The sequence below is a fragment of the Pseudomonas sp. CBS genome, from assembly GCF_024734645.1.
GTDB lineage: Bacteria > Pseudomonadota > Gammaproteobacteria > Pseudomonadales > Pseudomonadaceae > Aquipseudomonas.
Genome location: NZ_CP102929.1, coordinates 7187097 through 7238275 on the forward strand (window position 1 = coordinate 7187097; position 51179 = coordinate 7238275).

The following is a 51179-nucleotide window of genomic DNA, read 5'->3' on the forward strand; positions in this document are numbered from 1 at the left end:
TTGCCCGCGCTGCTGCTGACGATCAAACCCCTGCGCCGCGCGCTGTTGACCAGCAAGGCCCTGGGCCTTTTCCGCAGCATCATGCCGGCGATGTCCGACACCGAGCGCGCTGCCATCGAATCCGGCACCGTGTGGTGGGACGCCGAGCTGTTCAGCGGCAAACCGCGCTGGGAGCGTCTGCTGCAAGCCGCACCGGCCAGCCTCAGCGCTGAAGAACAGGCTTTCCTCGACAACGAAGTAGAGACCCTGTGCGACATGTCCAACGACTGGGAAACCACCCAGGTCTGGCAAGACATGTCCCCCGAAGGCTGGCAGTACACCAAGGATGCCGGCTTCCTCGGCATGATCATTCCCAAGCAGTACGGCGGCAAGGGCTTCTCCCACTATGCGCATTCGCAAGTGGTGATGAAGCTCTCGACCCGTTGCTCGGCAGCGGCGATTTCGGTGATGGTGCCCAACTCCCTGGGCCCGGCAGAACTGCTGCTGCACTACGGCACCGACGCCCAGCGCAACTATTACCTGCCACGCCTGGCCCGTGGTGAAGACATCCCGTGCTTCGCCCTGACCAGCCCGTATGCCGGCTCCGACGCCGGGGCCATTCCAGACCTGGGCGTCGTCTGCAAAGGCCTGCACGAAGGTGAGGAAGTGCTGGGTTTCCGCGTGACCTGGGACAAGCGCTACATCACCCTCGGCCCAATCGCCACCTTACTCGGCCTGGCATTCCGCGCCGAAGACCCGGACGGTTTGCTCGGCCAGCCCGGCTCCCTGGGCATCACCTGTGCGCTGATCCCGACTTCCCACCCAGGCGTGAACAGCGGCCGGCGTCACTGGCCACTCAACGCGGTATTCCAGAACGGCCCAACCACCGGTAAGGATGTGTTTATCCCGCTGGAATGGGTGATCGGTGGCCGCGAACAAGTCGGCAACGGCTGGCGTATGTTGATGGAATGCCTGGCGGCTGGCCGGGCGATTTCCCTGCCGTCGGCCAACGTCGGCCTGGGCAAGGTGGCCGTGCGTGGCACCACCGCTTATGCGGCGATGCGCAAACAATTCGGCCTGCCCATCGGCAAGTTCGAAGGCGTACAAGCACCATTGGCACGTATGGCCGGGCATCTGTATGCCTGCGATGCGGTGCGCAAGGTTTCAGTGGCGTCACTGGATGCCGGTGAAAAGCCGTCGGTGATCTCGGCCATCGCTAAATACCACGTTACCGAGCGCGCGCGGATCATCGTCAACGACGGCATGGACATCGTCGCCGGCAAGGGCATCTGCATGGGCCCCAATAACTTCCTCGCCCGGGCCTACCAGCAAAGCCCCATCGCCATCACGGTGGAAGGCGCGAACATCATGACCCGCTGCCTGATCATCTACGGCCAGGGCCTGATTCGTTGCCATCCCTATGTGTTCCGCGAGATGGAAGCGGCGCGCAACACCGACCGGCGCAAGGCCCTGGTGGATTTCGACAGCGCGATGTTCGGCCATCTGAGCTTTGTGCTGGCCAATACCGTACGTGCCGCAGTGCATTCGCTGACGGGCGGGCGCTTGATTTCGGTGCCGGGCAAGACTGATCCGGCGCTGGCGTCCTACTACCGCCAGGCCAATCGGCTGTCGGTGGTGTTGGCGTTGATCTCGGACATTTCCATGGGCGTGCTGGGCGGTGCCCTCAAGCGCAAGGAAAGTATCACCGGGCGGTTGGGAGACATTCTGTCCCAGCTGTACATCCTGTCCTGCGTGCTCAAGCGCTTTGAAGATGATGGCCGGCCCCAGGCAGATCTGCCGCTGGTGCATTGGGCGGCTCAGGACGCCTTGCTGCGGGCCCATGAAGCCCTGGCTGAAGTGCTCGACAACTATCCGTCAAAAGCAGCGGCGGCGGTGGTGCGTGGCTTGACCTTCCCGTTTGGCATTCCCCTGCGCAAACCCTCGGATCGCCTGCTGGCGCAAGTGGCGGATCTGGTGCAGGTACCGGGGGAAAGCCGTGACCGCTTGCTGGGCAACTCCTATATCCCGCGGCCTGAAATCGACAAGCTTGCATATGGCGAACTGGGCTTCCGTCTGTTGCCACAAGTGGAACTGATCGAGGCGCGGCTCAAGGGTGCGATCAAGCAAGGCCTGATCGAACCGATGCCGATTTCCGGCACTGCGTTTACCCCGTGGCGGGTCAAGGCACGGGCGCTGGACCTGATCAGCGACGACGAAGACAGCTTGCTGGCGCGCTATGTGGAATACGGCGATCACGCGATCCAGGTGGACGACTTCCCGCAGGACTTCGGCTTGCTGGAAGCCTTGCAACAGCGCCAGCAGGCGCTGGAACAGGCCGCCAAACCGACCGCCAGGCGCCGCGCCAACCAAAGCGAAAACGCGCCGGTCAACTGATTGGAACTGGGGGGACACGGTCAATGTGAGAGCTGGCTTGCCTGCGATAGCGTTGGTTCAGGGCCAGAAGTGTTGGCTGACACACCGCAATCGCAGGCAAGCCAGCTCCCACAGGGATCGGGTTTCCATGGAAAGACAGTGTTGTGAGTGAATTTATCCATGAGTGACAGCTACCTCTCGTTCGTCAATTCCCCTTGGGGCCGCTGGCTGGCGCAGACTGCCGGGCTGCCGCAACCCCTGGCGCTGCAACGTCATCGCAGCGGCCAACAAGGCCTGGCCAACCCGGTGATCGTCGCCGGGGCAGGGCGCCTGGCTGCCGAGATCCAGCGCATCTTCAGTGCCACCGACACGGTGCCCGCTACCGCCGCGACCCTCAAGGCGCCCTCTACGGTCAAAGTCCAGGGCGCGGTGTTCGACGCCAGCACCATCGCCGACCTCAAGCAACTGGACGAGCTCTACGCATTCTTCCACGCCAACGCCAAGCGCCTGGGCCAACACGCCCGGGTGGTGGTGCTCGGCACTGCGCCGGAGCTGTGCAAGGACTTGCCGCAGGCCATTGCTCAGCGCGCCCTCGAAGGCCTGGTGCGCTCACTGGCCAAGGAGCTGCGCCGGGCAATCACCGTGCAGTTGATCTACGTCGCCCCGGGTGCCGAAGGTGCGCTGGAAAGCAGCCTGCGGTTCTTCCTGTCGCGGCGCTCGGCCTATGTCTCGGGGCAGGTGGTACGCCTTGAGAAACCGGTCGACACCCAAGCCGAAATCAATTGGGACAAACCCCTCGGCGGCCGCCGTGCCCTGGTCACCGGCGCATCCCGTGGCATCGGCCTGGCAATCGCTCAGGTGCTGGCCCGTGACGGCGCGCAGGTGGTCTGCGTGGATGTGCCCCAGGCCCAGGAATCCCTGCAACAGGCGGCCAGCAGTGTCGGTGGCAGCGCACTGGCGCTGGACATCACCGCCACCGACGCCGCGCAGCAGCTGCAAGCCCATATCAGCCAACACGGCGCATTCGACGTGGTGGTGCACAACGCCGGGATCACCCGCGACAAGACCATCGCCAAGATGACCGAAGCGGCGTGGCGCAGCGTACTGGCGGTCAACCTGGAAGCGCCGCTGCACCTGAGCACCGCATTGCTGGAAAGCCAGGGCCTGAACCCGGGTGGGCGGATCGTGTGTGTCTCGTCGATTTCCGGCATTGCCGGCAACCTCGGGCAAAGCAACTACGCCACGTCCAAAGCCGGTGTGATCGGCCTGGTGCAAGGTCTGGCACCCCGGGCGGCGGCGCAGCAGGTGACGGTGAATGCCGTGGCTCCCGGTTTTATCGAAACCCAGATGACCGCGAAGATCCCGCTGATGATTCGCGAAGCAGGGCGACGGATGAATTCCATGTCCCAGGGTGGGCAACCCATCGACGTCGCGGAAACCATTGCCTGGCTGGCGCATCCGGCTTCCGGCGGGGTCAATGGCCAGGTGGTGCGGGTCTGCGGCCAAAGCCTGTTGGGAGCCTGACCTATGGACTATGTAACGCAGATTATTGACCCACCGCCCTCACGTTCGCGGCTGTTGCTGGACGGTGTCCTGGCCTTGCGCAAACCCAAAGTGGAAGGTACGCCGACGTTGCCGACAGAACGCCTGGTGCGTTCGGCCGTTGAGCTGTCTGCCCAGGGGATCGCGGCCTACGGTCGGGCCTGTGGTTTCCGCCGCGAGCAAGGCGTGCCGCTGTCCTATCCCCATGTGCTGGCGTTCCCGCTGCACCTGATGCTGCTGACCCGGCCGAGCTTCCCGTACCCGGCCAGCGGCATGGTGCATTTGGCCAATCGCATCCGTCAGCATCAACGGCTGGAGGAGGGCCAGGCCCTGCGGCTGGAGGTGTATTGCGAGCGCTGGGTCGCCCATCCCAAGGGCCAGGCCTTGAGCATCGCCACCCGTGCCTACAGTGCGGGCACCCTGGTGTGGGAGAGCGACAGCCTGTACCTGCGGCGTGACGTAAAAGACCCGGTCGGCGAACCGTGGGACGACGTGCTGCCGTTGCAGGAAGAAGGTTTGCTGCGTACCCAACGCTGGGTGCTGCCGGCCGACCTCGGGCGGCGTTTCGCCAAGGTCTCGGGGGATTTCAATCCGATTCACACCTCGGTGATTGGCGCCAAACTCTTCGGCTTTCGCCGGGCCATCGCCCACGGCATGTGGACGCTGGGCCGCGCATTGGCCGCGCAGCAACCGCCGGGTGGACTGGCGCAGGCCGAAGCCCACTGCGACTTCAAGTTGCCGATCTTCCTGCCCGGCCAGGTCGCCTTGTGGAACGTCCCGCCAACCGGCGCGCGTCGTGAGTTTGAAGTGCGCAGTTTCGCCGGTGACAAACCCCATATGCGTGGGCTGTTTATCTGGAATGAGAACCCTCGATGAGTGACTACAGCTTCAACCCGGCCCCGACCCGCCGCGTGGCGATTCTCGGCGGCAACCGCATTCCGTTCGCCCGTTCCAATACGGTGTATGCCCATGACAGCAACCAGGATTTGCTGGTCGCCGCCCTGCAAGGCCTGGTGGACCGCTACAACCTTCACGGCCTGCGCCTGGGCGAGTTTGCTGCCGGTGCGGTGATCAAGCATTCCCGGGATTTCAACCTGGCCCGGGAAAGCCTGCTGTCCACCACGCTCTCTCCCGAAACCCCGGCCTACGACCTGCAACAAGCCTGCGGCACGGGCCTGGAAGCGGCGTTGCTGGTGGCGAACAAGATCGCCCTCGGGCAGATCGAAGTGGGCATTGCCGGCGGTTCCGACACCACCTCCGACGCGCCGATCGGCATCAACGAGTCCCTGCGCCGCACCTTGCTTTCAGCCAACCGCGCCAAGGGTACCGGCGCCAAGTTGAAGGCACTGATGAGTGTGCGCCCGTCGATGTTCTTCAAGCCGCTGCTGCCGCGCAATGGCGAACCGCGCACTGGCCTGTCCATGGGCGAGCACTGCGAAGAAATGGCCAGGCGTTGGCAGATCAAGCGCCTGGCCCAGGACGAACTGACCCTCACCAGTCACCAACGGTTGGACGCGGCCTACAAGCAGGGTTTCTTCGATGATTTGATCAGCCCGTATCGCGGCCTGGCCCGGGACAACAACCTGCGGGCCGACGCCAGCCTGGAAAAACTCGCCGGCCTGTCCCCGGCCTACGACCGCCAGAACGGCACGCTCACCGCCGGCAACTCCACGGCCCTGACCGATGGCGCCTCAGTGGTGCTGCTGGCCAGCGAGGAATGGGCCGCCGAACGTGGCTTGCCGGTGTTGGCTTATTTGCGAACCGGCGAAACCGCAGCGGTGAATTTCGTCGACGGCACCGAAGGCCTGCTGATGGCCCCGGCCTACGCCGTGCCACGCATGCTCAAGCGTGAAGGCCTGACGTTTGCCGACTTCGACCTGTTCGAGATCCACGAAGCCTTCGCCGCCCAGGTGCTGTGCACCCTCAAGGCCTGGGAAGACCCGGACTATTGCCGCGACCGCCTGGGCCTCGATGCGCCGCTGGGCAGCATCGACCGCGCCAAAATGAACGTCAACGGCGGCTCCCTCGGCTGCGGTCACCCGTTCGCTGCCACTGGCGGCCGGCAGCTCGCAGCACTGGCTAAGGCTATTCACCAGCGGGGCGGCGGCCGAGGCTTGATTTCGATCTGCGCCGCGGGCGGGCTGGGCATTACCGCTATCGTCGAAAAGTAGTTCCCACCATAAAAACAACAAGGAGACTGCCATGAACGCTGTAAGCCTGGAACAGACCGAACGCCTCTGGTTGAACGCTTACCTGCCCGGCGTACCGGCAGACATCGACGCCGGCATCGAGGACTACCCGTCGTTGCGCGAGGTGTTCCTGGAGCACCTGCACAAATTCAGTGAACGCGTCGCCTACGTCAGCATCGGCACCGAGATGACCTACGCCGACTGGGAAGTGCAGGGCATCGCCTTTGCTGCGTGGCTGCAAGCCCAGGGTGTGAAGAAGGGCGACCGTGTGGCGCTGATGATGCCCAACTGCTTGCAGTACCCGATCTGCCTGCTGGGCACGATCCTCGCGGGCGCCGTGGTGGTCAACGTTAACCCGCTGTACACCGCCCGGGAGCTGCAGCATTTGCTCAAGGACAGCGGAGCGGAGACCCTCGTTATCTTCGAAAACTTCGCCCACACCCTGGAGAAGGTGGTGGCCGCCAGCACCGTCAAACGCGTGGTGATTGCCGCCATCGGCGATCTGCTCGGCACCTTCAAGGGCGCGGCGATGAACTTCATCCTGCGCAGCGTGCAGAAGCAGGTCCCGCGCTTCAACCTGCCGGGCGCCGTTCGCTTCAACCAGGTATTGAAACAGGGGCGCGGCCAGACCCATTTGGCCGTGCCGATGAACCGCGAAGACCTGGCCTTCCTGCAATACACCGGCGGCACCACCGGCGACGCCAAGGGCGTGATGCTCAGCCATCGCAACATCATCGCCAACCTGTTGCAGGCCAAGGCGTGGGTGGGTGATCAACTGGACCAGAACCAGCAGGAAACCAACGTCACGCTGCTGCCGCTGTACCACATCTTTTCCCTGACGGTGAACTGCCTGATGTTCATGTGCCTGGGCGGGCGCAACATCCTGATCGCCAACCCACGGGACGTGAAACGGGTGCAGATGATCCTGCGCAAGGAGCGTTTCAACGGGATTGCCGGGGTGAACACGCTGTTCAATGGCCTGCTGGAAAACAAGGAGTTCTGCGCCCGGGACTTTTCCGACCTGCGCATGGTGATTGCCGGCGGCATGGCCACCCACACCGCCGTGGCCAAGCGCTGGAAGGAAGTCACCGGCTTGCCGATCATCGAAGGCTACGGCCTCACCGAGTGCTCGCCGGTGGTGAGCATCAGCCCCATCGACATCTCACGCATGCGCGAGATGGAATTCACCGGCAGCATCGGCGTGCCGTTGCCGTCGACCTGGGTGCGGTTTGTTCGTGAGGACGGTGAACTGGCGGAGATGGGTGAGCCTGGCGAACTGCAAGTGCGCGGGCCGCAGGTGATGCAGGGATACTGGAAGCGCCCGGCGGAAACCGCCGAGGTGCTGGATGCTGACGGGTGGCTGTCCACCGGGGATATCGGGGTGATGAATGAGCAGGGCTTCATCCGCCTGGTGGACCGCAAGAAAGACCTGATCCTGGTGTCCGGGTTTAACGTGTACCCCAACGAAATCGAAGACGTGGTGGCGTTGCATCCCGGTGTGGCGGAAGTGGCGGCGATTGGGGTGGAGGATGGCGTGACCGGCGAACGGGTGAAAATCATCGTGGTGCGCAAGGACCAAAGCTTGACCCAGGAACAGATTCTGGCGCATTGCCGGGAGTATTTGACGGGGTACAAGGTGCCGCGGTTCGTGGAGTTTCGTACGCAGGAGTTGCCCAAGACGACGGTGGGCAAGGTGCTGCGCCGGGCACTGCGCTAAGCCTGAGTGAACGCGGCCAGCTCCCACATTGGATATCTGATGGCTGAAAATTATTAGTCAGTACGATCGTTCCCACGCTCTGCGTGGGAACGCCTCTTGTGACGCTCTGCGTCACGCTTTGGACGCGGAGCGTCCGGGGCTGCATTCCCACGCGGAGCGTGGGAACGATCGTCAGTCGTCGAACCCCACCTGCTCATGAATCTCATCGACCTTCAATTCCAGCCGATACGCCACGGCAATAAACAACGCCTGGCACAGGCACAGCGTCGCACTCAGTGACCTGAACGCAAACGACGAGCCCTCATTCACCAGCAACACCGTGCTCGCCCGCTTGGCCAGGGGCGACAGGTTGCTGTCCGTAATAATCAGCGTCTTGGCCTGATGGTGCTGGGCAATCCGCAGGCAGTGCTGGGTTTCCTTGCCGTACGGCGTAAAGCTGATGGCAATCACCAGGTCATTCGCCCGTACGCTGCGCATCTGCTCGCGATAACTGCCGCCCAACCCCGACACCAAATGAATCCGCTTGTTGGTGTGCTGCAGGTTGTACACCAGGTAATCCGCCACGGCGAACGAACGGCGCACGCCCACCACGTAGATATTGTCGGCATTCACCACCAGGTCCACGGCCTTTTCAAAGGCCGCGTCATCCAGCTCCAGCCCCAGGCGCTCGATCCCCGACAGGGTGGCATTCACGCACTCACGCGCCAGGTCGCCGCCGCTGGCTTTCTGCGACTTGTTGGCGATCATGCTGCGGATGCGTTGCTGGTAGTTCTGCACCGGCGTGGTCTTGTGGGTGTAGGCCTCGCGGAACAACGCCTGCATCTCACTGAAACCACTGAACCCGAAACGCTGGGAAAACCGCACGATGGCCGACGGGTGCACTTCGCATTCACGGGCGATGTCGCTGATGCGGTCGACCATGATCCGGTCGCTCTGCTGGCTCATGTAGCTGGCGATGCGCTTGAGCTGGCGCGGCAGGCTCTCGTATTCATCGGTGATCAGCTGCAACAGCCGCTCGGCGTTCAGCGGCGGGCTGGCGAGTGCGTCTTCCGGGGCGCTCTGGGACATAGGGAATCCTTCTGGCTTGTTCTTACTAGGGCGCGTTCAGTCGCCCCTGACAATAAGTCGATGTGCGCAAGTCTACAGGGTAGGCGCAAAAAAATACCTCGGCATCCCGCCCCACGGTGCAGCTGAAACGATGCACCGTGGCTGGAACACGCCGATGATGGCTTATTGGAAAATATATTCCACGAAAAATATTTATAGAATAAATATTGATTGGCGCCGCCAGACGTTCTAGTCTGCTTGCACCAAGAGCGTATGCCGCCACCACGACGGCACACGCAGGCTGATAAAAATAACAGGAGCCAGCATGGGCCAGACTCGTTTTGCCAGTGGGCGTCAATTGGATCTGATTTGCCTGGGACGCCTGGGCGTCGACCTTTACGCACAACAAGTGGGTGCACGGCTGGAGGATGTCTCAAGCTTCGCCAAGTACCTCGGCGGTTCCTCCGCCAACATCGCGTTCGGCACCGCACGGCTGGGGCTCAAGTCGGCGATGTTGAGCCGGGTAGGGGACGACCATATGGGGCGTTTCCTGCTGGAGTCCCTGGCTCGTGAAGGTTGCGATGTCAGCGGCATCAAGGTCGATCCGGAACGCCTCACCGCCCTGGTGCTGCTGGGTCTCAAGGATCGCGAAACCTTTCCCCTGGTGTTCTACCGCGAGAACTGCGCCGACATGGCCCTGCGCGCCGAAGACATCAGCGAAGCCTTCATTGCTTCCAGCAAGGCGCTGCTGATCACCGGCACTCACTTCTCCACCGACGGCGTGTACAAGGCCAGCATCCAGGCCCTGGACTACGCCGAGCAGCACAACGTCAAACGCGTGCTCGACATCGACTACCGCCCGGTACTCTGGGGCCTGGCCGGCAAGGCCGACGGTGAAACCCGGTTTGTGGCCGACCAGAATGTCAGCCAGCACGTGCAGAAGATCCTCCCGCGCTTCGACCTGATCGTCGGCACCGAAGAAGAATTCCTGATTGCCGGTGGCAGCGAAGATTTGCTGACAGCTTTGCGTACCGTGCGCGGCCTGACTTGCGCAACCCTGGTGGTCAAGCTTGGCCCGCAGGGCTGCACGGTGATCCACGGCGACATCCCGGCCCGCCTCGAAGACGGCGCCATCTACCCTGGCGTACGGGTGGAAGTGCTCAACGTCCTGGGCGCCGGTGATGCCTTTATGTCCGGCTTCCTCAGTGGCTGGCTTGAAGACGCCAGCGACGAGCGCTGCTGCCAGCTGGCCAATGCCTGCGGCGGCCTGGTGGTGTCGCGCCATGCCTGCGCACCGGCGATGCCGACCCGTGCCGAACTCGATTACCTGTTCAACAGCCCGGTGCCGATAACCCGCCCGGACCAGGACGCGGTGCTGCAACGCCTGCACCGGGTCAGCGTACCGCGCAAAGCCTGGAAGCAGCTGTTCGTGTTTGCCTTCGATCATCGCTGGCAGTTGGTGGAACTGGCCCAGAAAGGCGGCCAGGACCCGGCGCGCATCAGCGCCCTCAAGCAACTGTTTATCCAGGCCGTGGAACGGGTTGAAAGCAAACTGGCGGAGCAGGGCGTCGAGGCTGACGTCGGGATTCTGGCCGATCAACGCTTCGGCCAGGACGCGCTGAACGCCGCCAGCGGTCGCGGCTGGTGGATCGCCCGTCCGGTGGAAGTCCAGAACTCACGGCCGCTGGCCTTTGAACACGGCCGCTCGGTGGGCAGCAACCTGATTGCCTGGCCCCAGGAGCAAATCATCAAGTGCCTGGTGCAGTTCCATCCTGACGACGAGCCGCTGCTGCGCCTGGAGCAGGAAGCTCAACTCAAGAGCCTGTACCAGGCATCCCTGGTCAGCGGCCATGAATTGCTGCTGGAAATCGTGCCGCCCAAGGACCATCCGTCCACCTATCCCGACGTGCTCTACCGCAGCCTCAAGCGCCTGTACAACCTGGGTATCTACCCGGCGTGGTGGAAGATCGAGGCGCAGTCGGCGGCGGACTGGAAAAAGCTCGACGAACTGATCCAGGAACGCGATCCCTATTGCCGGGGCGTGGTGCTGCTGGGCCTGAACGCTTCCGCCGAATGCCTGGCCGATGGCTTCCAGCAAGCCAGCCAGAGCCAGACCTGCCGCGGTTTCGCCGTGGGCCGCACGATTTTCCAGGAGCCAAGCCGCGCCTGGCTGGCGGGGGAGATTGACGATCAAACCTTGATTGAGCAGGTGCAGTGCATCTTTGAGCAGTTGATTAATGCTTGGCGCAGTTCTCGAAGTTAAACACGGTCAAATGTGGGAGCGGGCTTGCTCGCGAAAGCGGAGTGTCAGTCGACTGATACACCAACTGAACCACCGCCTTCGCGAGCAAGCCCGCTCCCACATAAAGCAGATCTCAGGCAACTCTGAAAAACAATAATAGGTGCAGCCATGCCCGCTATCCGAATTGGCATCAACCCGATCTCCTGGAGCAACGACGACCTGCCGGCCCTGGGCGGCGAAACGCCGTTGAGCACGGCCCTCAGCGAAGGCAAGGACATCGGCTACGAAGGTTTCGAACTCAACGGTAAATTCCCCAAGGACGCCAAGGGCGTTGGCGATGTCTTGCGCCCCTATGACCTGGCACTGGTCTCCGGCTGGTACTCCAGCCGCCTGGCCCGGCGCTCGGTGGCGGAAGAAATCGAAGCCATCGCCAGCCATGTGGAACTGCTGCGCGAAAACGGCGCCAGCGTGTTGGTGTACGGCGAAGTCGCCGACTCGATCCAGGGTTCACCGGTACGCCTGATGGAACGCCCGCGTTTCCACAGCGAACAGGCCTGGCAGGAGTACGCCGACAAACTCACCGAACTGGCGCGCTTCACCCTGTCCCAGGGCGTGCGCCTGGCGTACCACCACCATATGGGCGCCTACGTCGAATCCCCGGACGACATCGACCAACTGATGCGCCGCACCGGCCCGGAAGTCGGTCTGCTGTTCGACTCGGGCCACTGCTACATGGGCGGCGGCGAACCCATCGAGGTGCTGCGCAAACACATCGACCGCATCTGCCACGTGCACTTCAAGGACGTGCGCAAGCCGGTGGTGCAACTGGCGCGCAACCAGATGTGGAGCTTCCCGGACTGCATCGTCAACGGCACCTTCACCGTGCCCGGCGACGGTGATATCGACTTCGCCGCATTGCTGGACGTGCTGCTGGCCGCCAATTACAAGGGCTGGCTGGTGGTGGAGGCGGAACAGGATCCTGCCGTGGCGCCGAGCTACATCTATGCGAAGAAAGGCTACGACACGCTGCGCGCGCTTCTCAGCGAGAGGATTGGACAATGAGCCTGTTGGTCAAAAGCAGCAAACGCGGGCAAACCATGGTCGCCCTGGAAGAAGGGCGCCTGGAATATGTAGGGTTTGCCGCCTACCGCCTGAGCCTGGGCGAAACCCTGCCGGTGACGGCCGGTGATAAAGAGCTGTGCCTGGTGCTGCTCAGCGGCCGGGTGACGATTCAGGGCGAAGGCTTCAACTGGGAAAACCTCGGTGACCGCCACTCGGTCTTCGAAGACAAATCTCCCTACGCCGCCTACCTGCCACCGGGCACCGACGCCCAGGTCACCGCGTTGAGCGACGTACAAATCGCCGTCTGCGCCGCTCCCGGTTCCACCGACGCAGGCCTGGTGCCACGCCTGATCCGCCCCGAACAATGCAAGCGCAGCGTACGCGGCAAGGGCGCCAACACCCGCTATGTGTGCGACATCCTGCCTGACAGCGAACCCGCCCATTCGCTGCTGGTGGTGGAAGTGCGCACGCCCTCCGGTCACTCGTCGAGCTACCCGCCCCACAAGCACGACACCGACGATCTGCCGCACCAGAGCTTTCTTGAAGAAACCTATTACCACCAGATCAACCCGCCCCAGGGCTTTGTGTTCCAGCGGGTCTACACCGACGACCGCAGCATCGACCAGGCCATGGCCGTGGAAAACAGCGATCTGGTGGTGGTGCCCAAGGGGTATCACCCGGTCAGCGTGCCGTATGGCTACGAGTCCTACTACCTGAACGTGATGGCCGGCCCCAAGCGCGCCTGGCACTTCCATAACGACCCGCAGCACAGCTGGCTGCTGGATCTTTAAGCACTTTCGACGGAGAACAAGAACAATGAGCAATGCCCCGATAATCGGCCATTACATCAACGGCCAGGTGCAGGACAGCAGTAGCGAGCGCTTCAGCAATGTGTTCAACCCGGCCACCGGCGAAGTCCAGGCCCGCGTCGGGTTGGCCAGCCAGAAGACCGTCGATGAAGCTGTCGCGTCGGCACTCAAAGCCTTCCCGGCGTGGTCCGAACAATCGTCCCTGCGCCGTTCGCGGGTGCTGTTCAAATTCAAGGAATTGCTCGACCAGCACCATGACGAGCTGGCCGAAATCATCAGTCGCGAACACGGCAAGGTGTTCTCCGACGCCAAGGGCGAAGTCACTCGCGGCATCGAGATCGTCGAGTACGCCTGTGGCGCGCCGAATCTGTTGAAAACCGATTTCAGCGACAACATCGGCGGCGGCATCGACAACTGGAACCTGCGCCAGCCACTGGGGGTGTGCGCCGGCATTACCCCGTTCAACTTCCCGGTGATGGTGCCGCTGTGGATGATCCCGCTGGCGTTGGCCACCGGTAACTGCTTCATCCTCAAGCCGTCCGAGCGCGACCCATCCGCCAGTTTGCTGATGGCCCGCCTGCTGACCGAAGCCGGGCTGCCCGACGGCGTGTTCAACGTGGTGCAGGGCGACAAGAGCGCGGTTGACGGGCTGTTGCAGCACCCGGATATCGAGGCGATTTCGTTTGTTGGCTCCACGCCGATTGCCGAGTACATCCACCAGCAGGCCACTCAGCGCGGCAAGCGTGTGCAGGCATTGGGCGGGGCGAAGAACCATATGATCGTGATGCCGGACGCCGACCTGGATCAAGCAGCTGATGCCTTGATCGGCGCGGCTTACGGCTCGGCCGGCGAGCGCTGCATGGCGATCTCGATTGCCGTGGTGGTGGGCGATGTCGGCGACAAGCTGATCGAAAAACTGCTGCCGCGTATCGACCAGTTGAAGGTCGGCAACGGCTTGAAGAAAGACAGCGAGATGGGCCCGTTGGTCACCGCTGAACACAAGGCCAAGGTCGAAGGTTTTATCGACCAGGGCGTGGCCCAGGGCGCGAAATTGATCGTCGACGGTCGGGGCTTCAAGGTGCCGGGCGCGGAGGGTGGTTTCTTCGTGGGTGCGACCTTGTTCGATAACGTCACCACCGAGATGAGCATCTACCAGCAAGAGATCTTCGGGCCGGTGCTGGGCATCGTACGGGTGGCGGATTTTGCCAGCGCCGTGGCCTTGATCAACGCCCACGAGTTCGGCAACGGCGTGTCGTGTTTCACCAGCGACGGCGGCATCGCCCGTGCCTTTGCCCGCACCATCAAGGTCGGCATGGTCGGCATCAACGTGCCGATTCCGGTGCCGATGGCCTGGCATTCGTTTGGTGGCTGGAAGCGCTCGCTGTTCGGCGACCACCATGCCTACGGTGAAGAAGGCATTCGTTTCTACAGCCGCTACAAAAGCGTGATGCAACGCTGGCCCGACAGCATCGCCAAGGGCCCTGAATTCAGCATGCCAACCGCCAAGTAAATGTTTTCGAGTGTGGAGCACAACAATAATGAAGTCGCCTCTACGTTTTGCCCTGAACCGCATGGTCGCCCCCAGCCTTTCCCTGCCGGACTTTATCCAGCTGGCGGTGACCCTGAAATGCGACGCCATCGAGATCCGTAACGACCTCAAGGGCATCGAGATTGAAGACGGCACTCCCGCCAGCCGCGTGCGCGAACTGTGCGCGGTGCACGGCATCACCGTGCTGTCGATCAACGCGTTGTACCCGTTTGATGTATGGAATGACGAGCGCCGCGCCCAGGCCATCAAGTTGGCGGCCTATGCCCGCGAGAGCGGTGCGCAGGCGTTGGTGATGTGCCCGTTGAACGACCGCGCCGACCCGCGCAACGAAGCCCAGCGCGCCGCTGGTTTGCGCACAGCCTTGAGTGAACTGGCGCCGATCCTGCGGGAATACGGGATTCTCGGTTTTGTCGAACCCCTGGGGTTTGAAGAATGCGCCCTGCGCCGCAAGCGCGTGGCAGTGGATGCGATCAAGGCCATCGGCGGGCTGGATGTGTTTCGCGTGGTGCACGACACCTTCCACCACCACCTGGCCAGCGAACATGAGTTCTTTCCCGAGCTGACCGGGCTGGTGCACATCTCCGGTGTGGAAGATGCCGACGTACCGCTGAACTCGATCCGCGACGGTCACCGTGTGCTGGTGGGCGAGGGCGATATCCTGGGCAATACCGCGCAGATCGACACCTTGCTCAGCACCGGCTACAGCGGTTACCTGTCGTTCGAACCGTTCGCCGCAAGCGTGCACGGCCTGGCAGATATCAAGCAGGCGTTGGGGGCGAGTATCGCCCACCTGCAGAAACGATAAGGGGCACCTCATGACCACAACCCGATTGACCATGGCCCAGGCCCTGGTGAAGTTTCTGGATAACCAGTACATCGAAGTCGACGGTGTTCAAAGCAAATTTGTCGCCGGCATCTTCACGATTTTCGGCCACGGCAATGTGCTGGGCCTGGGCCAGGCCCTGGAACAGGACAGCGGCGACCTGGTGGTGCATCAGGGCCGCAACGAGCAAGGCATGGCCCACGCGGCGATTGGTTTTGCCAAGCAGCACCTGCGCCGCAAGATCTATGCGTGTTCCTCTTCGGTAGGGCCGGGCGCGGCGAATATGTTGACCGCTGCGGCGACCGCGACCGCCAACCGGATTCCGCTGCTGCTGTTGCCCGGTGATGTCTACGCCAGCCGCCAGCCCGATCCGGTACTGCAACAGATCGAGCAGTTCCACGACTTGAGCATCAGCACCAACGACGCGTTTCGTGCCGTCAGCAAATACTGGGACCGCATCAACCGCCCGGAACAGCTGATGACGGCGGCGATTCACGCCATGCGCGTGCTCACCGACCCGGCGGAAACCGGCGCCGTGACCCTGGCCCTGCCGCAGGATGTACAGGGTGAAGCCTGGGATTACCCGGACTACTTCCTGCAAAAGCGCGTGCACCGGATCGACCGGCGCCCGGCGACCGAAGCGATGCTGGGGGATGCTGTGGCGGCGTTCAAGGGCAAGCGCAAACCGCTGATCGTGTGTGGCGGCGGGGTCAAATACTCAGGCGCGAATGCCGCGCTGCAAGCCTTTGCCGAGCGCTTCGATATTCCGTTCGCGGAAACCCAGGCGGGCAAGAGTGCGGTGGTTTCAAGCCATCCGCTGAACCTCGGCGGCCTCGGTGAAACCGGCTGCCTGGCGGCGAACCTGCTGGCACCGGAGGCCGACCTGATCATTGGTATCGGCACGCGCTATACCGATTTCACCACCTCGTCGAAGTCACTGTTCAAGCATCCCGAGGTGCAGTTTCTCAACCTCAATATCAGCCCTTGCGATGCACTGAAACTCGATGGCGTGCAGCTGCTGGCGGATGCCAAGGTCGGCCTGGAAGCTCTGGCTGAAGCCCTGGGCGACTATCGTTCCAGCTGGGGCGATCAACCACGGGATGCCAAGGCGCAGCTGGACGTCGAGGTCGACCGCATCTACCAGGCGGAATACCAGACTGAAAACTTCGTCCCGGAAATCAACGACCATATGGACCCGGCGGTGCTGCGCGAATTCATCGAACTGACCGGCTCCTGCCTGACCCAAAGCCGCGTACTCGGTGTGCTCAACGAAGCCCTGGCCGACGACGCAATCATCGTCGCCGCCGCCGGCAGCCTGCCGGGTGACTTGCAGCGCAGCTGGCGCAGCAAGGGCGTGAACACCTACCACGTCGAATACGGTTATTCGTGCATGGGCTACGAGGTCAACGCCGCATTGGGCGTGAAGCTGGCAGAGCCCGAGCGCGAGGTGTACGCACTGGTGGGCGACGGCTCCTACATGATGCTGCACTCGGAGCTGGCCACCTCTATCCAGGAGCGGCGCAAGATCAACGTGGTGCTGCTGGACAACATGACCTTTGGCTGCATCAACAATTTGCAGATGGAACACGGCATGGACAGCTTCGGCACCGAGTTCCGCTTCCGCAATCCCGAGACCGGCAAGCTCGACGGCGGTTTCGTCCCGGTGGATTTCGCCATGAGCGCGGCGGCCTATGGCTGCAAGACCTACAAGGTCAACACCGTGGAGCAGCTAAAGGCGGCGCTGGCCGATGCGCGCACGCAAACGGTGTCGACGCTGATTGATATCAAGGTGCTGCCGAAAACCATGATCCACAAATACCTGTCGTGGTGGCGCGTCGGTGTGGCGCAGGTGTCCACCAGCGAACGCACCGACGCGGTGGCCAAACAACTCAATGAACGCCTGGCCAAGGCTCGGCAGTACTAATAACAAGAGGAGTGTTTTCATGTCGTTGAAGCTTGGAGTTATCGGTACTGGCGCCATTGGCCAGGATCATATTCGTCGTTGCAGCCAGACCCTGCTCAACAGCCAGGTGGTGGCCGTGACCGACATCAACCTCGAGCAGGCTGCCAAGGTTGTCTCGGACCTGAAACTTACCGCCGAGGTCTACCCGGACGGCCACGCGCTGATCAACTCGCCGCAAGTCGAGGCGATCCTCGTCACCTCCTGGGGCCCGAGCCACGAAGAGTTCGTCCTGGCGGCGATTGCCGCCGGCAAACCGGTGTTCTGCGAGAAGCCGCTGGCGGTGACTGCCGAAGGCTGCCGCAAGATCGTCGAGGCCGAAGTGGCCCACGGCAAGCGCCTGGTGCAGGTGGGCTTCATGCGTCCGTATGACCAGGGTTATCGCGCCTTGAAAGCCGTGATCGACAGCGGCCAGATCGGCGAGCCGTTGATGCTGCACTGCGCGCACCGCAACCCGAGGGTGGGTGAAAACTACAAGACCGACATGGCGATCACTGACACGCTGATCCACGAGCTGGATGTGTTGCGCTGGTTGCTGGCCGATGACTATGTGTCGGTGCAAGTAGTGTTCCCGCGTAAATCGAGCAAGGCGCTGGCGCACTTGCGCGACCCACAGATCGTGCTGCTGGAAACCGCCAAGGGCACGCGCATCGATGTGGAAGTGTTTGTGAACTGCCAGTACGGCTACGACATTCAGTGCGAAGTGGTGGGGGAGACCGGTATTGCGAAATTGCCGGAGCCATCCCAGGTGCAGATGCGCAGCGAGGCCAAGCTGTCGAATGCGATTCTGATGGATTGGAAAGACCGGTTTATCGCGGCGTATGACGTCGAATTGCAGGCGTTTATCGACGGTGTGAGGGCAGGGCAAGTGGGTGGGCCGTCGGCGTGGGATGGTTTTGCGGCGGCGGTGGCGGCGGATGCGTGCATTGAGGCGCAGAACAGTGGGCAGATTGTGAAAGTGGGCCTGCCAGAACGTCCGCATTTCTACGGCTAACCACAACCCTCACTGATGTAACGCAGTCAGTGTGGGAGCGGGCTTGCTCGCGAATGCGGTGGATCAGTATCCAAATTCATTAACTGACACACCGCATTCGCGAGCAAGCCCGCTCCCACATAAGGCGATCCGGGAGACTTCATATTATGCGCATCGCATTAGACCCCTACATGTACCGCCACCTGCCCCTCGGCCAAATGGTCGACAAGGCCGCCGAGCTCGGCTACCAGCACATCGAACTCTCACCCCGTGAAGACTTCCTGCCGTTCTACAAGGCGGCCCGGGTCGACCGGGCGCGCATCAAGGAGTTTCGCAAGGCCTTGAGCGATGCCGGCGTGCAACTCTCATCCCTGCTGCCCATGTACCACTGGGCCGCCGCCGACGAAGGCCTGCGGGTTGCCGCCGTACGCAACTGGAAACGCGCGATCCAGATCGCCGTGGAAATGGACTGCGAGCTGGTCAACACCGAATTCACCGGCCAGTCCGACAACCCGCTGGTGTGCGAGAACCAGTTCATGCGCTCCATGGACGAGCTGATGCCGGAGTTCGAACGCGAAGGCGTCAAGCTGGATATCCAGGCGCACCCGTACGACTTCTGCGAGCGTAACAACGAGTCGGTGGACATCATTCGCGGCCTCGACCGCGACTGGATCAACTACCTCTACGCCGCGCCGCACACGTTCTTCTATGACGACGGCAAGGGCGATATCGCCTCGATGCTCAAGTACGCAGGCACCAAACTCAGCCACTTGATCATCGCCGACACCTACAACCACCGCGCTTCGTCCAACCTGCGCTACATCGTCAACCCGCCGGGCGTCACCGCCACCGTGCACCAGCACCTGGACATCGGCCAGGGCGAGGTGAACTGGGAGGCGTTTTTCGGCACCCTGCGGGAAATCAAGTTCGACGGCATCGCCACGGTGTCGGTGTTTGCCTGGGAAGACCGGCCGGATGAGTCCAACCGGATGATGCTGGAGCGGGTGACCCGCGAACTTTGCTGTTAGACCGTTGTGGCTTGCCCTGTGGCGAGGGAGCTTGCTCCCGCTGGGGTGCGAAGCGCCCCCAAAAGCTTGCGACTGCTACGCAGTCGAGCGGGAGCAAGCTCCCTCGCCACAATTAACCAAGGAGTATTTGTATGCGAATCGGACTGGTTGGATACGGCAAAGGTGGCCGTGTATTTCATGCACCCCTGATAGCCAGCCTGCCGGGGGCGACCTTTGTCGGCGTGGTAACACGGTCACCCGAACGTCGCCAGCAACTGGCGACGGATCACCCCGGTGTGAAGGCCTTCGACAGTATCGGGCAGATCACCGAAGCCGGTGTCGACGTGCTGGTGATCTCCACCACCCTCAAGGGCCGTCCGGCCCTGGTGCTGGAGGCCATTGAGCACGGTGTGGCGGTGGTCAGCGACAAACCCTTCGCCAGCAACGCCGAACAGGCCCAGGCCTTGATTACCGCCGCCGAGCGCCAGGGCGTGCTGCTCAGCGTCTACCAGAACCGGCGCTGGGATTCGGATTTCCTGACCCTGCGCAAACTGATCGATGCCGGCGCCCTCGGCACCGTCACCCGCTTTGAATCCCGGGTGGAGCGCTACAACCCAGACTCCGTGGGCAATGCCAGCGGCGGCGGATTCCTGCGGGACCTGGGCAGCCATCTGGTAGACCAGGCCATGCAGCTGTTCGGCCCGGTGGACCGGGTGTTCGCCCAGTTGTACTACACCGCCGATGAGCCCAACGTGGATCACGGCTTCTTTGTATCGCTGACCCACGCCAACGGGGTGATTTCGCACCTGTGGGGCAATGCCCTGCAAAACAGCCAGGCCCCGCGTTTTCGGGTAAATGGCACGGCCGGTTGCTACACCGTCGAAGGGCTGGACGGCCAGGAAGACGCGCTGCTGGCCGGCAAGACCCCGAAAACCGAAGGCGAGCACTGGGGCGCCGAAGAGCACCGACGCTGGGGCTGGTTTGAACAAGGTCCGGACCGTGAGCGGGTGCCGTCGGAAAAGGGCCGTTGGAATCAGTTCTACAGTCAGCTGCAAAACGCCGTGGAAGGCCATGGCGAGTTGCCGGTGAACGTCCTGGATGCCTTGGCAACCACCCGTGTACTGGACGCGGCGCGCCTGAGCGCCGAGCGTCAGCAGGTGGTGGAAATGGCGGCTGTGGAGTCGCACAGATGAAAAATAGAATAAAATTCTAAAACAGGTTGATATGGAAATTATTTTCCAATAAAGTCTTTTCCAGGTTGCATAAAGTACGTTCGGACTCGATTCGGGCGACTCGACAAAAACAAGATCAAAACAACCAGGTACCGTCAGATGAAAATCTTCAACGCTGTACTGCGAGTTTTACGTCCTGCCCTCAAGCCTCGCGGTCTGCCCCGCGCCCGGCCGTTTTACTTCTCCCTCCTGAATGTCCTGTGCGTCGAAAGCAAGGGCTCCCTGGTGTGCTGCATTCCGGGGGCGCCGATCGTTCGACTGCCGACCGCTTCGCTCTGAAAAACGCAACGTCCACAAAACCAACAAGAAATTGGAGACAGACCGTTCATGAAGACCCCGATCCGTTTTACCGCGCTGGCCCTGTCCATGATGCTCGCCAGTGGTTTCGCTACGGCAGCCGATATCAAGGTGGGCGTGAGCATGTCGGCGTTCGATGACACCTTCCTGACTTACCTGCGTGAGGACATGGACAAGCAAGCCAAGTCCTACCCCAAGGGTGACGGCGTGCAGCTGCAGTTCGAAGACGCCCGCGCCGATGTGGTCAAGCAACTGAGCCAGGTCGAGAGCTTCATCAGCCAGAAAGTCGATGCCATCATCGTCAATCCGGTCGATACCGCATCGACCAAGAACATTATCACCGAAGCTACCAAGGCGGGGATTCCGCTGGTGTTCGTCAACCGGCGTCCCGACCAGAAAGAATTACCCAAGGGCGTGGTGGCGGTGACCTCCGATGACGTTGAGGCGGGTCGCCTGCAAATGCAGTACATCGCCGAAAAGCTCGGCGGCAAGGGCAAGATCGTGATCCTGCTGGGTGACCTGGCGAACAACTCCACCACCAACCGCACCAAAGGTGTCAAGGAAGTCCTGGCCAAATACCCGGACATCAAGATCGAGCAGGAACAGACCGGCATCTGGCTGCGTGACAAGGGCATGACCCTGGTCAACGACTGGCTGACCCAAGGCCGTGAATTCAACGCGGTGCTGGCCAACAACGACGAGATGGCCATCGGTGCGTCCATGGCGTTGAAGTCGGCGGGCACCAAGCCGGGCACCGTGTTGATCGCCGGGGTGGATGGCACACCGGACGGTTTGAACGCGATTACCAAGGGCGACATGGCCGCGTCGGCGTTCCAGGACGCCAATGGCCAGGCCGTAGGTTCGGTGGAAGCGGCGCGCAAGATGGCCAGGCACGAGCCGGTCGAGCAGAACGTGGTGATCCCGTTCAAGCTCATCACCCCGGACAACGTCAAAGACTTCAAGTAGCCCTTAATAACAACAATAAACCGGCAGGGCAGCCTCGGCGGCCCTGCTGACGGAGTACCCGATATGTTTGCTCAAGCGACTGCTTCGCAAGCCCCGCTGCCGGGCCCTCAACCCGACGGGCTGATCGAGCCCTACCTGCTGGAAATCTCCAACATCAGCAAAGGCTTTCCCGGCGTCGTGGCCCTGGCCGATGTGCAGCTGCGGGTGCGCCCCGGCTCGGTGCTGGCGCTGATGGGCGAGAACGGTGCGGGCAAGTCGACGCTGATGAAGATCATCGCCGGCATCTATCAGCCCGACGCCGGTGAAATCCGCTTGCGTGGCAAGCCGATCAAATTCGAAACGCCGTTGGCGGCGCAGAAGGCCGGGATCGCGATGATCCACCAGGAACTCAACCTGATGCCGCACATGAGCATCGCCGAGAACATCTGGATCGGCCGCGAACAGCTCAACGGCCTGCACATGGTCAACCACCGGGAAATGCACCGCTGCACCGCCGAACTGCTGGCGCGGCTGCGGATCAACCTCGACCCGGAAGAGCACGTCGGCAACCTGAGCATCGCCGAGCGGCAGATGGTCGAGATTGCCAAGGCAGTGTCCTACGACTCCGACATCCTGATCATGGATGAACCGACCTCGGCCATTACCGACAAGGAAGTGGCCCACCTGTTTTCGATCATTGCCGACCTGAAGTCCCAGGGCAAAGGCATCATCTACATCACCCATAAAATGAACGAAGTGTTCGCCATTGCCGATGAAGTCGCAGTGTTCCGCGATGGTGCCTATATCGGCTTGCAACGGGCCGACAGCATGGACAGCGACAGCCTGATCTCGATGATGGTGGGGCGTGAGCTGAGCCAGCTGTTCCCGGTGCGCGACAAGCCCATTGGCGATCTGTTGCTGTCGGTGCGCGACCTGCGCCTGGACGGGGTATTCCAGGGCGTGTCGTTTGACCTGCACGCCGGGGAGATTCTCGGCATCGCCGGGTTGATGGGCTCCGGTCGTACCAATGTGGCCGAAACCATTTTTGGCATCACCCCAAGCTCCGGCGGCGAGATCCAGCTGGACGGCAAGACCGTGCGCATCACCGACCCGCACATGGCCATCGAGAAGGGCTTCGCGCTGCTGACCGAAGACCGCAAGCTCAGCGGCCTGTTCCCCTGCCTGTCGGTGCTGGAAAACATGGAAATGGCCGTGCTGCCGCATTACTCCGGCAATGGCTTTATCCAGCAAAAAGCCCTGCGCGCCCTGTGCGAAGACATGTGCACCAAGCTGCGGGTGAAAACGCCGTCCCTGGAGCAGTGCATCGACACCTTGTCCGGTGGCAACCAGCAAAAAGCCCTGTTGGCCCGCTGGCTGATGACCAACCCGCGGCTGCTGATCCTCGACGAACCCACCCGCGGTATCGACGTGGGGGCCAAGGCCGAGATCTACCGACTGATTTCCTACCTGGCCAGCGAAGGCATGGCCGTGATCATGATTTCCTCGGAGCTGCCGGAGGTGCTGGGCATGAGCGACCGGGTGATGGTGATGCACGAAGGCGAACTGATGGGCACCCTGGACCGCGCCGACGCGACCCAGGAAAAAGTCATGCAACTGGCTTCCGGTATGACGGCGGTCCACTAACGAACAGACGGCGCCGGCCCGTTGCGGCCGGCGCAACGCGATAAAAAAAGGTGAGTGGTTATGAACGCGATACTGGAAAGCAAACCCGAGGAAAAGAAGCCCGCCACTGCGCCGGTCAAGCACCGTCGACGCATGCCCACCGAGCTGAGCATCCTGCTGGTGCTGATTGGCATCGGCCTGGTGTTTGAGTTGTTCGGCTGGATCGTGCGCGACCAGAGCTTTCTGATGAACTCCCAGCGCCTGGTGTTGATGATCCTGCAAGTGTCGATCATCGGCCTGCTGGCAATTGGCGTGACTCAGGTGATCATCACCACCGGGATTGATTTGTCCTCGGGCTCGGTGCTGGCCTTGTCGGCGATGATCGCCGCCAGTCTGGCGCAGACTTCTGACTTTTCCCGTGCGGTGTTTCCGTCCCTGACTGACCTGCCGGTGTGGATACCGGTGGCGATGGGGCTGGGTGTGGGGCTGCTGGCGGGGGCCATCAACGGCAGCATTATTGCGGTCACCGGGATTCCACCGTTTATTGCGACCCTCGGCATGATGGTCTCGGCCCGTGGCCTGGCGCGTTACTACACCGAAGGCCAGCCGGTGAGCATGCTCTCGGACTCCTACACGGCCATCGGCCACGGCGCGATGCCGGTGGTGATCTTCCTGGTGGTGGCGGTGATCTTCCATATCGCCCTGCGCTACACCAAGTATGGCAAATACACCTACGCCATCGGCGGCAACATGCAGGCGGCGCGTACCTCGGGGATCAACGTCAAGCGCCACCTGATCATCGTCTACAGCATCGCCGGCTTGCTGGCCGGCCTGGCCGGTGTAGTGGCGTCGGCACGGGCCGCCACCGGGCAGGCGGGCATGGGCATGTCCTATGAGCTGGACGCGATTGCCGCCGCAGTGATCGGCGGCACCAGCCTGGCGGGCGGGGTAGGGCGCATCACCGGCACCGTGATCGGCGCGCTGATCCTCGGGGTGATGGCCAGCGGGTTTACCTTCGTCGGCGTGGACGCGTACATCCAGGACATCATCAAGGGCCTGATCATCGTGGTGGCGGTGGTGATCGACCAGTATCGCAACAAGCGCAAACTCAAGCGCTAACGCGGTCCTCACGGCCGCATCGGTCGAAATGTGGGAGCGGGCTTGCTCGCGAAGACGGTGTATCAGTTAAACATTCAGTGACTGACACACTGCCTTCGCGAGCAAGCCCGCTCCCACATTTAACCGTTTGTCTTCTATATAGCTCCACAACACTGAATTTCTTGCTATAAACGCACTCCGATGACCGTTCGCCGAGCCCGTCCTGGTGCCTTTGCGGGTTATCTTGGAAAAAATGCCTGTCATTTCAGTTGCTGAGCCCTCAAGTCGGCCTTAGACTGCCGCCCCTCGTAAATTGAGTGCCGGGTGGCGCTTGAAATGGACGGCGCCTTTCCGAGACCTGCAGAGGTCGGCCGGAACGCTCCCTTATTCGCCTTAATGCACGTATTTTTTATAGAGAAATCAATGACAAAGGAAAAGTTGCTGGCCATGCCGGCGGATGACTACATGAATGCCGAGCAGCACGCTTTTTTCGAGAAGTTGTTGCAAGACATGAAAGTGGAACACCACGAGCGCATCGAGCAGAACCGCATCGCCATTGAAAGCCTGGACACCCCGGCTGACCCGGCGGACGCCGCGTCTGTCGAAGAAGAGCGCACCTGGCTGGTGAATGCCATCGACCGCGACCAGCGCATGCTGCCGCAACTTGAGCAGGCCCTGGGCCGTATCAAGGAAGACTCCTTCGGCTGGTGCGATGACAGCGGCGAGCCTATTGGCCTCAAGCGCCTGCTGATCAGCCCGACCACCAAGTACTGCATCGAAGCGCAAGAGCGCCACGAGCAAATCGACAAGCACCAGCGCCAAGCCTGATGCCCCCGTGTAGGAGCGAGCTTGCTCGCGAAGGTCGTTCACGATAACGCGGGAAACCTGATACCCAACGGTGCTCTCAGGTTCTTCGCGAGCAAGCTCGCTCCTACATAGATTTCGCCCGTATTACCGCTGTCTATTGATCTGCTGCAAGCCCCCCACTAAAGGCCCATGGATAATGGCTACGTAGTGGCGTCTAATGCAGTCACAATAACGACAAGCAGCGGGGTAACGAACATGGCTGGAGACGGATCTCTCATGGGCGCAGCAGTGTCACCCCCTCCGGTGACGCGACAGTTGCCCGGCTGGTTGACGCCGCTCCTGCAAAGTACCGCCTTGGTGCTGTTGCTGCTGGGCCTGGCGTTCGCCCAACTGTCGATTTACTTGTGCCTGCCGGTAGCCCTGCTACTGATCTGGCTACCTCGCCTGACGCAGCGCCCCCCCGCGCCGCGCCTTCCGAAGCCACCGATGCCATCGGCGAGCTGACCCGCGACCTTTCCTACACCACCAGTCATAACGCATTGTCTGCTGCCGGCGTGGCCTATTCGGTCAAGCAACTGGCGGCCAGGCTGCAATCACAGTTAAGCGCGGCGCAGCAGATCGTCAGCAGTGCCGAAGTGATGATCGACACCGAGAAAGTCACCTCCGAACTGAGTCGCCAGGCCCTCGGCGCTGCCAGCCAGGCCCATCAACGCAGTACCGAAGGGCGTGAGGTGCTGGCGCAATCCATCACCCGCATGCACCAGCTCAGCCAGCGTGCCAACGACAGTCGCCAATTGATTGAGGCGTTAAGCCAGCGCAGCGAAGAAATCCAGCGTGTCACCCTGGTGATTCAGTCGATTGCCAGCCAGACCAACCTGCTGGCCTTGAACGCGGCGATTGAAGCCGCGCGGGCGGGTGAGCATGGTCGCGGGTTTGCGGTCGTCGCCGACGAGGTGCGTGGCCTGGCCGGGCGAACCGCCACGGCGACCGATGAAGTCGGGTTGATGGTGGCGGATATCCAGCAGCGCACCGCCCAGGTGGTGGAGCAGATCCGGCAGTTGTCGGCGGATTTGCAATCCGGCGTAGAGCAGGTAGAGCACGCCGGGGACCAACTGGACAGCATCGCTACCCTGGCGGCGAACGTGGAGGGCCAGGTCAACGAGATCGCCCAGGGCACCGATACCAACCGCGACCAACTCGACAGCCTGTTCCATGCGGTGGAGCAGATGCGCAGCGATTTGACCGTCAGCGACCAACAGACCCAACAGCTGGCCGCTGCTGCCGTACAAATGGAAGGGCAGGCTGAAACCATCAGCGAGCGCCTCGCCGAGGTTGGCCTGGACGACTATCACCAGCGTATCTATGACCTGGCCCGCGAAGGGGCCAGCCGGATTGCCGCGCAGTTTGAAGCTGACGTGCTGCAAAATCGCATCAGCCTCGATGACCTGTTCGACCGCAACTACACCCCCATTCCCAATACTCAGCCCAGCAAGTACTACACGCGTTTTGATGGCTATACCGACCAGGTACTGCCGGCGATCCAGGAAGCCTTGTTGCCTCGGCATGAAGGACTGGTGTTCGCGATTGCCTGCACGCCACAGGGTTATGTGCCGACCCACAACAACGTGTTTTCCCAAACGCTGACCGGCGATGCCCAGGTGGACGCGGTGCAAAACCGCACCAAGCGCAAGTTTGAAGACCGCACCGGGATCCGCTGTGGCAGCCACCAGCAGGCGGTGTTGTTGCAGACCTACACTCGCGATACCGGTGAGTTGATGCACGACCTGTCGGTGCCGATCACGGTCAATGGCCGGCATTGGGGCGGCTTGCGCCTGGGCTACAAACCCGAGGGGCGCTGATCAGGGGGGGATTGTTGCAGGTTATGCAAGGGAGCTATTCCGGGGATAGCTTTTTCCAACTGGAGGAAAACCGTAGCATGGCGAACATTGTTAGCCAGCTAACTAATTCTCTGGAGGCGTTCCATGCAAACCAAAGTCGATGTGGCTGTGATGATTGGCAGTGGCGTACCGCCCACCCTGCGTGCGTTGGGGCAGAAGGCCTGTTGGGTGGTGTTGCTTAACGGTGAGCAGCGCGGCACGGCGTTTGCCAGCCGCGACGAAGCCGAAGAGTGCAGGGCTGCCTGGGAGGCGCTGTTGCACCTGGAGCAGTCAGACAGCCTGCATTGAAAGGTCAGGGTTGCTGGTGCAGGCGCTGGTTCAGCTCATCGACCGCAATTGCCCAAACAGCGTCTTCACGCAGTTCATCTTTAAGAAATTGGGCTTGTTGCGGTGACCAGAAATCCGCGTCAATCAGCTTTACGTCATTGGGCAGGGTGTGTTTGCCGATAAAATCGTCAATCCCTTCGGGTGACGAATCTTCTCCAAGTTGTTCAAACAGGTCTTCGAGGGTGTAGGTCTGCGCTTCCATATCGTTCTCCATGCGGGCTGATCATCGTATGCATGGGAGGGTTGTGGCAGGGCAGAGTTCGATCGGATTTTCGCGCCGGTTAATCAGGAAGTCAGCGCGCCTGAATCGACGGCGGCCTTAAGGGCTTTGGCGGCATCCTTGGCAGCCGTGTTGGCGGCGTCTACGGTTTTGAACCAGCGGTCCTTTTCTACCTGGTGGGTCGTCACGGTGGTCAGGGGAGCCTTGGCCCGCATCACAATCACGGCCTGGAACTCACCGTCTACTTCTCTGGCTTCGCCATGGATGAAAAACTCGCCAATATCAAATTCCGTCACGTATAGCCTTCCCTTGGAGGTAATTGCGCTGATGAAACCTGAACCGCAAGGGGACAAATCTCAATGGACGGACCAGTATGGCAGTTGTTACGCACCGGCGGCGCAGTAAAGTCAACCAGATGACGAAACGACAACCCAGGCGTTCAACCTTGGGTTGCGCAGAGGATGGCTTCCAATTGCCTGGCCAGTTCGCAAGCCTCGCTATGGCCACTGCGAAAGCCTTTGACACGCCCACTGGGCACTTCAAGAATATGGAAGAAGTTCCTGCCGGCGGGCAACACCCGATAGAGCGCCGAATGCAGGCCACCGTCGTGGGCGCATAGGGAGTAGAATTGGCCGTCATCCAGAAAAGATGAACCCGTGTTCGAGGGGGTGGCAATCGCTTGATGTCGTTGCATAATCAGCTCCTGTCGATTGAACTTGCGGACCCGTTTGCAGTATTTCGGGTGGTTTTAACCCGTGGTGCTGTTTTAGTATTGTTGTCAGCAACCGGCGTCCGGTTCCATCCAAGGCATTAGTTTCTGTGTTGGATGTCGGAAAACTGCATTTTTAAAAGGTTATTGTCTGAAGTAGGTCGGCCAGTGTTCTCTGGTCGTTAAACCTGTGATTTCCTGCAACGCCTGGCGACCTGCGTAAGGTGCGTCGGGCACGCCTGTACTAGTCTTATGGCTTGGCAGCGTGGTCTTCTTCAGTTTTTTTCAGTGGATGTGTTGTGTGATCGTGCCGTTTCGGCCGTTTTTTTGTGCTGCCCGCTTGGGTGGGCAGCACCTTTTTGATGTGGGGGCGTTTCCTTGGCAGTCAGTAATCTGGATATGCACGCGTTATTCGTGCTGGGTGATTTGCGCGCAAAGTTGGTCAAGCAGTTTCAATCCCGTTTCGTCTACATCACTGAGCAGACGCCTGAAGGCATCTACATCGCCGAGATCGATACCGAAGCGGCGCTGGTGGTGGACGACAAGCCACGCCTGGAACTCAAGGTCGGCGATCATTTCCGGGCCGCCGTATTGCCCAGTCGCGAAGGCGGCAAGTTCGAGTTGAAGTTTCGCGATATCAAGTTGACGGTGTATGGCCTGGGCGATTACGCCTTTGTCTCTTCGGCCGAAGGCCAGGGCATCGTGTTCAAGGAAGGCCACAGTGTGATGTTGGTGTTCGCCGCCAATGAGCAACTGGTAGAAGGCTTGACCAAAACCCTGAAGGCCGTCACCGGCAAGGCCGCCAAATGGCGCAAGGGTGAACTCGTGACCTTCAAGGCCAGCGAGTAATGAGCCAGGGTAGGGCGCAGTTCCACGAGCAGCACCTGCTCGATGCGCAAGCCAGGGCGGCGCAATTGTTTGCCCGCAAGTCCGAGTTGCAGGGCGCCTGGTTGAACTGGGTCGCCGGCCAGTTGTATGAACTCAAGCCCGCCGAATTCGCCAGCATGGTGCGCCGCGAGTTGCAGCGGCTGACCAATCCGCCGTAAAAGCATGCGACATGCCATGTTCGCCGGAACCTCTACTACAGTTGAGTTGACTTAAGTATTCAGAGGCTTCGCGGTGTTACAGCAAAGCCGTTCGCTATGGCTGTAGGCATGAGGTGCAAAGCATGAAAGGAATTCGAGCGCTGTTGGCGGCCTCGTTGACGACCCTGAGTCTGTCGGCGTCGCTGCCGGTGTCGGCCGCCCAGGCGCCGATTCATTTTGCAGACCTTAACTGGGAAAGCGGCAGCCTGATCACCGAGGTGCTGCGGGTGATTGTCGAAAAGGGTTATGACCTGCCCACCGACACCTTGCCCGGCACCACCATTACCCTGGAAACGGCCCTGGCGAAAAACGACATTCAGGTGATCGGCGAAGAGTGGGCCGGCCGCAGCCCGGTGTGGGTCAAGGCCGAGGCTGAAGGCAAAGTGGTGGGCCTTGGGGATATCGTCAAGGGCGCCACTGAAGGCTGGTGGGTGCCGGAGTACGTGGTCAAGGGCGACCCGGCCAAAGGCATCAAGCCCCTGGCGCCGGACCTGCGCAGCGTGAAGGACCTGGCGCGTTACAAGGACGTGTTCAAGGACCCTGAAGCGCCGAGCAAAGGGCGTTTCCTCAACAGCCCGATTGGCTGGACCTCGGAAGTGGTCAACAAGCAAAAGCTCAAGGCCTATGGGCTTGATGACAGCTACGTGAATTTCCGCAGTGGCTCGGGTGCTGCGCTGGACGCCGAGATTGCCTCGTCGATCCGCCGGGGCAAACCGGTGCTGTTCTATTACTGGTCACCTACGCCGCTGATGGGGCGCTACAAACTGATCCAGCTGGAAGAGCCGCCATTTGATGCCGAGGCGTGGAAGACACTGACGGATGCGGACAATCCCGATCCGAAACCCACCCGTTCACTGGCTTCCAAGCTGAGCATTGGTGTGTCCACACCGTTCCAGAAAGAGCATCCGCAGATCGCCGAGTTCTTTGCCAAGGTCGACTTTCCGATCGAACCCTTGAACAAGGCGCTGGCCGAGATGAGCGAGAAGCATAGCCAGCCACGTGAAGTTGCCCAGGCGTTTCTCAAGGATCATCCGGAAGTCTGGAAGGCGTGGCTGACTGAGGACGTGGCCCAGAAGGTCGAAGCCAGCCTGAAATAACACCGATATAACAGCCCGATTGAGATCAAAAATGTGGGAGCGGGCTTGCTCGCGAACGCGGTGTATCAGTCGCCAGATGCAGTGACTGGCACACCGCATTCGCGAGCAAGCCCGCTCCCACACTGACCTCATTCTTGCCTTGGAACTTGCCGGGCTTTAGAACTTGGTCTGCACCGCCAGCTCAAACGTCCTCGGCGACCCCAGGTAATACGCCGGCGACACATGGGCAAATTCGGCATACACCTCATTGGTCAGGTTACGCACCCGGCCCGTCACGGAGGTGTGTTGATCCACCTTGTAAGTCAAAAACGTCCCAAACAAGGTATACGCCGGCACCGTCAGGGTGTTGGCGTTGTCGGCATACACCGACGCCACATACCGCGCATCCACACCCCCTTGCCAATCCTCCGCAAAGTCATAAGTCAGCCACACATTGCCCACCTGCCTGGGCACATTGGTCGGCGTATTGCCCTTGCGCGACACCACGGCGCCGCTGGCAGTTTTCTCGTTGAAGTCCTCGTACTCGGCATCGACCCAGGCGTAGTTGCCCTCCACCAATAGCTTGGGCGTGACCCGCAACGAACTGGCCAGCTCGATACCCTTGGACGACTGCGCACCCACCGGAATGCTGCTGGTCGGGTCCTGCGGGTCGGTCACGGCGAAGTCTTTGCGCTCGATCCTGTAGGCAGCGACGGTGGCCGAACCGCGACCGTCCAGGTAGTCGAACTTGCTGCCCACTTCCCACTGTTTGCCGGTGGACACGTCGAACACCTGGGTGGTGCTGCTCGGCTGTTCGGCGGCGGTGCTGTATTGCACGTAGACATTGGCTTGTGGAATGAACTGATACGTCAGGCCGATGCGCCCGGTCACCGGTTCCCAACTGCGCTTGACGTGCCGTGGATTGCTGGCGGTGATGTCCCGGTGGTTGGTGACCTCAAGGTCAATCGCGTCGTAGCGCAGCCCAGTGAGCAGCGACAGTTTGTCGGTCAGGCCCAGGCGGTTTTCGACAAACAACGCCTTGGTGGTGACGGCGTTGGTCTTGTCCGGGTCGAAGCCGGGCTTGGTGCCGGGAAGATCATAGAAATGCCCCGGATCGTAGTTGTTCGGGTCCACCGTGTTTTTGGCGGATACGTTCAACGGGTTGTTGGTGGTGTTGTTGACCTTGTACTCAAAGCCGCCCGACCAGGTCGTGCTCAAGCCGAAGAATGTGTCGTCATGGCGCAGCTCGAACTGGTTGCCGTTCTGCTCACCCTGATGTCGCACCTGATAGGCCGTGGAGCGATTCACCGCGCTGTTATCGGCGTTGTACTGGTAGGTTTCCAGGTTGCGATAGTCGCGCTGGCTGTCGAGGTGATAGAGGGTATTTTTCAGGGTGGTGCTGTCGTTGATCCGGTAGTCGATGATCGACCGGACCCAGATTGTGCGTTGCTCATAACGACCGTCGGCCACGTTGTAGTTATTGAAGCGGTTGTGCTTGTCGATCTTCAACTCGCCGGACTTCGGGTTGAGCACCGGCGTGCCCCAGTAGGGACTGTCTTCGTGTTCGTCCTGGTATTCCAGGGCCAGGGTGTGGGACAGGTTCGGGGTGAAGTCACTCAGCAGGGAAAACGCCACGCTCCAGGCATCGCGCTGTTGGCGATCGATATAGGTGTGGTTGGTGTTGCGGCTTACGTCCAGGCGCGCGTAATGCTGGACGTCGGCGCCCGGCTCGGTCAGGGCGTGGTTCAGGCCGAAGGCCATCCCGGCGGTGTCGTAGCTGCCATACGTCAGTTGCCCTTCGGCGGCTTGTTCCTCACGGGTGGCCAGCTTGGTCACGTAATTCAGCGAGCCACCGACGGAACCGGCGCCGTTGATCAACGAGGAGGGGCCGCCGACCAATTCGACCCGGTCATAAATCCACGCATCCACCGGGCGAGCCAGGCCGCCGGACACCGCGACGCCATTGAACATCTGGGTAATCTGGCTGCTGGTAAAACCCCGATAAGAGATAAAACCGCCAAACCCCGGCGGCGCGCTGGCATTGACCCCGGGCAGGGTATTGGCCGCGTCCTGAAACGTCTTGGCGCCTCGGCGCTCGATGTCGTTGCGATTGGCAATGCTGATGGACGCCGGGGTTTCCCGCACGCTCAGCCCCAGACGCGAGGCCATGCCGCTGGATTGATCCAGGGCCAGGCCGGCCTCGCCGGTTTGCTCGCCATCAATGGTGGTCGGTGCCAGCTCAATCGCCCAGGTGCTGACAGGCAGGCAGCCGAACAGGCCCGCCAAAAGGGGTAAATGTTTCATGGTTGAATCCTGAAAAACATGGCTTGAAAACAACCCACAGCCGTCCGCACTCCCGAGGGAGGCAGCCGCATGGGCCAATCAGAAAAGCGCAGGTATCAGGCGAAGGCGGGCGGGGCGCGCGGATTAGCCGCAGGCCAGGTGAAGCGGGCAGGAATGTCAGCGCTGGCGACGATGGCCGGCGGCGGCGCGTGGGGTTGTGGCAGCACCGCCACATTGAGGCTGGAGTTGAGCGCCGGGCCCATGCCGCCGGTGGAGCACAGCGGGCAACCGAAGGCCTTCGAGAGCGTGGGCAGGGATTCATCGGTGGACTTGTAAGGCGCCGGCACCTGGGTGCGCGGGTCCACCGTACAGAACTGGCCGCCGATGCCGTTGAGCTGCATCCCGACCATTTGCCCATGACCAATGCTGCAGGCGAACACATTGAACAGGACGCAGCAGTAGAGCATCCAGGCAATGAGCGAGCGGTCGGTACGGGCGAGTTTCATGGGGCGGCACTTTATCATCAGCCGCCGACGAATTGCCTGCAAAAAATCTCAAGAGGTCTATCCTCTTCCGGACTTTTCCAAGGATATCCAGCCATGAGCTTTTTAGTCGCGCGATGGATTGTCGGGGTTTTTGGTTGTATCAGCCTGGTGCATTTGTACTGGGCGGCCGGAGGCAAATTGGGTGTGACGGCGGCTATTCCGCAGCTGCCGGGTGAATTCGCCAGCGGATCACGTCCGGCGTTCAAGCCGTCGGCACTCGGGACGCTGCTGGTGGGCGTGGGGTTGGTGGCGATTGCGGTGTTGGTATGTTTGCGGGCCGGGCTGTATTTCGAGCCGGTGTCCAATCATGCGTTGCAGTGGGGGATCAGTGCAGTGGCACTGGTGATGTTTGCCCGGGCGATTGGGGATTCGGAGCTGGTGGGTTTTTTCAAGAAGGTCGGCGGGTCGCGGTTTGCGCGGCTGGATACGTTTTTCTACTCGCCGCTGTGTTTGGTGTTGGGGGCGGGGTTGCTGGTGGTGGCGTGGAGTTGACCGGGTGAAAAATAAATCCACAAAAGCCACATAAACAACAAATCCAACTTGACACTCGCCCGCCTCGAGGCGTTTATTGACGTACCCATCGGACCTTTTCGCATACGTCCCAGGATACTCGATGAACACAGAAGCCTCGTGGTCCATTATGCCCAGCGTGCTAGACGCGGCCGACCGTATCCGCCAAGGCACACTCACCCCCGTGCAATTGGTCGAGCAAAGCCTCGAAGCCATCAAAACCCACAATTCCACACTGAATGCCTTTGGCGATGTCTACACCGAGTCTGCGCTGGAACAAGCCGAAATCCTGACCGCAGAAGCACAGGCCAACCGGTTTCGCGGCCCGCTCCACGGCATCCCCTTCGGCATCAAAGACCTGTTCTCCACAGCCAACCTGCGCACCACTCGCGGTTCGCTCACGGGCCTGGACAACGTTCCCATCCAGGACGCTCCGATCATCCGCCGCCTCAAAGAGGCCGGCGCGATCATCCTTGGCAAGACCGCTACCACCGAATTCGGCTGGACCGGCGCCAGCACCTCCCGGGTCTTCGGCAATGGTCGCAACCCGTGGAATCCCCAACTCACCAGCGGCGGCTCCAGCTCCGGCTCGGCCATCGCCGTGGCGGCACGCATGGTCCCGGCCACGCTGGGCTCCGATGGCGGCGGTTCGGTGCGGATTCCCGGTGCCTTCTGCGGTGCATTCGCTCTTAAAGGCTCCCTCGGGCGCATCCCCACCTGGCCCTGGTCCGCTACTGAAATGCTCAGCCACGCCGGCCCGATCACCCGCACCGTGCGCGACAGCGCGTTGCTCTTCGATATTCTTTCCGGCCCCGACCCATTGGATCACCAGGCTTTGCCCGCGCCCACCGAGTCCTACCTGGCGCGCTGCGACCAGCCGCTGGGCCCCTTGCGCGTGGCGTACTGCCCGACCTTGTTCGATACGCCCGTGGACCCGGTCATCGCCGCCACCGTGGAAGCGGCGGTGCATTACCTCGCAGATGAGCTGCCGGTCACCGTCACCACCCTGACCCTGGACTGGCAAGATCCGCTGGCCACCTTCGAAACCCTGTGGGTTGGCGGGCGCGGGATCGCCTACGGCAAATCCCTGGCCGATCGCCTTGACCAACTGGACCCAGGCTTCGCCGCACTGATCAAACGTTCCGCCGATTACGACTTGGCGGCCTACCTCAAGGCCGTGCAGCAACGTGCACTGTTCGCCAATCAGGTACACGCGCTGTTTAACGACTACGACGTGTTGTTGATGCCGACGATGCCGATCCTGCCGTTCGCCGCCGACCGGGTTGCGCCAGAAGGCTGGCCAGGCGAGGAGGGCGCTGTGCCCTGGGCCCGGTGGACGCCGTTTACCTATCCGTTCAATATCACCGGCAACCCCGCTGCCAGCCTGCCCTGCGGCTTCAGCCCGAGCGGTTTGCCGATTGGCCTGCAGGTGATCGGCCCACGTTTTGCCGATGCCCAGGTGTTGCAATTCTGCGCAGCCGTGGAAGCCATCGCCCCTTGGGATCAGCACCTCCCCCCGATGCTGAGTCCCTGATTGATTGCACCCGGAGTGAGCTCAACAGAAGCCCGCCCGTGATAAACGCTTTGTGTTGTCCTGCCCTTTCACACCCTGACGAGTGAGAGGTACCCCGTGACCCTGTCCATGGCCGTATTACGCTCTATGCTCCCTGCTGGACCGGCTTGCGCCGCGTCTCGCCGTGGGTCGCGCAATACCGCCCGCCTGAACCTGCCCTGGAATACCTCTTTTATGCTCAACCAGCCACGTCTCGACGAAATCATGCTCCTGCTCACCCAACACCAGCGCGTCAAGGCGTCGGACCTGGCGCAGGCGCTGTTTGTCTCCGAAGAAACCATCCGCCGCGACTTCAAGTACCTGGAAGAAGCCGGCAAGCTGCGGCGCATCCACGGTGGCGCGATCCTGCCGCGGCTCAACGAAGAACAACCGCTGCAAGTGCGCAGCCGCATCAAGCCCCAGGCCAAGACGCGCATCGCAGTGTGTGCGGCGAAGCTGGTGAGCGAAGGTATGGTGCTGTTTCTCGACACCGGCACCTCGACCCTGGCCCTGGCCCAGCAACTGACCGCTTTCAGCCAGTTGCGCATCATCACCAACTCCCTGGACATCGCCCGCCTGATCACCGAACAAAGCGCCAACCAGGTGCTGGTGGTGCCTGGCGATGTGCGCCGCAACGACAACGCGCTGATTGGCGCCCACACCCTGGAATTCGTCCGACAGTTCCACTACGACATTGCCTTCATGGGCATCGGCGCTGTCGACCTGGAGCTGGGGTTCATGGACTACCAGGAACCCGAGGCGCTACTGCGCCGGGAGTTGACCAAACACAGCCTGCGCAGCGTGATCCTGGCCGACGACGCCAAGTTCGGCCACCGCACCTTCATCAATACGCTGCCGTTCAGCGCCGTCACGACCCTGGTCACCAATCGTGCGCCGTCAGACGATTTTGCGAGCCGCCTGGAGCAAGCCCATGTCGACATCCTTTACCCCTGATTTGCTGTCGCCCAGTGAACAGGACCTTGCAACCTTCGAGGCGCTGTTCCGCGACACGTCAGCCATCGGCGCAACCCAGGCCGGTGGCCTGCATCGCCTGGCCGCCTCGGCCGAAGACGGCGCCGTGCGCGACGTGTTCGCGGGCTGGCTGACTGAACGCGGCTTTGAAGTGCGCGTGGATGCAGTGGGTAACATGTTCGGGTTGATCACCTTTAATCCAGACGCGCCCTATGTGCTGTGTGGCTCACATCTTGACAGCCAGCCGAGTGCCGGGCGCTTTGATGGCGTCTACGGCGTGCTGGCCGGCGCGGTCGCGGTGGCCAGCGTGGCCCGGCAGTTGTGCGAGCGCGGCGAAGTGCCGGCGTGCAACCTGGCGGTGGTGAACTGGACCAACGAGGAGGGCGCACGCTTCCAGCCCAGCCTGATCGGCAGCAGCGTGTTCACTGGTGACCTGGCCCTGCAAGACGCCTGGGCCTGCCGCGATGGCAATGGCATCAGCCTCAAGCATGCGCTGCAACAGATTGGGTATCTGGGGGAAGGCAAGGTCGCGCTGGACGTTGCCGGTTATGTGGAAATCCACGTCGAGCAAGGCAGCGGCCTTGAGCGCGACGGCCTGGCCATTGGTGTGGTCCGCGACACCTGGGCTGCCCTCAAGCAACGGATTCGTTTTATCGGCGAACAGAACCACACCGGTCCTACACCCATGGCTGCACGCAAGGATGCCTTGCTGGCCGCCGCCCACGCGATCACCGCTGTGCGGGCCGAGGCCGACCTGCATGGCGCGCAACTGCACAGCTCGGTGGGGCGCCTGGAGATCTATCCCAACTCGCCCAACGTGGTGCCGTCCAGCGTGACGTTGCATGTGGAATACCGGTCGCCAGACACCGAGTTGCTGGCCGCCGCGGGTGAACGCCTGGACGCCAGCCTCAAGGCCACCGCCAGCGCCACGTCGACGGACTACAGCATCGAAAGCCGCGCCCTGCGTGAGCCAACGCACCTGCACCACGGTTTTTCCGAACTGGCCTACAGCGTCGGCCAGCAACTGGGCTTGCCCATCGGCAATAGCGTCACCGTCTCAGGCCACGACGCCATCAGCCTGAGCCGGCACTACCCGGTCTGCCTGCTGTTTATCCCGAGCAGCAATGGCGTGTCCCATAACGAAGCGGAGTTCACCAACGAGCAGGACATGCGCAACGGTTTGCACATGCTGACCGCGTTGTTGCACCGCGCCTGTTCCACCCCCAACGCCTACCGCTGAGGTCTGCCATGTCGAGTCGTTTGCACGCAAAGTCACGGCTGTTGGGCGCCCTGGAGGCGGCCGGCTTGTCTGCCCACGTGGTGGTCGAAGAGGGCACCGTCGGGATTGCCTCGCCGGTGCGCCTGGCCACCGAGTGGACCGGCTATACCGTCACCGCGCCATGGGGCCAGTGTTACGCCAAAGTCTTGCATGACGACATGCGCGCGCTGATCGACATCGAACGCACCGCCCGCGCCACCCAACTGGCGGCGGATTGCGACGTGACGCCCGGCGTGCGCCTGGTGGATGCGGCGGCCGGTGTGCTGCTGCTGGATGCCTTGCCCGCCAACGAATGGCGCTGGGCCCGCCTCGACGAATTGATGCCACCCCAGCGCCTGCAGGCGCTCTGGGCCCTGAAGAAACAACTACACGCCGGCACCTCGCCGGGCTTCACTCGTTCGCCGCTGCAAGACATCCAGCACCTGCGCGAGCTGTGCGTGCGCTACAGCGTGGCCTTGCCCATCGACCACGCCTGGATCAGCACCTGCATTGACCTGGCCTGGACCTCCCTGCAACTGAGCGCCAGCGACTCGGTGCCGCTGCACGGCGACGGCGTGGCGAGCAACGTGATGATCGGCCCGGACGGCGCCTTGCAACTGATCGACTTCGACTACGCTGGCTGCGGCGATCCCTGGTACGACGTGGCCATCAGCCTTAACGAGCTGTATGTCTTTGAAAGCGATTGGCGCGAAGGCATTGTCGCTTGGGCCGGCGAATGCCACGAAAGCGACTACGCCCGCTGCCGCTTGTACGCCTTGATCAACGATTGGTACTGGACCCTCTGGGGGCTGTGGGTGGGCGCTACTTCGGCGCGGCCGCTGGAGTTCTCCAAGGTCGGGCAGTGGACGCTGTTGCGCTGCCGCCAGGGTCTGCAAGACCCACGGTTTGAAGGTTGGCTACGTCAGGTACAGGAGGGGCAGGCATGAAAGCGTTAGGTGAGGCGTGTACGCCACAAGAGTGTCAGCTGGAAGCGGCGGTGCGTGGGGTTGCCAGTTGGGGCGGCAGCGGCATTCGTTATGAGCCGGTCAGCGGCGGGATCTCCAACACCAACTGGCGGGTGGAAGTGGCCGGGGTCGACACCGCGTATTTCTTCAAGGTGCCGGGGGTGGGCACCGAGATGTTTATCGACCGCCGCACGGCCCACGACGCCAGCCTCAAGGCCGCGCAAACCGGTTATGGCGCGCCGGTGTTTGCCTTCCTTGAAGAGTTCGGCGTGGAAGTCTTCGAGTTCATGGAAGGCTGGCGCGCCTCGTCCAACCACGACTTTCTCGACCGCGACGTGCGCCATAACGCGCTGCATGCCCTCAAGGCCTTCAACGACCAGCCACCGTTGGTGCAGACCAAAACCGTGTTCGACATGATCGCCGAGCACCAGCGCCAAGTGGAGCAACTCAACGGCTGCAAACCCGCCGACGATGCCTGGCTGCGCCGTCAATGCGACCGCGCCCGAGGCGTGCTGCAAGCCTCCGGCATGGATCTGGCACCCTGCATGAACGACACCCTGGCGGGTAATTTCATGCTCAATGACCGTCGGCAGATTCGCCTGGTGGACTTCGAATACGCCTCCAACAACGACCGGCATTACGAACTGGCGCTGTGGTTCGGCGAAATGTTTTTCACCGATGAAATGGAGCTGGCCCTGATCGAAGACTACTTCGGCCAGGTCACCCCGCAGAACCTCGCGCGCATCAAGTTGCACAAGGCCCTGGCGGACATCAAATGGTCGACCTGGGCGATGGTGCAGCACGCGGTGTCGCAGCTGGATTTCGACTTCTACAAATACGGCACCTGGAAGCACATGCGGGCCCGCAGCATCATCAACGATTCGCAATGGGAAACCTGGCTAAGACAGGCTTGAGCCTGCGCCGTACAACAATAATGCATTGAATGAAGTCACTTGGGCGCTGATTGGTGCCTGCGTTTTCACTGCTTGATTTTTGTTTGATCACACAAAAAACGATCCACAAATTCAAGGAGCACCCGACTCATGAAATCCGATAGCGCGCTACCCGGACGCCTGAAAAGCCAAATTTTCGGTGTGTACTTTTTCCTGTTGCTGATGCTCGCCTTATTCCCGCCGTTCTATTTGAGCGTGAGCGGCAGTACCGCGTTGGTACTGGGCATTCCGTTGCCGATCTTCTACTGGGTCGCCATTGCAGTCCTCGCCGGCCTGGGCCTGTGGGCGTTGTACGTCGCCGAGCTGAAGGCTGGCGAAATACCCGAAGAGGGGGATGCGCAATGATCAGCACCACCAGCGATGCCAACCTCTTTATCACCTTCGGCGTCATCGGCCTGTTTCTGGCCGGGATGATCGCCGTGCTGTACGCCACCAACCGCGAGAGCACGAGCTTTTCCGATTACGCCGTCGGCGGGCGCTCCTATGGGCCGTGGTACATCGCCATGTGTTACACCAACTCCTGGTGGCCGGGCTCGACCTTTACCGCGTTTTTCGCCCTGACCATCGGTGGCGCGCTGGGTTTCTACGGCATGGTCTACGCCACCCTTGGCGTGACGGCGATGTACCTGATGGCCCGCCGCGCCTGGACCTGGGGCCAGCGTTTCAACCTGCGCACCCAGCCGGACCTGCTCGGCATGCGTTTCAACAGTCCGGTGGTCAAGCGCGTCGCCTCGATCATCGGCATCATCTCGGTGTTCCCGTGGGTGGTGATGGGCATCCAGGCCTTGGCGATGCTGTTCCAGTTCGCCAGCTTCGGCCGCTGGGGCGTCACCACCTGCCTGATCGCCGGCGTGGTGGTGGTACTGGTGCGTCAGTACTGGACCGTGAGCATGGGCATGCGCGGGCTGATCATGACCGACATGTTCCAGGGCCTGATCGCCTATGTCGTGTGTGCGGCGCTGTGTGTGTTCCTGCTGTTCGGCGATCAGGCGTCGTTCTCCAACCTGGCGCACCTGCCGGCGAAGATGCTGCTGATTCCCGGCGCCAGCGGCACCGGCTATGGCCCGCTGTATATGTTCAGCCTGATTTTCACCGGGGTGATTGGCTCGATGTGCTGGCCCATGAGCTTCCAGCGCATCTACACCGCCAGCGGCGTCAAGGCGGTGAAGAAAGGCACGCTGTATACGATCCTGCTGGTGGGTGGTTTCTACGGGATTCTGATGCTGTTTGCCGCAGCCATCAGCCAGGACCCGAACGTCATCGCGCACCCGCAACAAGGCTGGTTCCTGTCACTGTTCGATATCGGCGGGCCGTGGCTGCTGGCGCTGGCGATCGTCATCGTGCTGGCGGCGAGCATCGGCCACGTCGACGGTTGCGTGCAGGTATGCGGCACCCAGTTCGCCAACGACCTGGCCACCTGGAACACCCCGCGTACCGACCGGCAACTGACGCTGCTGGCCAAGTCCGGGATGGTGGTGTTTATCGTCGCCGCCTCGGTGCTGGCGTACCTGACCTTTGATTACGCGCGGTTGCAGTTGCTGGCGCAGATTTCCTACCAGGGGATTATCCAGTTGGCGGTGCCGCTGTTCTTCGGGATCTTCAGCCGCCGCGGCAACAAGGAAGGCGCGATTGCCGGGATGCTGGCGGGGATTGTGGTGGCGATTGTGCTGACGACGCTGTACCCGGACGACATTCCCGGGCTGGGCTCGTTGACCAGCGGGATCGTCGGATTGGTGGTCAATGCCGGGATTTTTGTGGTGTGTGCGTTGGCGATCAAGCCGAGTGCGCAGGAGAGTGCGCGGGTGGAGCAGTTGTTTGAGATGGCGGCGCCGGGTCGCAAAGTGCCGATGGGGGTGACGCCGGTCCTGAACTGAACCCACCTCTCAAACCCAATGTAGTTCCAATGTGGGAGCGGGCTTGCTCGCGAATGCAGACGGTCAGTTAAAGCATCAGCGACTGATACAGCGCATTCGCGAGCAAGCCCGCTCCCACACTTTTGATTGTGTTTCTACACAGAATTCCCGTTTTGTCGCAGGCGTTTGTAGAGGGTATTGCGGCTGACGCCAAGCTCTCTGGCCAGGTGAGAGATATTCCCGCCCACCGCCTTCAGTCGCTCATTCAGGTCCAGACTGTCATCCACTGCATCACACACCGGCACCACCCCATTCAAATCCACAAAAAAATCATCCGGCAAATGTTCCACCCGAATCGGCTGCTCTTCCGCCATGGCCAGCGCCACCTGCAACACGCTACTCACTTGGCGCAGGTTCCCTGGCCACGGATGCTGTTCAAACAAGGCCAGCACCTCATGACTCAACCCTGCCCACTGGGTCGGTTCGCGATGCTGTTGCCACAGTTGCTTGAACAGCGCCTGTTTATCTGTGCGCTCCCGTAGCGGCGGGAGCTCCAGGGTCAGGCCGCCGATGCGGTAATACAGGTCTTCGCGAAAACGCCCGAGCTGTACCTGCTCCCGCAGCGAGCGGTTGGTGGCGGAGATGATCCGCAAATCCACCGGGTACAATTCGCTGCTGCCTACGGGCTGCACACACCGTTCCTGCAACACCCGCAACAGACGGGCCTGGGTCGGCAGCGGCATGTCGCCGATCTCGTCGAGGAACAGCGTGCCTTTGTCTGCCTTGCGGATCAGCCCGATGCTGCCTTTCTGGTTGGCGCCGGTGAACGCGCCTTTTTCGTAGCCGAACAGTTCCGACTCCACCAGTTCGGCGGGGATTGCTGCGCAGTTGACGGCGATAAACGCTTGTTGGCTGCGGGAACTGGCCCGGTGCAGGGCTTTGACGAACACTTCCTTGCCGACGCCGGTTTCACCGTGAATCAGCAACGGGATGTCTTTTTCCAGCAGGCGCTCGGCCTGGCGCACCGCCTTTTCCACCCGGGCGTCGCCGAAGTGCAGGGTCTTGAGGCTGATGGCGGTGGTGGCGGGTTCGCTGGCTTTTTTGGGTTCCACAAACACACGGGCCTGGACCGGCGCCTGCCTGGGCCGTTTCAACAGGCATTGGAAACGATTGCGCCCGGCGGCTTGCAACGAGAAGGGCAGGCCTTCCGGCTGGTTGAGCAGTTCCAGCAGCGAGACCTTGAACAGGCTGTCGATCAGCACCCGCGACAGGCTGATGCCCAGCAGGTTGTCCGCCCGGCGGTTGGCTGACAGTACCTGACCGCTTTCATCAAAAATCAGCAGCCCGGCCCACTGGCTATCGAGGTTGTTCAGCCCGGTGTTGAACGTCAGCTGGAAATGCTCACCGCGAAACAGGTTGAGGATCAGCCGGTTCTCCACGGTCTGGCTCATCATCTTGACCATGCCGAGGGTGTGGGAAGGCGGCAGGTAGCTGTCGCTGGACACATCCAGCACCGCGATGATTTCCCGCTGCGCATCAAAGATCGGCGCTGCCGAGCCGGTCATGAAACGGTTGGCCTTGAGGAAGTGTTCGTCGTGTTCGATATGCACCGCCTGGGCGCAGGCCAGGGCGGTGCCGATGGCGTTGGTGCCGCTGGAACGCTCCATCCAGCTGGCGCCGGCGCTGAAGCCACGGGCCAGCTTGGGTTCGATGAAGCGTTGGGTGCCCCAGGAGGTGAGCACCTGGCCCTGGTTGTCGGCGAGCATGATCAGGCAGTTAGAATTGCTGAGGATGTTCTCGTAGTAGGGCAGCACTTCCTGATGGGTGGTCTGCACGAGGGAATGCTGGCTTTCCAGCAACTGGCTGACACCGTCGGCGGGCAGTTGATCGAAGCTTGGCGTGCTCTGATGATCCAGGCCATAGGCTCGGCAGCGGCGCCAGGAGTCCTGGATGATGGCATCGTGCGCCAGCGGTGTGCTCATGGCGGTGACCCTGTCTTATTGTTGTTCTGGGCTCTATCTCTATCTACGTAGGAGCGAGCTTGCTCGCGAAAAACTTCAGGGCGCCGCGTTCATGCTGGATGAGCGCGTTATCGTTGACGTTCTTCGCGAGCAAGCTCGCTCCTACACAAAGTGTTGTTCAGAACTGTTCATTGTCAACCCGCTGATTGTTCAGTTGTTCAGCCTGACCTGTTCATTTCTGTTCAGAGACGAATCGGCTTTTTACCTAACCCGTTGACCGGCCTGGGTTTTGGATTTTTGGCACGGAACTCGCTCTGTGTTGTTCCTGCCAGAACCATTCCAATAATAAAAAGGTCGTGTCATGTCATTGACCCTGGAGCACGTCACTCGCGTTGTCGAAGGCCAGACCTGGATCGACGACGCCAACCTGCGTTTCGAAGCCGGTTCCTTCAATGTATTGCTGGGCCGCACGCTCTCCGGCAAGACCAGCCTGATGCGCCTGATGGCCGGCCTGGACAAGCCCGACAGCGGGCGCATCCTGATGAACGGCGTCGATGTCACGCAGAAACCGGTGCGTTTGCGCAACGTGTCGATGGTCTATCAGCAGTTCATCAACTACCCGACCATGACCGTGTTCGAGAATATCGCCTCGCCGCTGCGCCAGGCCGGTGTGTCGGCCGAGCAGATTCAGAGCAAGGTTCTCGAAACCGCGAAAATGCTGCGCATCGAGAAATTTCTCCAGCGTCATCCCCTGGAACTCTCCGGCGGCCAGCAGCAACGCACCGCCATGGCCCGGGCGCTGGTCAAGGACGCCGAGCTGATCCTGTTCGATGAGCCCCTGGTGAACCTGGACTACAAGCTGCGGGAAGAACTGCGCCAGGAAATGCGCGAGCTGTTCAAGGCACGCCATACCATCGCGATCTACGCCACCACCGAACCCAACGAAGCCCTGGCCCTGGGCGGCACCACCACGATTCTGCATGAGGGCCGGGTGATCCAGAGCGGCAAGGCGGCCGAGGTCTATCACCAGCCGCAAACTGTGCTGGCGGCCGAGCTGTTTTCCGAGCCGCCGATCAACCTGATGCCCGGGCGTATCAGTGGCAACGAAGTGAGCTTCGCCAACTTCGTGCACTTCCCGCTGAACGTCGACTTGCGACCCATCGGTGAAGGCGAGTTTCGCTTTGGCGTGCGTCCCAGCCATATCAGCCTGGTGCCGAGCAACGACGATGACTTGGAGCTGGCGGTGACCGTGGAGGTCGCCGAGATCAGTGGCTCGGAAACCTTCCTGCACGTGCGCAGCGAACACTTCCTGCTGGTGCTGCACTTGCCCGGGGTGCACGAGTACGACGTCGACGCGCCGATCCGCATCTATATCCCTACCCACAAATTGTTTGTGTTCGATGGCCAGGGACGTCTGGTCCAGGCTCCGGGCCGGCGTGTCGCGAGGGTTGCCTGATGGCCGAGATCCATTTGCAGAACCTGGCCCACAGCTACAGTTCAAAGCCAAACGGCCCCGAGGACTACGCGATTCGCGAGATGAACCACGTCTGGGAGCAGGGCGGCGCCTACGCCTTGCTCGGGCCGTCGGGCTGCGGCAAGTCGACCTTGCTCAACATCATCTCCGGCCTGCTCAGCCCGTCCGAAGGCCAGGTGCTGTTCGACACCAAGGTGGTCAACGAGCTGACCCCGGAAAAACGCAACATCGCCCAGGTGTTTCAGTTCCCGGTGGTGTACGACACCATGACCGTGTTCGACAACCTGGCCTTTCCCCTGCGAAACCAGGGCATGGCCGAGGCGAAGATTCACAGCAAGGTGCAGGAAATTGCCGAGGTACTTGACCTGCAAAACCTGCTGGGCAAAAAGGCCCGCAACCTCACCGCCGATGAAAAGCAGAAAGTCTCCATGGGCCGCGGGCTGGTGCGGGATGACGTGTCGGCGATCCTGTTCGACGAACCGCTGACGGTGATCGACCCGCACCTGAAGTGGAAGCTGCGGCGCAAGCTCAAGCAGATCCACGAGCAGTTCAACATCACCATGGTCTACGTGACCCACGACCAACTGGAAGCCTCAACCTTCGCCGACAAGATCGCGGTGATGTACGGCGGCCAGATCGTGCAGTTCGGTACGCCCCGGGAGTTGTTCGAGCGGCCGAGCCACACCTTTGTCGGCTATTTCATCGGAAGCCCGGGGATGAATCTGATTGAAGTGCAGGCAGAGGCGGGTGGCGTGCGCTTTGCCGGGACACACCTGGCGTTGCCCGAGGCGTTGCAGCAGCGCATTGACGAAACGCCCTACAAGAAGCTGCAGGTCGGCATCCGTCCGGAATTTATTCATGTGTGGGATGAGCACAATCCCGACGCGCTACAGGCGCAAGTCACCCATGTCGAAGACCTCGGCACCTACAAGATCATGACCCTCAACCTCGACGGCGCCCCGTTGAAAGTGCGCCTGGCCGAAGACAAACCAGTGCCCGAAGGCCAGGCGTCCATCAGCTTTCCGGGGCAGTGGCTGATGGTGTATGCCGACGACTACTTGCTGGAGGTGCAGCCATGAACAAGGTGCAGAACAACAAGGCCTGGTGGCTGGTATTGCCGGTGTTCCTGCTGGTGGCCTTCAGCGCGGTGATCCCGATGATGACCGTGGTCAACTATTCGGTGCAGGACATCTTCGACCAGTCCAGCCGCTACTTCGTCGGCGCCGACTGGTACAAACAGGTGCTGCTGGACCCGCGCCTGCATGACTCGCTGCTGCGCCAGTTCATCTATTCCGCCTGTGTGTTGCTGATCGAGATACCGCTCGGCATCGCCATCGCCCTGACCATGCCCACCAAGGGTCGCTGGTCGTCGCTGGTGTTGATCGTGATGGCGATTCCGCTGCTGATTCCGTGGAACGTGGTCGGCACCATCTGGCAGATTTTCGGCCGCGCCGACATTGGCCTGATGGGTTCAACGCTCAACGCCATGGGCATCAGCTACAACTACGCGGCCAACACCATGGACGCCTGGGTCACGGTGCTGGTGATGGACGTGTGGCACTGGACGTCCCTGGTAGCGTTGCTATGTTTCTCGGGGCTGCGGGCGATCCCCGATGTGTACTACCAGGCGGCGCGGATTGATCGGGCGTCGAGCTGGGCGGTATTCCGACATATCCAGCTGCCAAAGCTGAAAAGCGTGCTGCTGATCGCGGTGATGCTGCGCTTCATGGACAGCTTCATGATCTACACCGAGCCGTTTGTGCTGACGGGCGGCGGGCCGGGGAATGCCACCACCTTCCTCAGCCAGACGCTTACCCAGATGGCCGTAGGCCAATTCGACCTGGGCCCGGCGGCGGCGTTTTCGCTGGTGTACTTCCTGATCATCCTGTTGGTGTCCTGGCTGTTCTATACCGCCATGACCCACTCCGACGCCAACCGCTGAGGCCGCCAACATGAGCAAGCGCAAGCTGATCCCGCTGCTGGTCTACATCCTGTTCCTGCTGGTGCCGATCTACTGGCTGCTGAACATGTCCTTCAAGAGCAACACCGAAATCCTCGGCGGCCTGACCCTGTTTCCCCAGGACTTTACCTTTGCCAACTACAAGGTGATTTTCACTGACCCGAGCTGGTACACCGGCTACCTCAACTCGCTGTACTACGTCAGCCTCAACACGGTGATTTCCCTGAGTGTGGCGCTGCCGGCGGCCTACGCGTTTTCGCGCTACCGCTTCCTCGGCGACAAGCACCTGTTCTTCTGGCTGCTGACCAACCGTATGGCGCCGCCGGCGGTGTTTCTACTGCCGTTCTTCCAGCTGTATTCCTCCATTGGCTTGTTCGATACGCATATCGCGGTGGCCCTGGCTCATTGCCTGTTCAACGTGCCGCTGGCGGTGTGGATTCTCGAAGGCTTCATGTCCGGCGTACCGAAGGAAATCGACGAAACGGCCTACATCGATGGGTACAGCTTCCCCAAGTTTTTCGTGAAGATCTTCATCCCGCTGATTGGCTCGGGGATCGGCGTCACCGCGTTTTTCTGCTTCATGTTTTCCTGGGTCGAACTCCTGCTGGCGCGCACGCTGACATCGGTGAACGCCAAGCCGATCGCGGCGGTGATGACGCGCACGGTGTCGGCCTCCGGCATCGACTGGGGCGTACTGGCGGCGGCGGGGGTGTTGACCATCCTGCCGGGCATGCTGGTGATCTGGTTTGTTCGCAACCACGTGGCCAAGGGCTTTGCCCTGGGCCGGGTCTGAGGAGTCGATGATGGAATGGATGGCCTGGACCACCCCGACTGCACTGTTCTTTGCCGCAATCGGCCTGCTGCTGGTGGGCATGACGACCTGGGAATTGCGCTCGCCGAGTATCCCCCGGCGCGGTTTGTTACCGATCAGCACCACCCGTGGTGATCGCTTGTTTATCGGTCTTCTCGGCAGCGCCTACCTGCATTTGTTGGTGATCGGCGTAACCGGCTGGAGCATCTGGGTGGCGTCCGCGCTGTCTCTGGTGTGGCTGTTGTCTGTGATGCGTTGGGGCTAGCTGCCCCTTTTGAACCCCAAAACCAGGAGGTCTCTATGTTCGATAAAAACAATAAGCTGCGACATAGCATTTCATTGGCGGCCGTGCTGGCGCTCAGCGGGCTCAGTGCTGCGGCCTGGGCGGATGCTTATGAAGACGCTGCGAAAAAATGGATCGGCAGTGAGTTCAAACCGTCGACCCTCACCGAAGCCCAGCAACTCGAAGAGCTGAAGTGGTTTATCAAGGCTGCGGAGCCGTTTCGCGGGATGAAGATCAACGTGGTGTCGGAAACCCTCACCACCCACGAGTACGAATCCAAGGTGCTGGCCAAGGCCTTCAGCGAAATCACCGGGATCAAGCTGACCCACGACCTGCTGCAGGAAGGCGACGTGGTGGAGAAGCTGCAAACCCAGATGCAGTCCGACAAGAATATCTATGACGGTTGGGTCAACGATTCCGACTTGATCGGTACGCACTTTCGCTATGGCAAGACAGAATCCATCACCGACCTGATGGCCAACGAAGGCAAGAACTTCACTTCGCCGACCCTGGACATCAAGGACTTCATCGGTATCTCGTTCACCACCGCGCCGGACGGCAAGATCTACCAATTGCCCGACCAGCAGTTCGCCAACCTGTACTGGTTCCGCGCCGACTGGTTCGAACGGGCGGACCTGAAAGCCAAGTTCAAGGAAAAGTACGGCTATGAACTCGGCGTGCCGGTGAACTGGTCAGCCTATGAAGACATCGCCAAATTCTTCAGCGAGGACGTCAAGGAAATCGACGGCAAGCGCGTCTACGGGCACATGGACTACGGCAAAAAAGACCCGTCCCTCGGCTGGCGTTTCACCGATGCCTGGTTCTCCATGGCCGGTGGCGGCGACAAAGGCCTGCCCAACGGTTTGCCGGTGGACGAATGGGGCATTCGCGTGGAGGACTGCCACCCGGTGGGCTCCAGTGTGACCCGTGGCGGCGACACCAACGGCCCGGCGGCGGTCTTTGCCACGCAGAAATACGTGGACTGGATGAAGGCCTACGCGCCACCGGAAGCGGCAGGCATGACCTTCTCCGAATCCGGCCCGGTGCCATCCCAGGGCAACATCGCCCAGCAAATCTTCTGGTACACCGCGTTTACCGCCGACATGACCAAGCCGGGCCTGCCAGTGGTGAACGCCGACGGCACGCCGAAGTGGCGCATGGCGCCATCACCTGTCGGGCCTTATTGGGAAAAGGGCATGAAGAAGGGGTATCAGGACGTGGGTTCCTGGACCTTCCTCAAGTCGACGCCCGAGAAGCAAAAACTGGCGGCCTGGCTGTACGCGCAGTTCGTGACCTCGAAAACCGTCTCGCTGAAGAAAACCATCGTGGGCCTGACGCCGATTCGTGAGTCCGACATCAACTCCCAGGCCATGACCGACCTGGCGCCGAAACTCGGCGGGTTGGTGGAGTTCTACCGCAGCCCGGCCCGCGTGGAGTGGACCCCGACCGGCACCAACGTGCCGGACTATCCACGGTTGGCGCAATTGTGGTGGAGCCATATTTCGGAAGCGGCCAGCGGAGAGAAGACGCCGCAGCAGGCGCTGGACGGGTTGGCCAAGGATCAGGACGCGATCATGACGCGCCTGGAACGCTCCAAGGTGCAGCCGATTTGCGGGCCGAAAATGAACGAAGAACGGGATGCGCAGTACTGGTTCGACCAGCCGGGCGCGCCGAAGCCTAAGTTGGCGAATGAGAAGCCACAGGGCGAAACCGTCAGCTATAACGAGTTGCTGAAGTCGTGGGAGGCGGCGCGCAAGTAACCCAGGCGCAGCAGATCAAAAATGTGGGAGCGGGCTTGCTCGCGAAGGCGGTAGATCAGTCAGTAGATATGTGACTGACAGACCGCTTTCGCGAGCAAGCCCGCTCCCACATTGGGTTTGCGGTGTTTTCGAATTTAGTGTGGTTTCAGACAATCCAGCGCCTGATCAGCCAAGGTTCGGGCCATCTCGATGAGGTGCACGGTTTTTCTGAAGCGGCCAGCGGAGAGAAGACGCCGCAGCAGGCGCTGGACGGGTTGGCCAAGGATCAGGACGCGATCATGACGCGCCTGGAGCGCTCCAAGGTGCAGCCGATTTGCGGGCCGAAAATGAACGAAGAGCGGGACGCGCAGTACTGGTTCGACCAGCCGGGTGCGCCGAAGCCTAAGTTGGCGAATGAGAAGCCACAGGGTGAAACCGTCAGCTATAACGAGTTGCTGAAGTCGTGGGAGGCGGCGCGCAAGTAACCCAGGCGCAGCAGATCAAAAATGTGGGAGCGGGCTTGCTCGCGAAGGCGGTAGATCAGTCAGTAGATATGTGACTGACAGACCGCTTTCGCGAGCAAGCCCGCTCCCACATTGGGTTTGCGGTGTTTTCGAATTTAGTGTGGTTTCAGACAATCCAGCGCCTGATCAGCCAAGGTTCGGGCCATCTCGATGAGGTGCACGGTTTTTCTGAAGCGGCCAGCGGAGAGAAGACGCCGCAGCAGGCGCTGGACGGGTTGGCCAAGGATCAGGACGCGATCATGACGCGCCTGGAACGCTCCAAGGTGCAGCCGATTTGCGGACCGAAAATGAACGAAGAGCGGGACGCGCAGTACTGGTTCGACCAGCCGGGTGCGCCGAAGCCTAAGTTGGCGAATGAGAAGCCACAGGGCGAAACCGTCAGCTATAACGAGTTGCTGAAGTCGTGGGAGGCGGCGCGCAAGTAACCCAGACGCAGCAGATCAGAAATGTGGGAGCGGGCTTGCTCGCGAAGGCGGTAGATCAGTCAGCAGCTATGTGACTGACAGACCGCTTTCGCGAGCAAGCCCGCTCCCACATTGGGTTTGCGGTGTTTTCGAATTTAGTGTGGTTTCAGACAATCCAGCGCCTGATCAGCCAAGGTTCGGGCCATCTCGATGAGGTGCACGGTTTTTCTGAAGCGGCCAGCGGAGAGAAGACGCCGCAGCAGGCGCTGGATGGCTTGGCCAAGGATCAGGACGCGATCATGACGCGCCTGGAACGCTCCAAGGTGCAGTCGATTTGCGGGCCGAAATGAACGAGGAGCGGGACGCGCAGTACTGGTTCGACCAGCCGGGTGCGCCGAAACCTAAGTTGGCGAATGAGAAGCCACAGGGCGAAACCGTCAGCTATAACGAGTTGCTGAAGTCGTGGGAGGCGGCGCGCAAGTAACCCAGGCGCAGCAGATCAAAAATGTGGGAGCGGGCTTGCTCGCGAAGGCGGTAGATCAG

Annotated in this window: 45 protein-coding genes and 3 pseudogenes (1 of these 48 only partly in view); 41 read left to right on the forward strand and 7 right to left on the reverse strand. The window is 61.3% G+C overall.

The window, feature by feature from the left end:
* The 5 genes from NVB75_RS32840 to NVB75_RS32860 form a co-directional block, all read left to right on the forward strand.
* Positions 1-2373, forward strand: partial view of an acyl-CoA dehydrogenase gene (locus NVB75_RS32840; RefSeq protein ID WP_258345162.1) — the 3' portion only. 165 nt of this gene lie to the left of the window's left edge; 2373 of the gene's 2538 nt are visible here — the last part of the coding sequence; the start codon falls outside the window, past its left edge; it ends in the stop codon at positions 2371-2373.
* A gap of 159 nt (positions 2374-2532) precedes the next feature.
* Positions 2533-3876, forward strand: coding sequence for a 3-oxoacyl-ACP reductase (locus NVB75_RS32845; RefSeq protein WP_258345163.1), 1344 nt, complete (start codon positions 2533-2535; stop codon positions 3874-3876).
* 3 nt (positions 3877-3879) lie between these two features.
* Positions 3880-4770, forward strand: a complete 891-nt coding sequence (locus NVB75_RS32850) for a MaoC/PaaZ C-terminal domain-containing protein (protein ID WP_258345164.1) — start codon at positions 3880-3882, stop codon at positions 4768-4770.
* Positions 4767-6065, forward strand: a complete 1299-nt coding sequence (locus NVB75_RS32855) for an acetyl-CoA C-acetyltransferase (protein WP_258345165.1) — start codon at positions 4767-4769, stop codon at positions 6063-6065. Before NVB75_RS32850 ends, NVB75_RS32855 begins: the two co-directional genes overlap by 4 nt.
* 31 nt (positions 6066-6096) lie before the next feature.
* Positions 6097-7800, forward strand: coding sequence for an AMP-binding protein (locus NVB75_RS32860; protein ID WP_258345167.1), 1704 nt, complete (start codon positions 6097-6099; stop codon positions 7798-7800).
* 171 nt (positions 7801-7971) lie between these two features.
* On the opposite strand, the gene NVB75_RS32865 is transcribed toward NVB75_RS32860, so the two are convergent.
* Complete coding sequence (locus NVB75_RS32865) at positions 7972-8868, reverse strand: MurR/RpiR family transcriptional regulator (protein ID WP_177070964.1); 897 nt, start codon at positions 8866-8868, stop codon at positions 7972-7974.
* 304 nt (positions 8869-9172) lie between these two features.
* Between NVB75_RS32865 and iolC the strand changes: the two genes are divergently transcribed.
* The 15 genes from iolC (at position 9173) to NVB75_RS32950 (ending at position 27460) form a co-directional block, all read left to right on the forward strand.
* Positions 9173-11110: a 5-dehydro-2-deoxygluconokinase gene (gene iolC / locus NVB75_RS32870; protein ID WP_258345168.1), complete on the forward strand. Its 1938-nt coding sequence runs from the start codon at positions 9173-9175 to the stop codon at positions 11108-11110.
* Positions 11111-11257: 147 nt separating this feature from the next.
* Positions 11258-12151: a myo-inosose-2 dehydratase gene (gene iolE, locus NVB75_RS32875; RefSeq protein ID WP_201140313.1), complete on the forward strand. Its 894-nt coding sequence runs from the start codon at positions 11258-11260 to the stop codon at positions 12149-12151.
* Complete coding sequence (iolB, locus tag NVB75_RS32880) at positions 12148-12942, forward strand: 5-deoxy-glucuronate isomerase (RefSeq protein ID WP_258345170.1); 795 nt, start codon at positions 12148-12150, stop codon at positions 12940-12942. The genes iolE and iolB overlap by 4 nt, the downstream gene beginning before the upstream one ends.
* Before the next feature lie 25 nt (positions 12943-12967).
* A complete protein-coding gene (locus NVB75_RS32885; protein WP_258345171.1) occupies positions 12968-14470 on the forward strand; it encodes a CoA-acylating methylmalonate-semialdehyde dehydrogenase in 1503 nt (500 codons plus the stop codon).
* A gap of 28 nt (positions 14471-14498) precedes the next feature.
* Positions 14499-15314 (forward strand): TIM barrel protein, encoded by an 816-nt coding sequence (locus NVB75_RS32890; RefSeq protein WP_258345173.1) that lies wholly within the window; start codon positions 14499-14501, stop codon positions 15312-15314.
* 10 nt (positions 15315-15324) lie between these two features.
* Positions 15325-17256, forward strand: coding sequence for a 3D-(3,5/4)-trihydroxycyclohexane-1,2-dione acylhydrolase (decyclizing) (gene iolD, locus NVB75_RS32895; RefSeq protein ID WP_258345174.1), 1932 nt, complete (start codon positions 15325-15327; stop codon positions 17254-17256).
* A gap of 19 nt (positions 17257-17275) precedes the next feature.
* Positions 17276-18286 carry a Gfo/Idh/MocA family protein gene (locus tag NVB75_RS32900; RefSeq protein ID WP_258345176.1) on the forward strand — a complete coding sequence of 337 codons (1011 nt, stop codon included), beginning with the start codon at positions 17276-17278 and terminating at the stop codon, positions 18284-18286.
* 146 nt (positions 18287-18432) lie between these two features.
* Complete coding sequence (locus tag NVB75_RS32905) at positions 18433-19293, forward strand: sugar phosphate isomerase/epimerase family protein (protein ID WP_258345178.1); 861 nt, start codon at positions 18433-18435, stop codon at positions 19291-19293.
* 131 nt (positions 19294-19424) lie between these two features.
* Complete coding sequence (locus NVB75_RS32910) at positions 19425-20465, forward strand: Gfo/Idh/MocA family oxidoreductase (RefSeq protein WP_258345180.1); 1041 nt, start codon at positions 19425-19427, stop codon at positions 20463-20465.
* 366 nt (positions 20466-20831) lie between these two features.
* Entirely contained in the window at positions 20832-21767 is a 936-nt protein-coding gene (locus NVB75_RS32920) for a sugar ABC transporter substrate-binding protein (protein WP_258345183.1), read from the forward strand.
* Between the two features lie 63 nt (positions 21768-21830).
* The gene (locus NVB75_RS32925) at positions 21831-23390 is read left to right on the forward strand and encodes a sugar ABC transporter ATP-binding protein (protein WP_093209108.1); all 1560 of its coding nucleotides are present in this window, start codon (positions 21831-21833) and stop codon (positions 23388-23390) included.
* 60 nt (positions 23391-23450) lie between these two features.
* The gene (locus NVB75_RS32930) at positions 23451-24488 is read left to right on the forward strand and encodes an ABC transporter permease (RefSeq protein ID WP_088425630.1); all 1038 of its coding nucleotides are present in this window, start codon (positions 23451-23453) and stop codon (positions 24486-24488) included.
* A gap of 402 nt (positions 24489-24890) precedes the next feature.
* Positions 24891-25295 carry a TraR/DksA C4-type zinc finger protein gene (locus NVB75_RS32935; RefSeq protein ID WP_003214706.1) on the forward strand — a complete coding sequence of 135 codons (405 nt, stop codon included), beginning with the start codon at positions 24891-24893 and terminating at the stop codon, positions 25293-25295.
* A gap of 617 nt (positions 25296-25912) precedes the next feature.
* Positions 25913-27133 carry a methyl-accepting chemotaxis protein gene (locus tag NVB75_RS32945; protein WP_258348829.1) on the forward strand — a complete coding sequence of 407 codons (1221 nt, stop codon included), beginning with the start codon at positions 25913-25915 and terminating at the stop codon, positions 27131-27133.
* A gap of 123 nt (positions 27134-27256) precedes the next feature.
* A complete protein-coding gene (locus NVB75_RS32950; protein ID WP_003214710.1) occupies positions 27257-27460 on the forward strand; it encodes a hypothetical protein in 204 nt (67 codons plus the stop codon).
* A 4-nt stretch (positions 27461-27464) separates the two neighbouring features.
* On the opposite strand, the gene NVB75_RS32955 is transcribed toward NVB75_RS32950, so the two are convergent.
* The 3 genes from NVB75_RS32955 to NVB75_RS32965 all read right to left on the reverse strand — a co-directional run bounded on the left by NVB75_RS32955 (position 27465) and on the right by NVB75_RS32965 (position 28413).
* Entirely contained in the window at positions 27465-27701 is a 237-nt protein-coding gene (locus NVB75_RS32955) for a DUF2789 domain-containing protein (RefSeq protein WP_003214711.1), read from the reverse strand.
* 83 nt (positions 27702-27784) lie between these two features.
* Positions 27785-28015, reverse strand: coding sequence for a hypothetical protein (locus NVB75_RS32960; protein ID WP_076016221.1), 231 nt, complete (start codon positions 28013-28015; stop codon positions 27785-27787).
* Between the two features lie 143 nt (positions 28016-28158).
* On the reverse strand, positions 28159-28413 hold the full coding sequence (locus NVB75_RS32965; RefSeq protein WP_258345190.1) for a hypothetical protein: 255 nt from the start codon (positions 28411-28413) through the stop codon (positions 28159-28161).
* 414 nt (positions 28414-28827) lie between these two features.
* Between NVB75_RS32965 and NVB75_RS32970 the strand changes: the two genes are divergently transcribed.
* From NVB75_RS32970 to NVB75_RS32980, 3 genes are all read left to right on the forward strand, one after another.
* Positions 28828-29277 carry a hypothetical protein gene (locus NVB75_RS32970; protein WP_258345191.1) on the forward strand — a complete coding sequence of 150 codons (450 nt, stop codon included), beginning with the start codon at positions 28828-28830 and terminating at the stop codon, positions 29275-29277.
* Positions 29277-29474 carry a hypothetical protein gene (locus NVB75_RS32975; protein ID WP_258345193.1) on the forward strand — a complete coding sequence of 66 codons (198 nt, stop codon included), beginning with the start codon at positions 29277-29279 and terminating at the stop codon, positions 29472-29474. The genes NVB75_RS32970 and NVB75_RS32975 overlap by 1 nt, the downstream gene beginning before the upstream one ends.
* A gap of 122 nt (positions 29475-29596) precedes the next feature.
* Positions 29597-30610 carry an ABC transporter substrate-binding protein gene (locus NVB75_RS32980; RefSeq protein ID WP_258345194.1) on the forward strand — a complete coding sequence of 338 codons (1014 nt, stop codon included), beginning with the start codon at positions 29597-29599 and terminating at the stop codon, positions 30608-30610.
* Positions 30611-30766: 156 nt separating this feature from the next.
* On the opposite strand, the gene NVB75_RS32985 is transcribed toward NVB75_RS32980, so the two are convergent.
* Both NVB75_RS32985 and NVB75_RS32990 read right to left on the reverse strand, forming a co-directional pair.
* Positions 30767-32893, reverse strand: a complete 2127-nt coding sequence (locus tag NVB75_RS32985; protein ID WP_258345195.1) for a TonB-dependent siderophore receptor — start codon at positions 32891-32893, stop codon at positions 30767-30769.
* A 95-nt stretch (positions 32894-32988) separates the two neighbouring features.
* Positions 32989-33378 (reverse strand): DUF2946 domain-containing protein, encoded by a 390-nt coding sequence (locus NVB75_RS32990; protein ID WP_258345196.1) that lies wholly within the window; start codon positions 33376-33378, stop codon positions 32989-32991.
* Between the two features lie 93 nt (positions 33379-33471).
* Between NVB75_RS32990 and NVB75_RS32995 the strand changes: the two genes are divergently transcribed.
* The 8 genes from NVB75_RS32995 (at position 33472) to NVB75_RS33030 (ending at position 41501) form a co-directional block, all read left to right on the forward strand.
* The gene (locus tag NVB75_RS32995; protein WP_258345197.1) at positions 33472-33909 is read left to right on the forward strand and encodes a DUF3995 domain-containing protein; all 438 of its coding nucleotides are present in this window, start codon (positions 33472-33474) and stop codon (positions 33907-33909) included.
* A gap of 121 nt (positions 33910-34030) precedes the next feature.
* Positions 34031-35461: an amidase gene (locus NVB75_RS33000; protein ID WP_258345198.1), complete on the forward strand. Its 1431-nt coding sequence runs from the start codon at positions 34031-34033 to the stop codon at positions 35459-35461.
* Positions 35462-35674: 213 nt separating this feature from the next.
* Positions 35675-36433, forward strand: a complete 759-nt coding sequence (locus tag NVB75_RS33005; protein WP_258345199.1) for a DeoR/GlpR family DNA-binding transcription regulator — start codon at positions 35675-35677, stop codon at positions 36431-36433.
* Positions 36411-37691 carry a M20 family metallo-hydrolase gene (locus NVB75_RS33010; RefSeq protein WP_258345200.1) on the forward strand — a complete coding sequence of 427 codons (1281 nt, stop codon included), beginning with the start codon at positions 36411-36413 and terminating at the stop codon, positions 37689-37691. Before NVB75_RS33005 ends, NVB75_RS33010 begins: the two co-directional genes overlap by 23 nt.
* A gap of 8 nt (positions 37692-37699) precedes the next feature.
* Positions 37700-38656 carry an aminoglycoside phosphotransferase family protein gene (locus NVB75_RS33015; RefSeq protein WP_258345201.1) on the forward strand — a complete coding sequence of 319 codons (957 nt, stop codon included), beginning with the start codon at positions 37700-37702 and terminating at the stop codon, positions 38654-38656.
* The gene (locus tag NVB75_RS33020; protein ID WP_063029397.1) at positions 38653-39588 is read left to right on the forward strand and encodes a choline kinase family protein; all 936 of its coding nucleotides are present in this window, start codon (positions 38653-38655) and stop codon (positions 39586-39588) included. Before NVB75_RS33015 ends, NVB75_RS33020 begins: the two co-directional genes overlap by 4 nt.
* Before the next feature lie 129 nt (positions 39589-39717).
* Complete coding sequence (locus NVB75_RS33025; protein WP_258345204.1) at positions 39718-39972, forward strand: hypothetical protein; 255 nt, start codon at positions 39718-39720, stop codon at positions 39970-39972.
* Positions 39969-41501: a sodium:solute symporter gene (locus NVB75_RS33030; protein WP_258345205.1), complete on the forward strand. Its 1533-nt coding sequence runs from the start codon at positions 39969-39971 to the stop codon at positions 41499-41501. Before NVB75_RS33025 ends, NVB75_RS33030 begins: the two co-directional genes overlap by 4 nt.
* Positions 41502-41635: 134 nt before the next feature.
* Here the strand turns inward: NVB75_RS33030 and NVB75_RS33035 are convergent, their stop codons facing one another.
* Complete coding sequence (locus NVB75_RS33035) at positions 41636-43462, reverse strand: sigma-54-dependent Fis family transcriptional regulator (protein WP_258345207.1); 1827 nt, start codon at positions 43460-43462, stop codon at positions 41636-41638.
* On the opposite strand from NVB75_RS33035, the gene NVB75_RS33040 reads away from it, so the two are divergent.
* The 10 genes and pseudogenes from NVB75_RS33040 to NVB75_RS33085 all read left to right on the forward strand — a co-directional run.
* The gene (locus tag NVB75_RS33040; RefSeq protein ID WP_258345209.1) at positions 43461-43718 is read left to right on the forward strand and encodes a hypothetical protein; all 258 of its coding nucleotides are present in this window, start codon (positions 43461-43463) and stop codon (positions 43716-43718) included. The two genes, NVB75_RS33035 and NVB75_RS33040, sit on opposite strands and share 2 nt — an antisense overlap.
* A gap of 84 nt (positions 43719-43802) precedes the next feature.
* On the forward strand, positions 43803-44897 hold the full coding sequence (locus NVB75_RS33045; RefSeq protein ID WP_003218524.1) for an ABC transporter ATP-binding protein: 1095 nt from the start codon (positions 43803-43805) through the stop codon (positions 44895-44897).
* Entirely contained in the window at positions 44897-45994 is a 1098-nt protein-coding gene (locus tag NVB75_RS33050) for an ABC transporter ATP-binding protein (protein ID WP_258345212.1), read from the forward strand. The genes NVB75_RS33045 and NVB75_RS33050 overlap by 1 nt, the downstream gene beginning before the upstream one ends.
* Entirely contained in the window at positions 45991-46857 is an 867-nt protein-coding gene (locus tag NVB75_RS33055) for a carbohydrate ABC transporter permease (RefSeq protein WP_003218527.1), read from the forward strand. The genes NVB75_RS33050 and NVB75_RS33055 overlap by 4 nt, the downstream gene beginning before the upstream one ends.
* A 10-nt stretch (positions 46858-46867) precedes the next feature.
* The gene (locus NVB75_RS33060) at positions 46868-47668 is read left to right on the forward strand and encodes a carbohydrate ABC transporter permease (protein WP_003218530.1); all 801 of its coding nucleotides are present in this window, start codon (positions 46868-46870) and stop codon (positions 47666-47668) included.
* Between the two features lie 10 nt (positions 47669-47678).
* Positions 47679-47951, forward strand: a complete 273-nt coding sequence (locus tag NVB75_RS33065; RefSeq protein ID WP_010173082.1) for a DUF2160 domain-containing protein — start codon at positions 47679-47681, stop codon at positions 47949-47951.
* Between the two features lie 35 nt (positions 47952-47986).
* Complete coding sequence (locus NVB75_RS33070; protein WP_076014890.1) at positions 47987-49729, forward strand: ABC transporter substrate-binding protein; 1743 nt, start codon at positions 47987-47989, stop codon at positions 49727-49729.
* 206 nt (positions 49730-49935) lie between these two features.
* A pseudogene (locus NVB75_RS33075) lies at positions 49936-50193 on the forward strand (carbohydrate ABC transporter substrate-binding protein); the annotation flags it as partial.
* Between the two features lie 206 nt (positions 50194-50399).
* A pseudogene (locus NVB75_RS33080) lies at positions 50400-50657 on the forward strand (carbohydrate ABC transporter substrate-binding protein); the annotation flags it as partial.
* Between the two features lie 206 nt (positions 50658-50863).
* Positions 50864-51120 (forward strand): annotated as a pseudogene (locus NVB75_RS33085) (carbohydrate ABC transporter substrate-binding protein); the annotation flags it as partial.
* Positions 51121-51179 lie beyond the last annotated feature (59 nt).

What these genes read in the sequence shown, in the direction of transcription:
- NVB75_RS33020 (WP_063029397.1), top strand. Translation starts at nt 38,653, where the DNA reads ATGAAAGCGTTAGGTGAGGCGTGTACGCCACAAGAGTGTCAGCTGGAA.
- NVB75_RS32965 (WP_258345190.1), bottom strand. Translation starts at nt 28,413, where the DNA reads ATGCAACGACATCAAGCGATTGCCACCCCCTCGAACACGGGTTCATCT.
- NVB75_RS32985 (WP_258345195.1), bottom strand. Translation starts at nt 32,893, where the DNA reads ATGAAACATTTACCCCTTTTGGCGGGCCTGTTCGGCTGCCTGCCTGTC.
- iolC (WP_258345168.1), top strand. Translation starts at nt 9,173, where the DNA reads ATGGGCCAGACTCGTTTTGCCAGTGGGCGTCAATTGGATCTGATTTGC.
- NVB75_RS33005 (WP_258345199.1), top strand. Translation starts at nt 35,675, where the DNA reads ATGCTCAACCAGCCACGTCTCGACGAAATCATGCTCCTGCTCACCCAA.
- NVB75_RS33050 (WP_258345212.1), top strand. Translation starts at nt 44,897, where the DNA reads ATGGCCGAGATCCATTTGCAGAACCTGGCCCACAGCTACAGTTCAAAG.
- NVB75_RS32910 (WP_258345180.1), top strand. Translation starts at nt 19,425, where the DNA reads ATGCGAATCGGACTGGTTGGATACGGCAAAGGTGGCCGTGTATTTCAT.
- NVB75_RS33030 (WP_258345205.1), top strand. Translation starts at nt 39,969, where the DNA reads ATGATCAGCACCACCAGCGATGCCAACCTCTTTATCACCTTCGGCGTC.
- NVB75_RS32860 (WP_258345167.1), top strand. Translation starts at nt 6,097, where the DNA reads ATGAACGCTGTAAGCCTGGAACAGACCGAACGCCTCTGGTTGAACGCT.
- NVB75_RS32900 (WP_258345176.1), top strand. Translation starts at nt 17,276, where the DNA reads ATGTCGTTGAAGCTTGGAGTTATCGGTACTGGCGCCATTGGCCAGGAT.
- NVB75_RS32845 (WP_258345163.1), top strand. Translation starts at nt 2,533, where the DNA reads ATGAGTGACAGCTACCTCTCGTTCGTCAATTCCCCTTGGGGCCGCTGG.
- NVB75_RS32935 (WP_003214706.1), top strand. Translation starts at nt 24,891, where the DNA reads ATGACAAAGGAAAAGTTGCTGGCCATGCCGGCGGATGACTACATGAAT.
- NVB75_RS33055 (WP_003218527.1), top strand. Translation starts at nt 45,991, where the DNA reads ATGAACAAGGTGCAGAACAACAAGGCCTGGTGGCTGGTATTGCCGGTG.
- NVB75_RS32945 (WP_258348829.1), top strand. Translation starts at nt 25,913, where the DNA reads ATGATCGACACCGAGAAAGTCACCTCCGAACTGAGTCGCCAGGCCCTC.
- iolD (WP_258345174.1), top strand. Translation starts at nt 15,325, where the DNA reads ATGACCACAACCCGATTGACCATGGCCCAGGCCCTGGTGAAGTTTCTG.
- NVB75_RS32890 (WP_258345173.1), top strand. Translation starts at nt 14,499, where the DNA reads ATGAAGTCGCCTCTACGTTTTGCCCTGAACCGCATGGTCGCCCCCAGC.
- NVB75_RS33070 (WP_076014890.1), top strand. Translation starts at nt 47,987, where the DNA reads ATGTTCGATAAAAACAATAAGCTGCGACATAGCATTTCATTGGCGGCC.
- NVB75_RS32995 (WP_258345197.1), top strand. Translation starts at nt 33,472, where the DNA reads ATGAGCTTTTTAGTCGCGCGATGGATTGTCGGGGTTTTTGGTTGTATC.
- NVB75_RS33000 (WP_258345198.1), top strand. Translation starts at nt 34,031, where the DNA reads ATGAACACAGAAGCCTCGTGGTCCATTATGCCCAGCGTGCTAGACGCG.
- NVB75_RS32885 (WP_258345171.1), top strand. Translation starts at nt 12,968, where the DNA reads ATGAGCAATGCCCCGATAATCGGCCATTACATCAACGGCCAGGTGCAG.
- iolE (WP_201140313.1), top strand. Translation starts at nt 11,258, where the DNA reads ATGCCCGCTATCCGAATTGGCATCAACCCGATCTCCTGGAGCAACGAC.
- NVB75_RS32920 (WP_258345183.1), top strand. Translation starts at nt 20,832, where the DNA reads ATGAAGACCCCGATCCGTTTTACCGCGCTGGCCCTGTCCATGATGCTC.
- NVB75_RS33045 (WP_003218524.1), top strand. Translation starts at nt 43,803, where the DNA reads ATGTCATTGACCCTGGAGCACGTCACTCGCGTTGTCGAAGGCCAGACC.
- NVB75_RS32850 (WP_258345164.1), top strand. Translation starts at nt 3,880, where the DNA reads ATGGACTATGTAACGCAGATTATTGACCCACCGCCCTCACGTTCGCGG.
- NVB75_RS33025 (WP_258345204.1), top strand. Translation starts at nt 39,718, where the DNA reads ATGAAATCCGATAGCGCGCTACCCGGACGCCTGAAAAGCCAAATTTTC.
- NVB75_RS32925 (WP_093209108.1), top strand. Translation starts at nt 21,831, where the DNA reads ATGTTTGCTCAAGCGACTGCTTCGCAAGCCCCGCTGCCGGGCCCTCAA.
- NVB75_RS33015 (WP_258345201.1), top strand. Translation starts at nt 37,700, where the DNA reads ATGTCGAGTCGTTTGCACGCAAAGTCACGGCTGTTGGGCGCCCTGGAG.
- NVB75_RS33040 (WP_258345209.1), top strand. Translation starts at nt 43,461, where the DNA reads ATGGCGGTGACCCTGTCTTATTGTTGTTCTGGGCTCTATCTCTATCTA.
- NVB75_RS32950 (WP_003214710.1), top strand. Translation starts at nt 27,257, where the DNA reads ATGCAAACCAAAGTCGATGTGGCTGTGATGATTGGCAGTGGCGTACCG.
- NVB75_RS32930 (WP_088425630.1), top strand. Translation starts at nt 23,451, where the DNA reads ATGAACGCGATACTGGAAAGCAAACCCGAGGAAAAGAAGCCCGCCACT.
- NVB75_RS32970 (WP_258345191.1), top strand. Translation starts at nt 28,828, where the DNA reads ATGCACGCGTTATTCGTGCTGGGTGATTTGCGCGCAAAGTTGGTCAAG.
- NVB75_RS32975 (WP_258345193.1), top strand. Translation starts at nt 29,277, where the DNA reads ATGAGCCAGGGTAGGGCGCAGTTCCACGAGCAGCACCTGCTCGATGCG.
- NVB75_RS32905 (WP_258345178.1), top strand. Translation starts at nt 18,433, where the DNA reads ATGCGCATCGCATTAGACCCCTACATGTACCGCCACCTGCCCCTCGGC.
- NVB75_RS32855 (WP_258345165.1), top strand. Translation starts at nt 4,767, where the DNA reads ATGAGTGACTACAGCTTCAACCCGGCCCCGACCCGCCGCGTGGCGATT.
- NVB75_RS33010 (WP_258345200.1), top strand. Translation starts at nt 36,411, where the DNA reads ATGTCGACATCCTTTACCCCTGATTTGCTGTCGCCCAGTGAACAGGAC.
- NVB75_RS32980 (WP_258345194.1), top strand. Translation starts at nt 29,597, where the DNA reads ATGAAAGGAATTCGAGCGCTGTTGGCGGCCTCGTTGACGACCCTGAGT.
- NVB75_RS32865 (WP_177070964.1), bottom strand. Translation starts at nt 8,868, where the DNA reads ATGTCCCAGAGCGCCCCGGAAGACGCACTCGCCAGCCCGCCGCTGAAC.
- NVB75_RS33035 (WP_258345207.1), bottom strand. Translation starts at nt 43,462, where the DNA reads ATGAGCACACCGCTGGCGCACGATGCCATCATCCAGGACTCCTGGCGC.
- NVB75_RS33065 (WP_010173082.1), top strand. Translation starts at nt 47,679, where the DNA reads ATGGAATGGATGGCCTGGACCACCCCGACTGCACTGTTCTTTGCCGCA.
- iolB (WP_258345170.1), top strand. Translation starts at nt 12,148, where the DNA reads ATGAGCCTGTTGGTCAAAAGCAGCAAACGCGGGCAAACCATGGTCGCC.
- NVB75_RS33060 (WP_003218530.1), top strand. Translation starts at nt 46,868, where the DNA reads ATGAGCAAGCGCAAGCTGATCCCGCTGCTGGTCTACATCCTGTTCCTG.
- NVB75_RS32955 (WP_003214711.1), bottom strand. Translation starts at nt 27,701, where the DNA reads ATGGAAGCGCAGACCTACACCCTCGAAGACCTGTTTGAACAACTTGGA.
- NVB75_RS32990 (WP_258345196.1), bottom strand. Translation starts at nt 33,378, where the DNA reads ATGAAACTCGCCCGTACCGACCGCTCGCTCATTGCCTGGATGCTCTAC.